The following is a 55,211-nucleotide window of genomic DNA, read 5'->3' as shown; positions in this document are numbered from 1 at the left end:
GTGTTGTCTTGAGCGGCGGCGGAATGTTTGCCGCGAGAATTAGGGCTGCGAGTCATTTTTTTGGTGGGCGGCCGGGCCGCGGCAGTTTTCGAAAGTTAACTTTCGATGGTGTGCCAAAGCACCAACCCTAAACCATTAGACTATTCCGAATTACACGCAGGAAGTAACCCGATGCATCGTATAACGAACACCGGACGCGTCAACCTCGGCCACTTGTTCTGGCTTCGCAGTCTCGCGATCATCGGCCAACTGGTGACGATTGCAGTCGTACAGGCGTTTTATGGCGCGCATCTGCCGATCCCCGCCATGCTGCTCGTGGTCGGCCTCGAAATGATCTTCAATGCGATGACGTGGGTGCGTGTCGCGCGTGCGCGGCCCGAGACCAATCTCGAACTGTTCGGGCAACTGTGGGTCGACCTGGGCGCGCTGTCGGCGTTGCTGTTTCTCTCCGGCGGCGCGACAAATCCGTTCGTCACGCTCTATCTTCCGTCGCTCGCGATCGCCGCGGCCGTGCTGCCGTGGGCGATGACGTCGATCCTCGCGCTCTTTGCCGTGATTTGTTACGCGCTCCTGAGCTATAACTACGTGCCGCTCAACATCGAGAATCCGGCGAACCTGTTCGAGTATTTCCGCATGGGGCTGTGGGTGAACTTCATGGTGAGCGTCGGGCTGATCGGCTGGTTCGTCGCGCGCATGTCGCGGGCGCTGCGCCAGCGTGACGCCGCGCTTGCCGACGCCCAGCAGCGCCTGTTGCGCGACGAGCGCGCCGTCGCGTTGGGCGTGCAGGCGGCGACCGTCGCGCACGAGATCGGCACGCCGCTTTCGACGATTGCGATGTTGAGCGAAGAGTTGCGCGACGCGGCATCGGGCGACAAGAACCTCGCGCCCTACGCCGCCGACTTCGAATTGCTCGAACAGCAGATGACGCTCTGCACGTCCGCGCTCGCCCGCTTGCGCAGCCGCGCGAGCGGGCCGTCGAACCGCCAGCCGCTCGACCATTGGCTCGAAAGCTTCGTCGCGCAATGGCGGCTGCGTCATCCGCATGTGCGGTTCGAGCAACTCGGCACGACGCCCGGCGACGTTTCGATCGACGACTCCGTCGCGGTCGGCCAGATCCTCACGATTCTGCTGGATAATGCGGCGCGTGCGAGCAGCGATTCGGTCACGCTCTCGACGTCGGCGGTGCCCGACGCGGGCGAGCCGTTCATCCAGTTCGACGTCTGCGACCGGGGTCCGGGCATTCCGTCCGCGTTGCGCGGCTCGCTCGGCGCGATGCCGGTCGAGAGCACGCAGGGCGGCCACGGCGTCGGGCTCTATCTGGCGTTCACATCAGCGGCGCGGTTCGGCGGCTCGATCGAGCTTGCGGCGGCCAGCCCGCGCGGCACGCGCGCCGTGCTGCGCGTGCCGGAGCAGAGCGCGGCGGGATCGGCCACACGCGCAAGGATGCAACCGGGCGGCCACTCGTCCGCCACCACGGAGAAAAAAGCATGAGCGACATGAATTTCCTGATCATCGACGATGACGAGGTGTTCTCGGGCATCCTCGCGCGCGGTCTTGCGCGGCGCGGCTATACGCCCCATCAGGCGCACAACGCCGGCGAGGCGCTGAAGCTCGCGAACACGCACAAGTTCAACCAGATCACGGTGGACCTGCATCTCGGCAACGACTCGGGGCTCACGCTCGTGGCGCCGCTGCGCGACCTGCAGCCCGACGCGCGCATTCTCGTGCTGACCGGTTACGCGAGCATCGCGACCGCGGTCCAGGCGGTGAAGGACGGCGCGGATAACTATCTCGCGAAGCCGGCGAACGTCGAGACGATCCTGTCGGCGTTGCAAGAGCAGGCGAGCGAGCAGACCGCAGAGGAAGCGATCGAAAATCCGGCGCTGCTCTCGGTCGCGCGGCTCGAGTGGGAGCACATCCAGCGCGTGCTGGCCGAGAACAACGGCAACATCTCCGCCACGGCGCGCGCGCTGAACATGCATCGGCGTACGTTGCAGCGAAAGCTCGCCAAGAAGCCCGTGCGGCAATAGGCAACGGGCGATAAAAAAGGGGCGGTCCGCGAGACCGCCCCTTTCTGTTTGTGCGCGTCGCTTACAGCGAAAGCGGATCGGCAAATCCGTCTTGATGTTGGGTCAGCCGAACTGAACCCGGCCGAAGGCATCCGGGCGTAGTGGCTTTCCAAATCCGGCTATCTAACCTTCCCCGCGTCCATGCTCCGCCCACGCCCACCCACGTTAAACGCATTAAAATCGAGCAGGCCGCTTCCTGCGGCCACCGAATACAGGTTCTCATGCTACGTTTAAGCGAAGTCAAACTCCCGCTCGACCACCCCGAAGCGGCTCTGGAAGCCGCGATACGCTCGCGCCTCGACGATCTCGGCGTACCGTCGGGCGATCTCATCCGCTACACCGTGTTTCGCCGTGCGCACGATGCGCGAAAGCGCTCCGATATCAAGCTCACCTATATCGTCGACGTCGAGGTGACGGACGAAGCGTCGGCGAGAAAGCATCTCGACGCGGCTCCCCACTGCAGCGTCACGCCCGACATGGCGTACCACTTCGTCGCGAGGGCGCCTGAAAAATCGAATCTGCCGCGGCCGGTTGTCATCGGGATGGGCCCTTGCGGGCTGTTCGCCGGGCTGATCCTCGCGCAGATGGGTTTTCGTCCGATCATTCTTGAGCGCGGCAAAGCCGTGCGCGAACGGACGAAGGACACCTGGGGCCTGTGGCGCAAGAATGTCTTGAACCCGGAGTCGAACGTGCAGTTCGGTGAGGGCGGCGCCGGCACCTTTTCCGATGGCAAGCTCTATAGCCAGATCAAGGATCCGAAGCACTACGGCCGCAAGGTGCTCGATGAATTTGTGAAGGCGGGCGCCCCGGACGACATCCTGTACCTGAGCCGTCCGCACATCGGTACGTTCCGGCTGGTGAGCATGGTCGAGAAAATGCGGGCGACGATCCATCAGCTCGGTGGCGAAGTGCGCTTCGAGAGCCGCGTCGAGGACATCCAGATCGAGCACGGCAAAGTGCGCGGTCTGACCCTCGCGAACGGCGAGACTTTGCGCTGCGATCATGTGGTTCTGGCGGTCGGCCACAGTGCGCGCGACACGTTTCAGATGCTGCACGACCGCGACGTCTACATGGAGTCGAAGCCGTATTCGCTCGGTTTCCGGATCGAGCATCCGCAGGGCGTCATCGACCGCAGCCGCTTCGGCAAATTCGCCGGGCACAAGCTGCTCGGCGCCGCCGACTACAAGCTTGTCCATCATTGCAGCAATGGCCGCGCGGTTTACAGCTTTTGCATGTGCCCCGGGGGCACCGTCGTCGCCGCGGCATCCGAGCCGGGCCGCGTCGTCACCAACGGCATGAGCCAGTATTCGCGCAACGAGCGAAACGCGAACGCGGGAATCGTCGTCGGCATTACGCCGGATGACTTTCCTGGCGGTCCGCTCGCGGGCATCGAGTTTCAGCGCAAGTGGGAAGAGCGCGCGTTCGAGCTCGGCGGCGGCGACTACAGCGCGCCGGCGCAGCTGGTGGGTGACTTCATCGCGGGACGGCCGTCGACGTCGCTCGGCTCGGTCGAGCCGTCATACAAGCCCGGTGTGCGCCCGACCGATCTCAGCACGGCGCTGCCGGATTATGTCATCGAGGCGATCCGCGAGGCGCTGCCGCAACTCGACAAGAAGATCCCGGGTTTCGCGATGCACGACGCCGTGCTGACGGGGGTCGAGACCCGAACCTCATCGCCGATCCGCGTGCGCCGCAAGGACGACTTTCAGAGCGTCAATGTCGAAGGGCTCTATCCGGCGGGCGAGGGCGCGGGATACGCGGGCGGGATCTATTCGGCGGCGATCGACGGCATCGAAGTCGCGGAGGCGCTGGCTTTGAAAATGGTCGAAGAGCAGGCGAATCCGCCGGCGATCAGCTCGGCTGGCTGATCGTGCGGAAGCATTCGCCTATCTGAAGCGTCACGGCCACCCGCGACTCACGCCAATCTGAAGGCGGGCCAGCATGCCGGCCCGCATCGCATCGATTCGCCTCGATTCGCGGAGCGGGCAGCGGCCATTTCATTTGTTTTGCTGATCGAGGGAAAAAAGCGGGAAATCAGGTGACCACCCCCACCTGCCACGGCACGAATTCATTCTGCCCATATCCGTGGACTTCGCTCTTCGACGCAACACCCGACGCGCAATCCAGCATCATGCGAAAAATCGCTTCGCCAAGCTGATCGATCGATGCGGTTCCGTCGATCACGCCGCCGCAGTTGATGTCGATATCGTCTTCCTGCCGCTCCCAGAGCGCTGTGTTCGTCGCGAGCTTGAGCGACGGCGACGGCGCGCAGCCATACGCCGATCCGCGCCCCGTCGTGAAGCAGATCAGGTTCGCACCGGACGCAACCTGTCCCGTCGCCGACATCGGATCGTAGCCGGGCGAGTCCATGAACACGAAGCCTTTGGCATCGATGCGCTCTGCGTACTCGTACACTTCGACGAGATTCGTCGTCCCGCCCTTCGCCACCGCGCCGAGCGACTTTTCGAGAATCGTCGTGAGCCCGCCGACCTTGTTGCCCGCCGACGGATTGTTGTCGAGCGCCGCGCCATTACGCGCGCAATAGTCTTCCCACCAGGCGATGCGCGCGAGCAACTTCTCGCCGACTTCACGGCTCACCGCGCGGCGCGTGAGCAGGTGCTCGGCGCCGTAGACCTCGGGTGTTTCGGAGAGAATCGCCGTGCCGCCATGCCGCACGAGCCGGTCGACGGCGGCGCCGAGCGCGGGGTTCGCGGAAATGCCCGAATAACCGTCCGAGCCGCCGCATTGCAACCCGACCACGATATGTGACGCGGGCAATGGCTCGCGCGAGACGCGGTTCGCGTCGGCGAGCATTTCCTTCACCATCTCGATGCCACGCTCGACCGTTTTCCTCGACCCGCCGCTGTCCTGGATCGTGAAGCTCTTCAGGCGCTCGCCGTCTTTCAATCCGCTCGATTCGAGCACGCCGGAAATCTGGTTCGTCTCGCAACCGAGCCCGACGAACAGCACGGAATAAAAGTTGGGATGCACCGCGTAACCGGCTAGCGTGCGCCGCAAGATCGCGAGCCCTTCACCCTGCATGTCGATGCCGCAGCCGAGGCCGTGCGTCAACGCGATCACGCCATCCACGTTCGGATAATCGGCGAGCGCTTCGGGATGCACGTCGCGGCGGAAATGATCGGCGATGGCGCGCGCGACCGTCGCCGAGCAGTTCACGCTCGTCAACACGCCGATGAAGTTGCGCGTCGCGACACGCCCATCGTCGCGGCGGATGCCCATGAAAGTCGCGGGCCGCTCGACGAAGTCGGTCGGATGACGATCCACGCCGAACTCATGCTCGCGTGCGAACTCCGCCATCCCGAGGTTATGCATGTGCACATGCTGGCCGCGCGCGATCGCCTCACGCGCCACGCCGATGATCTGGTTGTAGCGCTTGACCGGCTCGCCCTTCGCGATGTCGCGCGTCGCGATCTTGTGGCCGGGCGGAATCAGCCCGGTCACGACGAGGTCTTCCGACGCGATGCGCGCGCCGGACATCAGTTGGCGCGTCGCGATCACGACGTCGTCGTTGGGATGCAGCCGTATCACGGCATGATCGGCGGCGGTGGCAATGGTGGACATGATGTTCATACCGGTGAGGGAGTGCTGCGCCCGGAGAGGGAAGTCGAGTCGTCGTCATTGGAGAGCGGCTCGATCTTGCCGACGATCACGAGATAACTGAACGCGCCGAGAAAACAGAAGCCGCCCGCGACGCACAGCGGAATCGTGAACGAGCCCTTGGTCAACTCGACCATGAAGCCGGTGAAGGTCGTGATGACGATGCCCGCAAGGTTCGACGCGAAGTTCTGGATGCCGCCGATCGATGCGACGTGATCGGGCGTCGGCGCGACGTCGCCGGGCAGCGACCAGATGCTCGCCGCCGCGAACGCGAGGCTGCCGTACGCGATGCCGAAAAACGCGAGCATCAGATAGATGTTAGTCGTGAATGCGCAGAGCGTGATGATCGACGAGAGCAGCATGCCGCCGACCATGCAGGTCTTGCGCGCCGCGGTGAGGCTCCAGCCGCGCCGGAACAGCGAGTCGGACACGAAGCCCCCGAGCCAGCCGCCGGGAATCGAGACGAGCGCGGGAATCATGCCGAGCGTGCCGAGCGACTTCAGCGAGAAGCCATGGGTCTGCACGAGGTAGCTCGGAAACCAGGTGATGAAGAAGTAGATCACGAAGTTCAGGCAGAAGAAGCCGAGCATCATGCCCCACAGCGTGCGGTACTTGAAGAGCGAGCCCCACGTGACCTTGTTCCTGGGTGCGGCCCTGACTTGCGGGGCGGCATCGGGCGCGCCGGTCAGATCGCCGCGCGACGGATTGCGGTAGATCAGCAGCCAGCCGAGGATCCAGATCGCGCCGATAGCGCCCGTGATGATGAACGACGCTTCCCAGCCGAACGAACTGATGATCAGCGCGACGACCGGAATGGACAGCGCGGAGCCGACGCGCGAGCCGCTGTCGAAGATGCTGGTAGCGAGCGCCCGTTGTTCCGGCTTGAACCATTGCGACACGAGCTTCGCGCACGACGGATACGCGCCCGCTTCGCCAACACCGAGCATCAGCCGGCAGCCGAACATGCCTGCGACGCTCGTTGCGGCCGCGGTCAGCGCGGTGAAGACCGACCACCAGCCGACAGCGAGCGGCAGCGCGATGCGCGCGCCGACCCGGTCGACGAACCAGCCGAACGGCATCTGCATGAGCGCGTAGGTCCAGAAGAAGCCGCTCATCACGAGTCCCATTTCAGCCGGGCCGATGCCGAGCGCCTTCTCGATCTGCGGTGCCGCGACCGCAAGATTCGCGCGGTCGATGTAGTTCACGGCGATGGCCAGAAAGCATAAAAGAATCACTACCCAACGCATTTTGCGCATCGTCTGTCTCCTCCAAAAAGCGGTATTCATGGTTTCGTTTTCGGACCTGCGCCGCGCTGCCGGATGCGCGGGTCGGTTACTTGTCATTCAGCGGCCCGCGTCTGCGGCGAGCCTGCGCGCCTCACGCGAGCGCCGCGCGCAGCCTGCGCTGCTCGATGCGCAAGTTCAATTGCTCTGCAAGATCGATGACGGGCCGCAGGCGCCGCTCTTTCTTCTCGTCGTGATTGCGGGCGATGTCGGCGAGACGGTGCGCGAGGAACGGATTCTCGAAGCGGTCGCGCACGTCGGCGAGATAGGCGCGCGCGGTGTCGTGCTGGCCGAGCGCGTCAAAGACGGGCAGGACTTCGTCCTGCCACACGGCTTCGAGCGCATCGCGATACGACGCGTCGCGCATCGCATCGAGGACGATCAGGTCCGGCGCGCCGTCATGCGTGAGCCAGGATTCGACCAGCATCGTGTGGCCGAGATTGAGCAGCAGCAGCTTGAGGCGCTCGTAGTGGGCGAGATCGTCGGTGACGACGATGTCTGCGTGTTCGCACGGCAGCGTCATGCCTGCCTTGCGCTCGATGGCCCACAGCGCGTAAGGCTCGGCGATCGCCCCGACCGGATGGATCGCCTCCGATACGATCCGGTCGACCAGCGAATTGACCCACACGCAGCGGCGCGTGAGATAGTCGATGAAATCGGCGCCGGCGTGCCAGGCTTGCGCCACGTTCGTGACCAGGTCGCGCAGCGTGTCGCCGTTATGCGAGACCAGTTCGCAGGGCAGCAGCGTGATCGGCCCGCCGCCCGCGCGATAGCGGTCGTGCAGCAGCACGGCCAGCTTCGCCGCGAAGCCGCGCGGCGCGCGCCGGCCTTCGAGCAGGTCGGCGGTATCGTTGGCGGACAGGGCGTAGCCGGAGTCGGCGGTGTTGGAGACGATCGTCTGCACGTCGTGCGCGACACGCTCGCGCAGCAGTTGCCAGTCGTCGTTCGCGTGTAGTGCTTCGGTGATCGCGTCGCACTCGACGGTCGTATCGACCGTTTCGCCGTGGCGGCGTCCGCGAATGCGCACCGGATAGCGGCCGTTCGCACGAAGCGCGTCGATGCGGGCGCGGCTCTCGGCGCTCGCGGTCGTCTGCACGACGGTGATCTTGCCGAGCGCACGCGACGGCTCGCGGCGGGTAGCCTGAGCGACGAATAGATCGACGTGCGCCTGCAAGAAGCGGCTCGTGCCGAACTGCAAGATCGGATTGTTCATCGTTGAGCGGGTATCGAAGGGGATGATTGTTTTGGCCTTACCGGATCGCATGTTAGTGTCACTAAAACGAACTGGTCAAGCCACTTGTAAGTGACTGGCGAACGCCAGACCCGCGCTCAACCGCCCGTCAACGCTTCCACTGATTACAATCCACGTTTTCCCGAGCCTTTCCGAGGAGCCGTCACGTGAGCGTGAAACCTGTCGAGACGCGTCGTCTCTATCTGCAGATCGCCGACAAGCTGCGCGATCTGATCGAGCAGCAGGGATTCGCGCAGAACGGGCGCCTGCCGTCGGAGCGCGAACTCGCGCAGACGCTCGGGGTATCGCGGCCGTCGGTGCGGGAGGCGCTCGTTGCGCTCGAACTGGAAGGACGCGTGGAAATCCGCATGGGCTCGGGCGTCTACATCTGCGCGACGCCGGCAAACGCCGCCGCGCCGAAATCCGGCGCCGAACTTGGCGAAAGCCCGGTCGAAATCATGACGGCGCGTGTGGTGATCGAGGGCGCGATTGCGGCGAGCGTCGCGCCGTTCGCGAAGCCGAAGGCGCTCAAGGCGCTGCGCGCGCTATACGAAACGATGGCGCGCGAAGTGGCAGGCGGCCAGATTCCAATGGCGGCGGACCGCGCGTTTCATCTGGCGATCGCGCAACTATCGGGGAACGACGTGCTGGTCAGGACGGTCGCGAGCCTGTTCGACGAGCGGCATAGTCCGCTGTCATCCACGCTGCGGGGACACTTCGAGGGCGAGGACACCTGGGCGGCGGCGCTCGCGGAACATCGGGAGATTCTGGAAGCGCTGGAGGATCACGACGCCGTTCAGGCGCAGGCGGCGATGCAACGGCATATGAAAGCCTCTTGCGCGCGGCTGATGACGCGTCGCAAGGGTTGAACGGCCCGTTTCGGGGAAACGGGCCGCCGGGTCCAGCCGGCCGGGAGCAGTCCTAGCCGGGATAAGCCTCGTCGATCTTCAGGCCCGCGAGCTTGAAGATCACGCGCAAGGTCTGCGGCGCAATTTCGCGCCGCGAGGCTAGCGTGGTCAGGACGAAGTCCATCACCTTTGCATACTTGAGCATGGTCAGGCACGTCTCGATATCGGTGCTGCCGTCGCGCATCGCCTCTGCAAGACGCAACATTTCGACCGATATTTCGCGGGCCATTTCCAGCTCGAGCTGCTGTTTCTCAGTCCACGCAGGCATCGCGGTCAGCGCCGCGAGCATGTCCTGAAACTGCTTTTCGGCTTTCTTGTCCGGGATCGCATCCATCACCGTCCTCACATGTTCATGGCGCCGTACGAGTCGCATCGTCGCGCTATGCGTTAGGTATTACGCAACAAACCTCTCGCGGATGACGACCTTTGAGGTCATCGGGCGGCGCGGTCTGTCACCAGCGTTTTATGTTTCCTGCTTCTGCACCGGCACACGCGGCGGACGCCGCGCTGTGTCGTCGTTCCAACTGGTCTCGTTCGTCCGACGATGCACAAAGTGTCCCTCTGACTGCCACGCCGGACCGCCGGGCGGCTGGAACACGAGCGTCTGTGCGCTTTTCGGTAAACTTGCTCTTTTGCAACGGCAGAACCAGCGGTTAGCGCACATTCAGAGCTACTTGCCCCGCTTTTCATCCCGCTTTAATTCGCTACGACACCGCAACCACAATGGCCAAGAAGTCTCCCGCACCCGCGACCGGCTCCGCCGACGCCCAATCCAGGCATGAAATCCGCCCCGGCCAGTCGATCGAGCTGCTGAAGGAACTGCATATCCTGACGCGCGACGGCAAGATGAACCAGGACAGTCGTCGCAAACTGAAACAGGTCTATCACTTGTTTCAGTTTATTGAACCGCTGCTTGCCGACGTTCATGCGCGCCAGGGATCGGTGTCGCTCGCCGACCACGGCGCGGGGAAGTCCTACCTTGGTTTTATTCTCTACGATTTGTTCTTCAAGGCTCTGCGTGATCGGTCACATATCTACGGTATTGAGACGCGTGAAGAACTCGTGACCAAGTCGGAGGAATTGGCTACGCGGCTTGGGTTTGGCGGAATGTCATTTCTGAATCTGTCGGTGGCCGAATCGATTACGTCTGATCAGTTGCCCGATTCAATCGATATCGTCACCGCGCTGCACGCATGCAATACCGCAACCGACGACGCCATCCATTTCGCCCTGCAGAAGAATGCGAAATACATCGTGGTCGTGCCGTGCTGTCAGGCGGAAGTGGCCGCGGTCCTGCGCAAGCACAAGGGGCACTCGCTCTCCAAGAATGTGCTCACCGAGATTTGGCGCCATCCGCTGCACACGCGCGAGTTCGGCAGCCAGATCACGAATGTGCTGCGCTGCCTGCAACTGGAGTCGCACGGGTATCAGGTGAGCGTGACGGAACTCGTCGGATGGGAACACTCGATGAAGAACGAACTGATCATTGCGCAGTTCAAGGATTTGCCGCGCGGCAAGCCTGCCGAGCGGTTGTCGGATGTGCTCGAAACGCTCGGGCTCGAAGAATTGCGCGAGCGCTTCTTCACGCACTGACCGGCGCTCAGGGCTTGCCCAGCAAGTCCTTCCAGCCTCGGTGGCCGAGACGGCGCAGCGTTTCCATGTTGCGTTCGTAGATGTCGGCGGCGTCGGGGAACGCGTCGACGGCGCGCTCGATGCTCGCCTCGCGCAGCAGATGGAAGATCGGATAAGGCGCGCGGTTCGTATAGTTTTCGATGTCGTCGGGCTCGGTGCCCTCGAAGCGGTACGCGGGGTGAAAGCTCGCGATCTGAAGTTCTCCGTCGAATCCCATCTGGTTCAACAAGCGATCGGCGAAGAAGAGCGCGTCGTTGTAGTCGGTGAAATCGGCGAGCGCATCGGGCACGATCAGCAGCGTCGTATCGATGTGCTCCGGGTCCGCTTCCGCGAGCGTCTGCAGTTCCTTCGACAAATCGACCACGACATCCTCGAGGGTCCGCGCCTCGCTCACCACATAGCGAATCTGGTTCTTCACATGCACGCTTTTGGCGAACGGGCAGAGGTTCAGGCCGATCACGGCGCGCGTCAGCCAGTGCTGCGTTGCCGCGACGACTTCATCGCGGGACCTGCGTTCGATCATGGTGCTTGCTCTCGGGTGGTTTGCTCTGGGCACGCAGCGGCGACCAGCAGCGCCGCGACGCGCGGCGCCGCGAGCATCGGGCCGCAGCCGGGGCCATAAGTCTGGCTGGTCGCGTAGATGCCGTCCACCACGAGCGCGAGCGAATCGGCGAGTTCGGCGGGATTCGACGCGCCGGCAGCCGTGGCAATCTCGACGAGCCGCCGCATCAGATACTGCTTGTTCCGCGCGACGGACTGGCGCGCCGGATGCGCCGGATCGGAAAACTCGCACGCGACGTTCACGAACGGACAGCCGCGATAATCCGGCGCCGACGCCCGCCCGACGAGATCCTCGATGGCCTGCACGAGTTGCCTCGCCGGCGCATCCGGATGCTTCGCGACGCTCGCCTCGACGCGCTGCCTGAACCTTTCGTCCATGCGATCCAGATAGGCGACGACGAGATCCTCCTTCGACGAAAATTGCCGGTACAGGCTCATCTTGTTGACGCCCGCGCGCTCGACCACCGCGTCCACGCCGATCGCGCGGATGCCTTCGCGATAGAACAGGTCCTGCGCGGCGTCGAGCAACTGTTCCTGAGCGGCGGCGCCGGTCGTGCGGATCGCTTTCTTCGGGACGCTCTTGCCCGCCTCAACCGGTGCGCGTGTCAAAGTCGTTTCCTTGAAATTTCGAGAGGATGCTTGACATGTTACCGAGCGGTCACTAAGCTCGCAACTCAAATGTGACCGATTGGTAACGTCACAGTGCCGCAAACCATCGACAAGACTGGAGCAGTGATGAATTGGGTAGCGAGACGGTTCGAGGGCCGGATGCATTATGGGTGGATCGTGATCGGCGTCGTGTTCTTCGTGCTGCTCGCGGCGGCCGGCACACGCGCGACGCCCAGCGTGATGATGCTGCCGCTCGAAAAGCAGTTCGGCTGGAGCCGCGGCACGATATCGCTCGCCATTTCGATCAATCTCGCGCTGTATGGCCTGGCCGGCCCGTTCGCGGCGGCCGCGATGCAGCGCTTCGGCGTGCGCCCGACGCTCCTCGCCGCGCTCGCGACACTCGCGGCGGGCGTCGGCTTGTCGTCGATGATGACCTCGCCGTGGCAGATGGTTGTAATCTGGGGCGTGCTGGTCGGCGGCGCGACCGGGGTGGCCGCGCTGACTTTGTCGGCGACAGTCGTGAATCGCTGGTTCACGACGCATCGCGGCCTCGCAATGGGCATCCTCACCGCGAGTTCCGCCACGGGCCAGCTTGTATTCCTGCCGGTGCTGGCGTCGATTTCGGAGCGCTTTGGCTGGCGGCCCGTCGTGCTGATCGTGGCGGGCGCCGCGCTGCTCGTGATACCGCTCGTCGCGTGGCTGCTGCCGGAGCGGCCCGCCAATCTGGCGCTGCGGCCGATCGGCGAGACCGCCGAACAGCCGCCGGCATCGACCGGTCCGCAGAAAAATCCGATCAAGGTCGCGTTCAGCACGCTCGGCATGGCGAGCAAGACGCGCGATTTCTGGCTGTTGTTCTTCAGCTTCTTTATCTGCGGCGCGAGCACGAACGGCTACGTTGGCACGCACCTGATCGCGATGTGCGCCGACTACGGCATGACGCAGGTGCAGGGCGCGACGCTGCTCGCGGCGATGGGCATTTTCGACTTGTTCGGCACGACGCTTTCCGGCTGGCTCTCCGACCGGTTCAACGCGCGCTTGCTGCTCTTCTGGTACTACGGGTTGCGCGGGTTGTCGCTGATCTACCTGCCGTATGCGTTTGGCATCGACTTCTTCGGCTTGCCACTCTTCGCTCTGTTCTACGGGCTCGATTGGATCGCGACCGTCCCGCCGACAGTGCGTCTTGCCACCGATGTTTACGGCCGCGACTCGGCGCCGATCGTGTTCGGCTGGGTCGTCGCGGGCCACCAGTTGGGCGCGGCGTTCGCGGCGCTCGGCGGCGGCATGCTGCGCTCGAGCCTCGGCACCTACACCGTCGCGACGATGATCTCGGGCGGCTTGTGCCTGGTCGCGTCGGTCCTGGTGCTGCGCATCAACCGGCCGGCACGGCGCGTCGGCGTTGCAGCGACCTGACCGGCGCTGCGACAGACGGGCTCGCCGAAGCTCGGCGCGAGCATCCGACATTGGTTATCCTTATCGATTGCGGCGCCGATCGGGCGCCGCAAATGTCTCGTCAAACGAATAGGGATTCACTCATGACCGCAAAGAAAGCTCCGACCGAAGTCGACATCCACGAACTGATCGCCGGCCGCTGGAGCCCACGCGCGTATTCCGGCGAGCCGGTCACGCGCGAGCAGTTGCATCAGGTACTGGAGGCGGCGCGTTGGGCGCCTTCGTCGAGCAACCTGCAACCGTGGCGTTTCGTCACGTTCGACCGCAACCGCGACGAAGCCGCATTCAAGAACGCGTTCGATACGCTCGTCCCGTTCAACCAGGGATGGAATGCGAACGTGCCGGTGCTGATCTGCGTGACGGCGAAGACGCTCGGCCCGAAGGGCGACGTGAACCGCAGCGCGCTGTACGATGCGGGCGCTGCCGCGATGGCGCTGGTTCTTCAGGCGCACGCGCTGGGTCTCGCCGCGCACCAGATGGGCGGTTTCGATTCAAACGCATTCCGTGAAAAGTTCGCCGTGCCGGAAGACGTGCAGGTGATCGCGATGATCTCGATCGGTCACTATGGCGACGTGAGCCAGCTCGACGACAAGTTGCGCGAACGGGAGGCCGCGCCGCGTTCGCGCATCCCGCTCGGCGAGATGGCGTTCGATGGCGCCTGGGGCAAGGCGTTCTGACAACGCGAGCACTTGAATGAGAAGAGCCGTTCCGACGCTAAATCGGAGCGGCTTTTTTCTTCGGAGCAGCGCTTACGCTTCATCCGCGACCGACGAAAGCGGCCGCGCCACGTCCTCGAGCGACTTGCGTTCCGCCGCGACGCCCCAGATCCCCGCGACGATCCCCGCCGCGATCATCAGCGCCGACCCGATCAGGTAGCCCGCGAAGACGGCGCCGCGTTCGTGCGTGTCGATCAGACGCCCGAAGAGCGTCGGCCCGATGATGCCGCCGAGCGCCGTGCCGAACGCATAGAAAACAGCGATCGCGAGCGCGCGGATTTCGAGCGGAAAGGTCTCGCTGACGGTGAGATACGCCGAACTCGCCGCCGCCGACGCGAAGAAGAAGATCACCATCCACGCGACGGTTTGCGTCGTCACCGTCAGCATGCCGTGCGCGAACAGATAGCCGGAGATCGTGAGCAGCACGCCTGAGATCGCGTAGGTGAACGCGATCATGCGGCGCCGGCCGATCACGTCGAAGAGCTTGCCGAGCACGATCGGTCCGAGAAAATTGCCCGCGGCGAACGGCAGCACGTACCAGCCGATGTGGTCGCCCGGAACGCCGTAGAAATCGGTCAGCACGAGTGCGTAGGTGAAGAAGATCGCGTTGTAGAAGAACGCCTGCGCGGTCATCAGCGCGAGCCCGACGAGCGAGCGCTGGCGATGCGCCCTGAACAGCGTGTCGACGACTTCACGCATCTTCGTGTGCTCGCGGGCGTGCAGCCGCAGCGGCTTGACGGGCGTATCCGGCACCGTGACGCCGTGTTCGCGGAATTGCGCCTCGATGCCCTCGACGATTTCCCGCGCCTCGTCCGCACGATTGTGCGTGATCAGCCAGCGCGGGCTCTCGGGCACCCACATGCGCATGAAGAGAATCGTGAGCGCGAGCACCGCGCCGATCAAAAAGCACGCGCGCCAGCCCCAGTCGGGCGGCAGCAGTCCCGGATCGAGCAATACGAGCGAGCCCGCCGCGCCGATTCCCGCGCCGATCCAGAACGTGCCGTTGATCGCGAGATCGGTCCAGCCGCGCACGCGTGCGGGCGTGAATTCCTGGATCGTCGAGTTGATCGCCGTATATTCGCCGCCGATGCCCGCGCCCGTCAGGAAGCGGAACAGCACGAAGCTCGCGAGATCCCACGAGAACGCGGTGGCGGCCGTCGCCGCCGCGTAGAGAAACAGCGTGATGAAAAACAGCTTGCGACGGCCGAGGCGGTCGGTGAGCCAGCCGAAGCCGAGCGCGCCGAGCACCGCGCCCGCGATATAGGCGCTGCCGGCCACGCCGACGTCGGCGTTCGAGAAGCGCAGCGCCGGACTCGTCTTCAGCGCGCTCGCGACGGCGCCCGCCAGCGTCACTTCGAGCCCGTCGAGCAACCAGGTGATGCCGAGCGCGAGTACGATCAGCGTGTGAAAGCGGCCCCACGGCAGGCGATCGAGGCGACCGGGCAGGTCCGTTTCGATGATGCCGGCCTTGGCCGCTGAACCGGCGTGGCTCGAATGATGCTCGGCTGAAGTTTGCGTCATTGCGTTGATTTTCGCCGCGTATGCTTTCAGGTGAGGGAACGAGGCCGGCGTGAGCCCCGGTCAGCATAAATTACCGGCGTTTCGAGCAAGTTTCATTCCGTCGGGCCGGTTTTTTGGCCGTTGGTTGAAGGCTTCGCCGGAACGTGATAAAAACCGCGCTCCACTTTTTGATCGCGACGACGGCCCCGGCCGGCGCCGCTACGTCCATGACCTATTGCGCGATCGATTTCGGCACGTCGAATTCCGCCGTCGCACTGCCCGAGGGCGAATCGATCCGGCTGGCGCCGGTCGAAGGCGAGGCGCTGACGCTGCCTACCGCCGTCTTCTTCAACACCGACGAGGATAACCAGTCCTACGGGCGCGCGGCGCTGGAGGCGTACATCGACGGCTTCGACGGCCGCCTGATGCGCTCGATGAAGAGCATCCTCGGCTCGCCGCTTGCCGACCAGAGCACCGATCTCGGCGACGGCTCGGCGATCAAGTACACCGACGTCATCACGCTCTTCCTCCAGCATCTGAAGCAGAAGGCGCAGGCGCTCGCCACCGAGCCGATCACGCGCGCCGTGCTCGGGCGCCCGGTCTTCTTCGTCGACGACGATCCGCGCGCCGACAACATGGCGCAAAAGCAGCTCGAAGCGTGCGCGCACGCGATCGGCCTGCGCGAAATCCACTTCCAGTACGAGCCGATCGCAGCCGCGTTCGACTACGAGGCGCGGCTCACGCACGAAGGGCTGGTGCTCGTCGCCGACATTGGCGGCGGCACGTCGGACTTTTCGCTCGTGCGCGTGGGGCCGGAACGCGCGAAACATCTCGATCGCAAGCGCGACGTGCTCGCCCACTACGGCGTGCACGTCGCGGGCACCGATTTCGACCGGCGCGTCGAACTCGGGACGATCCTGCGTGAACTCGGCTACCAGTCGATCGATCCGGAAGGGCGCGAGTTGCCCAATCGCGTGTATTTCGACCTCGCGACGTGGCATCTGATCAATACGGTGTACGGGCCGAAACGGGTCGGCGAATTGCAGCTGATGCGCCATCTCTACACCGACGTGCGCCATCACGAGCGGCTGATGCGTGTCGTCGACCGGCGGCTCGGCCACGCGCTCACCGCGCACGCGGAAGAGGCGAAGATCGACGTGGCGGCGGGCGGAGCCACCGAAATCGATATGGAAGAGGTCGAGGAAGCGCTGCGGATCGCGTTCGACGAATCGCAACTGATCGATGCCGGCAAGGAGGAAATGCGGCGGATCGTCGAGGCGGCACAGGAGACGGTGCGCCGCGCGGGCGTGGCTACGGGCGACGTGGGCGCCGTGTACTTCACGGGCGGCTCGACGGGGCTCAAGTTTCTGTCGGACGCGCTGGCGGCGGCATTCCCGGACGCACAGCCCGTATTCGGCGATCGCCTCGCCAGCGTCGCGACGGGTCTTGGAATCTACGCACGCCGTGTTTTTGCCTGAACGCCCAGGCGTCGCGGAAAACAACGCAGAAAACAAAAAACCCCGCCGAAGCGGGGTTTTTCGTGTGCAACTCAAGCGACCTTAGGCCGGCTTGATGTTTGCAGCTTGCTTGCCCTTCGGGCCGGTCTTCACTTCGAAGGTAACCTTTTGGTTTTCCTGAAGCGTCTTGAAGCCTTCCACGCGAATTTCCGAGAAATGGGCGAACAGATCTTCGCCGCCGCCGTCCGGCGTGATGAAGCCAAAGCCCTTTGCGTCATTGAACCACTTGACGGTACCGGTTTCCATGTTACTTGTTCCTGAAGAATGTTGAATAAGGCCGAAGCCCGGGTGTGCATGAAAATCAAGGAAGGGGCAATGGGACCAACCGGAGTACCGTGATGGGCGAACTACGAAAGACCAATTCACTCGCCACTTGAAATCCTGCAAGAAGGTTTATACGGCGAAACAATCGGAAGGTCAATAAATCCGACCAGACCGAAGGGGCATTTTTGAGATTCGCGCCGAATCTGCTTATGACGCTTGCATATTCGATCGTGTTTTTGTAGGCACGACGCATTTTTTGCTGCTTTGCTTTGGTTTCCGTCTGCAAAGTGCGGGTGCAACCGGTGGGTTACGCGCCTTTTCGTTGGGTTGCGCCTGGCGGCAGGCGTTTTGCCGGATGCCCGATGGGCGTGGCTTTGCGACCCACAACCGTCACGCGCCCTCGCATTTTGAGACGAGGAAAAACGGGCGCCGAGTCATTGCCGTCGCGCTCACGGATGCCGAAACCGGCGCCGTCGGATTTGCTCTTCAGGGGGAAAAACCCACCAGAAACGATCAGGCGTCGCCGAACACGTAGTTGGTCATCGCGAGCGTCTTCTGGAACGTTCCCAGCGACTGGATTCCGAGCGTGAAGTCGTCGCTGGCCGCGCCGAGTGCGCTGAACACGGGCAACAGATGCTCGTCCGTCGGGTGCATCAGGACCGCGTGGGGCGCGCGGCGGCGGTAGTCGAGCAACGCGTCGATGTCGCGCTCGGCAAGTCGCGCCTCGAACCAGTCGGTGAACTCGGTCACGCGCGGGTCGGCATCTTCCGGACCCGCGCCGAAATCGGCGGCGCGTAGGTTATGCGTGATTTGTCCCGAGCCGACGATCATCACGCCTTCATCGCGTAAATCACGCAGCGCGCGGCCGACGCGGTAGTGATGCGTGGCATCCAGGCGCGGCTGGATCGACAATTGAGCGACCGGCACATCGGCCTCTGGAAACATCAGCAACAGCGGCACCCAGGCGCCGTGGTCGAAGCCGTATTCGTCCGTCGCTGCGGGAATGCCTGCGGCGTTCAGCAATTCGGCCGCGCGATTGCCGAGTTCGGGCGCACCCGGCGCCGGATAGCGCAGTTCGTAGAGCGCGCGCGGGAAGCCGTAGAAATCATGGATGGTTTCAGGCCGCGTCGCGATGCTCGCGACCGGCCGCGCCGTGCCCCAGTGCGCCGAGAGCATCAAAATCGCGCGCGGACGCGGCAACTGATCAGCGAGGCTCGCGAATTCGGCGGACGGCATCGACGGGTCGATAGGCAGCGTCGGCGCGCCGTGCGAGATGAAAACCGTGGGAAGTCGGGACATTGCAGCAAGCCTCAAGGGGGATTGCCATCAATATAGGCGTCGCCGCCTCATTGATAAATGGGCGCCCGGGCAACGAATTGTGTCGCTTACGTTGTCAATCCGTCTCGCCGCGCATGCCACGCCATTCGGCAGCGGCGGGGGCGCGGAGCGCGAACATGTCGATGACTCGCTCGACCGTGTGATCGACCATTTCGTCGATCGACGCCGGCCGATGATAAAACGCCGGCATCGGCGGGAAAATCACGCCGCCCATTTCGGTCACGGCGGTCATGTTTCGCAGATGCGCGAGATTGAACGGCGTCTCGCGCACCAGCAGGACGAGCCGGCGACGCTCCTTGAGGACGACATCGGCGGCGCGGGTGATGAGGTTGTCTGAGAGGCCGTGCGCGACGCTGGCGAGCGTCTTCATCGAGCAGGGCGCGACGATCATGCCGTCGGTGGCGAACGATCCCGAAGCGATGCTCGCGCCGACGTCGCGAACGCTGTGCACGACGTCGGCGAGCGCGTGGACGGCGGCCTTGTCGAGTTCGAGTTCGTGCTGGATATTGAGCCAGCCAGCGGTAGAGACCAGCAGATGCGTTTCGACTGCGCCGAGACGCCGCAGCGTCTCGAGCAGGCGCACGCCGTAGATGGCGCCCGTTGCTCCGGTGATGGCGACGATCAGCCGTCGCGGCACGGCAGCGGGCGCGCTCACGTGGCGGCGAAGATCAGGCGGCGGCGAACAGTTGCTGCAGTTCGCCCGACTGATACATCTCCATCATGATGTCCGAGCCGCCGATGAACTCGCCGTTCACGTAAAGCTGCGGAATGGTCGGCCAGTTCGAGAATTCCTTGATGCCCTGGCGGACGCCATCGTCTTCGAGCACGTTGACGGTGGTGATGTTGTCGACGCCGCATGCCTTCAGGACCTGGATTGCGCGGCCCGAGAAACCGCACATCGGGAACTGCGCCGTGCCTTTCATGAAAAGGACGACCGGGTTTTGATCGACGATCTGCTTGATGCGTTCTTGCGTGTCCATGGCGTTCCTGCGGGGAGGTTTTGTCTTGCGGTTGTACGGAATTAGAGTGAAATGATAGCGGATTTCGTTACCACGGGTTGAAGCGGCCGTGCGGGTTCTGCGGCCGCTTTTGGGCTGCTGCTCAGGCCGTGAGAACGCCGCCGCTGATGCGTTCGATGCCGGCGATGTCGGTTGCCGAGCGCACTTCGGCGAAGCCGCGCGCGGTGAGCAGCGCGCGGACTTGCGCCGCCTGGTCGTAGCCGTGTTCAAGCCAGAGCGCGCCGTCCGGCACGAGGAAGCATGGCGCGTCCTGGACGATCGCGCGGATCGCGGAGAGGCCGTCGGCGTCGTCGGTGAGCGCGGCGCGGGGCTCGAAACGCAGGTCGCCTTGTTCGAGATGCGGGTCGTTGTCGGCGATGTACGGCGGGTTGCTGACGATCATGTCGAATCGCAGCGACGGATCGAGCGCCTGGGTCCAGTTGCTTCGCACGAACGTGAGCGCGCCGCCCGGACGCGCCGGATCGAGCAGGTTCGCGGCGTTGCGTTCGGCCACCGTCAGCGCCGCCGCCGATTGATCCACCGCCCAGACTTGCGCGTCGCCGCGTGCGGAAGCCAGCGCGACGGCAATTGCGCCGCTGCCTGTGCCGAGATCGAGAATGCGGGGATTTTCAACGCCGACCAGCCGGGCGAGCGCGGTTTCCACCAGCAGTTCGGTTTCCGGTCGCGGAATCAGGACGTCGGGCGTCACTTCGAAGTCGAGCCCGAAGAACTCGCGCGACCCGACCAGTTGCGCGATGGGCTCGCCTTTCGCGCGGCGCGCTTCCAGCGCCCGATATTGCGCGATTGCGATCGCGTCGAGCGGTTCGTGATCGCGCGTGATCAGTTCCGTGCGCCGCCAGCCGAGCACGCGTGTCAGCAGAATCCGCGTTTCCAGCGCGGCGAGCGGCGACGCGCGCAGCAGGTCGGCAACCGTCGTCACTCCGCATCCCCGAGCGCCGCCAGCAACTCGGCCTGATGCTCGCTCGCGAGCGCGCCGATCAGTTCCTCGAGATCGCCGTCCATGATGGCGTCGAGCTTGTAGAGCGTCAGGTTGATCCGATGATCGGTCATCCGCCCCTGCGGGAAGTTGTACGTGCGAATCCGCTCCGACCGGTCGCCCGAGCCGATCAGGCTCTTGCGCGTCGCGGCTTCCTTCGCGTGCTGCTCGTGAGACTGCTTGTCCTTGATGCGTGCGGCGAGCACCTTCAGCGCGCGATCCTTGTTCTTGTGCTGCGAGCGGTCGTCCTGGCATTCGACGACGATTCCCGTCGGCAAGTGCGTCACGCGCACGGCGGAATCGGTCTTGTTGATGTGCTGGCCACCCGCGCCCGACGCGCGAAACGTATCGATGCGCAAATCCGCCGGATTGATCACGACTTCGCTGATTTCGTCGGCTTCCGGCATCACCGCGACCGTGCACGCCGACGTATGGATGCGCCCCTGCGTTTCGGTTGCGGGGACGCGCTGCACGCGATGTCCGCCCGATTCGAACTTGAGCCGCGAATAGGCGCCCTGACCGGCGATCCGCACGATGACTTCCTTGTAGCCGCCGAGATCGGATTCGCTTTCCGACATCGTCTCGACCGACCAGCGGTTGCGCTCCGCATAGCGCAGATACATGCGCAGCAGGTCGCCCGCGAACAGCGCCGACTCATCGCCGCCGGTACCCGCGCGGATTTCGATGAAGATATTGCGCTCGTCGTTCGGGTCTTTCGGCAGCAGCATCGTCTGCAGGTCGCTTTCGATCTTTGCCATGCGCGTGCGCGCCTCGCCGATTTCATCTTCGGCGAAATCGCGCATCGACGGATCGGCGAGCAGGTCCTGCGCGGTGGCTTCGTCGGTGAGCGCCTGGCGCCAGAGCCCGTATTGCTCGACGATCGGACCGATTTCCGCGTGTTCGCGCGTGAGCTTCCGATACTGGTCCATGTCCGAGGTTGCATCCTCGTGGCTTAACAGACCAGTGAGATCGGCCAGCCGTCTTGCAAGCTGGTCGAGCTTGCTTTGCATGCTCGTTTTCATCGGGCGGGAGTGGAGCGTGGCTCCGCAGAAATGTGCTGTGAAGGAAGCGTCCGCGTTTTAAAGCCGCGGAGCAACAGGAGGAGCAAGGAATAGGCCGCTAACGGCCTGAATTGCCGGACGAGCCTGAGTCGGACGGGTCGGGCAGCGTGCCGCCGTGCTTGTAGAAGCCGCCCATCAGGTCGATGAGCTGGTCGCGGTTTTCGCGGCTCGCGCGGTTCAGCGCATGCGTCGGGCCGTGAATCAGCTTGTTCGTCAGCGATTGCGACAGCGCTTCGAGCACCGCCGCCGGGTCGTCGCCGCGCGCGAGCAGCTTGCGCGCGCGTTCGACTTCGGCGCGCCGCAGCGCGTCGGCCTGCGTGTGCATGTGGCGAATCACCGGCACGATGCTGCGCGCATCGAGCCATTGCATGAAATTCTGCACCCGCGTCTCGATGATCGCTTCGGCCTGCGCAACCGCCGCCTGCCGCGACGCGTTGCCTTCGCGCACGATCGAACCGAGATCGTCGACGGTGTACAGGAACACGTCGTTCAGCTTGCCGACTTCCGGTTCGATGTCGCGCGGCACGGCGAGGTCGACCATGAAGATCGGCCGGTGACGGCGCGCGCGCACCGCGCGCTCGACAGCGCCCAGCCCGATGATCGGCAGCGTGGAAGCCGTGCACGACACGATGATGTCGAATTCGTGCATCCGCGCGGGCAGGTCGGAGAGCGGGATCGCCCGGCCGTTGAAGCGCCCGGCGAGCTTTTCGCCGCGCTCGGCGGTGCGGTTCGCCACGACCAGTTCACGCGGACTTTGCGCGGCGAAGTGCGTCGCGCAGAGTTCGATCATCTCGCCCGCGCCGATGAACAGCACGCGCTGGCCCGAAATGTTCTCGAAGATGCGCTGCGCGAGGCGCACGGCGGCCGCCGCCATCGATACCGATTGCGCCCCGATTTCCGTCGTCGTGCGGACTTCCTTCGCGACGGCGAAGGTGCGCTGGAACAACTGGTTCAGATAGGTGCCGAGCGCGCCGGCTTCGGACGCCGTGCGCACGGCATCTTTCATCTGTCCGACAATTTGCGTCTCGCCGAGCACCATTGAATCGAGCCCCGACGCTACCCGGAACGCGTGCCGCACTGCCTCACCCTGCGGCAGCGCATAGACGTGCGGCGCGAGTTCGGAAACCGGGAGTTGGTGATATTTCGACAGCCACTGGATGGCGGCTTCGCGGGCGGCCTGGTCGTCGGTGGCGCAGTACAGCTCCGTCCGGTTGCAGGTCGAGAGGATCGCCGCTTCCGGCGATACCTTCGCGAGCGGCCCCAGCCAGATGTCTTTCAGGGCGCCAAGTGCAGGCTTGATCTGTTCGAGCGGAAACGCCACGCGTTCGCGGAGGGCGACAGGCGCAGTGTGGTGATTGATTCCGATCGCGAGGAGCTGCATGTATTGGGCCTAAGCTGATGGCCTTGGAGATAGCCCGATATTATAGCGTTTCTCGGAATTGTTCATTTATAGGCGCCATAACGGATGGCGAGCATCGCGCGGGCTGTTCGGGCCCTTCTTCCGCCGATTCGACGCGATCGAGCTGGTAGCCGTAGGCGTAGAGCGGCGTCAGCCGGTAGCCGTATTCCGGGCGCAGCTTGAGCTTCGTGCGCAGACGGCAGGCGTGGGTGTCGAGCGTGCGCGACTGGATATCGCTGCCGCGCGTCCAGACGATCTCGAGGATATGTCCGCGCGAGATCGGCCGCGCGAGGTTCGAAAACAGCAGATGGGCGAAGCGGTACTCCTTCGGCGTCAGCATCACGCGCTCGCCGCCGAAGCTCACGCTCAGCTCAGACACGTTGAACAGATATTCGCCGAAACGCTCCGGCACGCTGGGCCGCGCGGCGCTGCGGCGCGTGAGCGCGTCGATGCGGGCGATCAACTCGGCGCAGCGCACCGGTTTGGTGACGCAGTCGTCGGCGCCGGCCCGCAGGCAGTCGACGATATCCGCCTCGCCCGGTTTCGCCGACATCAGGATCACCGGCATGTGCGGCACGAGCGCCCGCACGCGTGAGACGATTTCCGCGCCGCTCATGTCGCGCGAACCGGCGGACGAAATCAGCAGGTCGTAGGTCTCGCGCTTCAGCCGCATGAAGAACAGGGGCGGGGTGCGGAAGAAGTGGCAAAAGTGACCGCCGGCCGACAGTGCGGCGCCGATGGAATCGGCGTGCTGTTCGTCCGGGTCGATAATGGCGATTCGCATGAGTTGGACGCCGTGCGCAGGACTGAGCGGTCAGGGGCCCGAAACGCGCGAGAGGCCGCGAGCTTGCCATCACCAACCTGGCCCCCTAAACTCATCCGCTGCGCCTTGGGCGCGTTGCTACCTATAGTTGACGAGAGCGAAAATGCTAGTTGAACCACCTGCGCCAACCCATACGGTTTCTCTTAATTCGGCCGGGACGCGTCGCTGATGGGTTGGGTCGGGCTGATTTTCCTGGGCGCGGTCATCGGTCTCGCAGGCTGGTGGCTGCATCCGCTGCGGCGCGCGGGGCGTGTCGGGCCCGCTCTGGCGGGCCGCGTCTGGATGGCGCTCGGCGCGGGCGCCCTCGCCACCGTCCTGGCGCGGATGTTCGGCAACCTCGTCGGCGCGTATCACGACGGCGATACGCTCGAATGGCTCGCGTGTTCTCTCTTTGCGCTCGTCCTCGTGACCGTGACGGTCGGTCTGGCGGCGCGGCGCTGATTTTTCCCTTCGACGCGCGGTCACGAGCGGCGCGTCGAAACATCAAGCAAGCCCTTGCGGGCATCAGGCAGGTGACTCCATGAACGATCGACTCGATTCCCCCGACGCAGCGACTTTCTCCCAACGCATCGAATTGTTGCGCGGCGAGATGGCGCGCGAAAACCTGGCCGCCGTGCTGATTCCATCGGCGGATCCGCATTTGTCCGAATATTTGCCGGAGCGCTGGCAGGGACGCCAGTGGCTGTCGGGATTCACTGGCTCGGTCGGCACGCTCGTCGTCACGGCGGACTTCGCGGGCGTATGGGTCGACAGCCGTTACTGGACGCAGGCCGAAGCGCAACTCGCCGGCACCGGCGTCGGATTGATGAAGATGATGGCCGGGCAGCAGAGCGCGCCGCATGTCGACTGGCTCGCGCAGAACGTGCCGTCGGGCGCGACGGTCGCCGTCGATGGCACCGTGCTCGGCGTGGCGGCGGCGCGCGCGCTCTCCGAAGCGCTGACGGCGCGCGGCATCGTGCTGCGCACGGACCTCGACCTGCTGGATTCCGTGTGGCCCGCGCGCCCCGGTTTGCCGGACGCCGGCGTGTACGAGCACAGCGCGCCGCACGCGAGCGTGGCGCGCGCCGAGAAGCTGGCCGAAGTGCGCCGGGTCATGCAGGAGAAAGGCGCGCAGTGGCATTTCATCTCCACGCTCGACGACCTCGCCTGGCTCTTCAACCTGCGCGGTGCCGACGTCAGCTATAACCCGGTGTTCGTCGCGCACGCGCTGGTCGGGCTCGACGATGCGGTGCTGTTCGTCGCCGATGGCAAGGTGCCCGGCGCGCTCGCCGAGTCGCTCGCGCGCGAGAAAGTGCGCGTCGAGCCGTACGCGCGCGCGGCCGAGGCGCTCGGCGCGTTGCCCGCCGGCTCCGCGCTGCTGATCGACCCGCGCCGCATCACGTTCGGCCTGCTGGAAAAAGTGTCGTCGACGGTCAAGCTCGTCGAAGCGGTGAATCCGTCGACCTTCGCCAAGTCGCGCAAGACGGCGGCGGAAGCCGGGCACATCCGCGCGACGATGGAGCAGGACGGCGCCGCGCTCGCCGAATTCTTCGCGTGGTTCGAAGACGCGCTCGGCCGCGAGCGGATCACGGAGCTGACCATCGACGAAAAGCTCACGGCGGCGCGCGCCCGCCGGCCGGGTTTCGTCACGCTGAGCTTCGCGACGATCGCCGGCTTCAACGCGAACGGTGCGATGCCGCATTACCGCGCGACGGAAGCGTCGCATTCGGTGATCGAAGGCGACGGGCTGCTCTTGATCGACTCGGGCGGCCAGTACCTGAGCGGCACGACCGACATCACGCGCGTCGTGCCGATCGGCAACATCACGGCCGAGCACAAGCGCGATTTCACCGTCGTGCTGAAAGGGACGATGGCGCTTTCGCGCGCGAAGTTCCCGCGCGGCATCCGCTCGCCGATGCTCGATTCGATCGCGCGCGCGCCGATCTGGGAAGCGGGCGCCGACTACGGGCACGGCACGGGACATGGCGTCGGCTATTTCCTGAACGTGCACGAAGGCCCGCAGGTGATCTCGCACTACGCGCCCGCCGAGCCGTGGACGGCGATGGAAGAGGGCATGATCACGTCGATCGAGCCGGGCATCTACCGGCCGGGCAAGTGGGGCATCCGCATTGAGAACCTGGTGCTGAACCAGCCGACCGAAAAGACCGAATTCGGCGATTTCCTCGAATTCGAGACGCTCACGCTCTGCCCGATCGACACGCGCTGCATCGACTTGTCGCTGCTGCGCGACGACGAGCGCGCCTGGCTCAACGCGTATCACGCGACGGTGCGCGCGCGCGTTTCGCCGCATGTTTCCGGCGCGGCGAAGACGTGGCTCGAAGCGCGTACCCAACCGATCTGATTCAAGACAAGGAGCGGCGACGCATGGCGATCAAGGCGGTAGTGTTCGATTTCGGCGGGGTGCTGATCGACTGGAGCCCGGAGTACGTCTACAGCCGGCTGATTCCCGACGCCACCGAGCGTCGCTGGTTTCTCGACAATGTCTGCAAGATGGAATGGGTGGTGCAGCAGGACGGCGGGCAGACGATCGTCGAGGGCACGGCTGAACTGGTCGCCAAGTTTCCCGAGCACGAAGCGCTGATCCGCGCGTTCTACGAGCGCTGGCAGGAGATGCTGGGCGGTGTGCTGGAAGACGGCGTCGCGCTCGTCGATGCGCTCGAAGCGGCCGGGGTGCCGCTCTTCGGCCTGACCAACTGGTCGGCCGAGACGTTTCCGTACGCGTGGGAACGCTACCCCGTGCTACAGCGGTTTCGCGAGGTGATCGTGTCGGGGCGCGTCGGTGTCGTGAAGCCCGATCCGGCGATCTTCACGCTGATGCGCGCGGAAATCGAGCGGCATCTGCCGGGCATCGCGCCGCACGAACTCGTCTTCATCGACGATAACGCCAGGAACGCTCAGGCCGCTACCGCGCTCGGCTGGCATGGCGTGCATCACACGGACGCGGCGCACACGGAAGCGCAATTGCGTGCGCTGGGCTTGGCAGTCTGATGTTCGCGGCGGCGGTGCGTCGCTACGTCAGCGTGCCGCCGCCGGTCCCATGCGCTCGCCGATCACGCGGCACGTCTCGCGCAACGGCGCGACATACGTTTCAAGCGGCGTCGCGCTCTTCCTGAACAGCGGAATGCTGATGCTCACGCACGCGAGCGCCCGGCCGTTCGCGTCCAGGATCGCGCTTCCATAGCAGAAAATCTGCGCTTCGTTTTCCTCGCGGTCTTCCGCGTAGCCGCGCTCGGCGGTCGCGTCGAGTTCCGCATCGAGTGCATCGCGCTCGACGATCGTGTTCGGCGTGAAGCGTTCCAGCGTCATGTTTTGCAGAAGCGCGCTGCGCTCGGCGCGTCCTAGCGTCGAAAGATACGCCTTGCCGACCGAACTCGAATACAGCGTCACGCGCGTGCCGATGCGCGACGCCATCCGCACCGCGTGGGGACTTTCGAGCTTCTCGATGTACACCATGTCCGGCCCGCTCTTCACCGCGAGGTGCACGGTCTCCTGCGTCGCGTCGCGCAGGATCTGAAGCGCGTCGGCCGCCGCGACGCGCAGGTCCGAGCGTTCCCAACTGCGGCTCGCGAGCGTCAGCAAACGCGGCCCGAGCGAAAACGTATTGCCGCGCGCCGTTTCCACCACGAGCCCTTCCGCGATCAGCGCGCCGACGATCCGGTAGACCGTCGGGCGCGGATAGCCGCATGCGCCGGCGAGCTGCGGAATGGTCTGCGGTTCGGCGCCGTCGGCGATCAGTTGCAGCACGGCCATGAATTTCGAGAAGGCGGCGGTGCCGGAGGCTTTGGCGGTGTCGGGATCGGTGGCGGAGGATGGCATGGCTTGGATGACAGACAGTCGAAGCGCGCTTCGGGCGGCGCGGGCGCGGCACGATTATATCGACGCCGCCCCGCGCTCCAGACTCGCGCTACGCCGTCAGATAACCGCCGTCGACGGGCACGATCGCGCCCGTCATGAACGCCGCCGCCGGCGACGCCAGAAACGCGACGACCTGCGCGACATCTTCCGGTGTGCCCCAGCGCTTCATCGGCGTGCGTTCGAGGATGGGCCGCGCGCGCGCTTCGTCGTCCTGAAGCGCCTGCGTCAGCGGCGTCGCGATCCAGCCGGGCGCCACTGCGTTCACGCGAATTCCGTCGGCCGCATAGGCGATCGCGAGCGATTTCGTCAGTTGCGCGATGCCGCCCTTGCTCGCGCTGTACGCGGGCACGAGGCCGCCGCCGAAAAAACTCAGCATCGACGCCGTGTTGACGATCGCGCCGCCCGTCGCCTTCAGCCGCTCGCGCGCGGCGCTGCACACGCGCATCGTGCCGCTCAGGTTCACGGCGATCACGCGCTCGAACACGTCGATGTCGTGCTCTTCGCCGCGCCGGATCATGCCTGCGCAGTTCACGAGCACGTCGAGCGAGCCAACACCGTTCAACAACGCGGCGACGCTCGCGTCGTCGCTGACATCGAGCGGCGCGACTTCGATGGCGTGTCCGAGGGCGTCGCGCTGGGCGTCGGTCGGCTCGATGCCGGCCGCGATCACGCGCGCGCCGAGCGCCGCGAATTGTTGCGCGACGCCCGCGCCGATGCCTTGCGTGCCGCCCGTCACGAGCACGGTCTTGCCCTGGAACAGATTGGCTTGAAAAGTCATGTGAGTTGCGTCTTTCAGAGGGCCGGAACCGTCGTTGCGCTGGCTTCCGTGTCCTGGATCGGCACGCGCACGACGAACATATAGACGAGCGCCGCCGCGAACGCGACTGCCGCGCTGATCAGGAATGCGTTGACGAACGAATGCGTCCGGTCGACCACGAGGCCCGTGACGAACGGCGCGAACGACCCGCCGAAGTAGCCGCCGAAGTTCTGGATGCTGCCGAGCGACGCCACCATGTGGCGCGGCGCGGCCACGCTCACGAGCGCCCACGCGGCGCCGCTCGCCATGTTGACGAAGAACATCGCGGCGCACAGATACACGATGGCGAGCGTCAGGTTCGGCGTGAACGCGGCCGGCACGGTGAAGAGCGCCGCGCCGAAGAGGCCAGTGCAGATCGGCCACTTGCGGCTGCGGATCGGCGCGACGCCGCGCTGCATCAGGCCATCGGCGATGAAGCCGCTCGACAGCATGCCGAGCGTGCCGAACAGGTACGGAATCGACACGATCCAGCCCGTTTTCGCGATGGTGAGATGGCGCTCATGTTCGAGATAAGCGGGCAGCCACGTCAGGTACAGCCACACCATGTAGATCACGCCCATGAAGCCGAAGATCATGCCCCACGTCGTCGATTTGGCGAACAGGCTGCGCCATTCCGCGAACGTCATGCGGCGCTCGGCGCGTTGCAGCGGCTCGTCCTCGGTCAGGTGCGTGACTTCCTCCGGCGTCAGCGCGATATCCGCGCGATTCCGGTAGACGATGTACCAGCCGATCGCCACCGCGATGCCGAGCGCGCCCATGATCACGAACATGTAGCGCCAGCCGAAGATGAGCAGCAGCACGGTGAGGATCGGCGGCGCGAGGGCCGGGCCGATCGTCGACGACGTCACGAAGATGCCGGTCGGCTTGCCGCGTTCGCGCAGCGCGAACCATTCGCTCACCACTTTCGCGCCCGCCGGAAATTGCGGCGCTTCGCCGATCCCGAGCGCGATCCGCGCGAACAGGAACTGCTGCAGGCTCGTGACCAGCCCGCCGAACAACTGCGCGACCGACCACACGAACATGCCGAGGCCGAGCATGATGCGCGCGCCGAAGCGGTCGAGCATCACGCCGATCGGCAATTGCGAGAACGCATACGAAAACGAGAACGCGGACAGCAGCAACCCCATCTGCGACGCCGACAGCCCGAGTTCCTGGCTGACCGAATGGTTCGCGATGGAAAGCGTGCTGCGGTCGAGATAATTCACGATTCCCGCCAGCGTGAGAAAGGTGAGCGCGACCCACTGGATGCGCTTCAAGCGCGGTGACTTGGCCTGCACGGTGTCTCCTCCGGTGCTCTTTCGAGTCTGATTGAAGGGAATTCAAGGTTGAGCGTTGCGCTCGGATGGAAATGCCTAGCGGATGAACTGATCGACGTAATCCGCGCCCAGGCCGACCGCTTCGAAATGCTTGCGGCACATGTCGACTTTCGTGAAGACGTCTTCGTAGCCGGTGTAGTTGCCTTGCGGGTCGCAATAGAACATCACGCCGTTGACCTGGAAATACGTGATCATCTCTTCGACATCGTCGGGCACGTACAGCGTGTGCGTCTCCCCGGGCGGCTCGAACACATAGCTGCCCTCGGTCGCGATCCAGTCGTGCTCCAGGTAGCGCCAGCGGCCCTTGAGCACCATGCCGTGAACCGCTTGCGGATGACGATGGCGGCTCAGCACGCCGGACTTGCGCACCCGCAATAGGTTCATCCAGTAACCGGTGGAGACGTTCAGGCAAAGCGGCCGGAACCAGACGTTCTCGGCTTGCGGCACCCACAGGCGCTCGTCCTTCGGGATCGCCGATTCGACGACGATCTCCTTGAGCGCTTCGGGAGGCTGGGGAAGCTGGTACGGCGTCATTGCGTCCGCCGCGGCATGGGGGGCTGCCATCGCGTCTCCTTGTCCATAATGTGGATCGATGAATCAGATTATGGACATATGCTCTGCCCGCGAGGCAGATCGTGTCAAGCCGCGAATGTTGTGCAGTGCATCACATGCCGGTCACTTGCCGAGGAGATTCATCAGCGCATTGCCGATGCCCTTGACCGTCTCGCCGGCGCCTTTCGCCACCCCTTCCGCGCTGACGCCGAGCGCCTTCGCGAAGCCGGCGGCGAGTTTCTTCGACAAACTCTCGTTCAGCGAAAACTTGGGATCGCGCAGGTCGCCGTCGAGGACGAAATCGAGCTTGATCTGGTCGCGGCGATCCTTCAGCGCCGCGATCGCGGCTTTGGTCGGAATGGAGAGGAACGTGTCGAGCGGACTGCTGCCTTCGCTCAATTGCAGATGGTTCAGCACCACCGTGCCCGGCGCATGGATGTGGTAGTCGCGCACGGTGGCATCGAGCGTCAGGTCGATCGTGCCGCCCGTTACGATGTCCTTCGCGCCGGCTTTTTTCAGCAGATACGGATCGAGCGTCGAGATGTCGACGCTGCGCAAGGTCGAGCGCGTCTGCGAGTCCTTCGTCGCGATCACCATCCAGCCGCCGAAGCTCACCGCGCCCGTATGCGACGGACCTTTGATCGACCCCGTCATCGAAAGCACCGTGCGGTCGGTGAGCGCGGGGAGGTGGATGTGATCGACGGTCGCGCGAGAATCGCCGATCAGCACGCGATACGGCGGCGTCCGCACCGAAGCATCGAAGAACTCCATCGTGCCGCGCTCGAATGAGACGTGGTCGATGAGCTTTTCCTCGTTCGCGTGTTTCGTGGCTTCGTCGTTGGGCTTGGCGTCGGCTTCGCGCGCCGATTGTTGAAGATTAGGCAGCATGCGCACGCGGCCGTCGGCTGAGCGGAAGATCGAAAGATAGTAATTGTCGACGCTCACATTGCGCAGATGCACACGGTTGTGCAGCGCCGCGCGCATGTCGAGTTCGAGCACGATGCGTTCGGCGCGCATCGCGTCGGCGGTCGGCCAGTCGGCGGGCCCGCGCAGACGCACGCGCGACAGCGTGATCTGCGACAGCCCGACATCGATTTCCTCGACCGAACCGAACGGCCCGAGCGTCTCGACGATGCGTTGCTTCATCTCGTGCACGACGAAGAACCAGCCACCGACGGCGATCACGCCGATCGCGACCACGACCCCGATTCCCCAGATTGCGGCCCGCTGCGCCTTCGATCCCGCCATGCTCGCCAGTCTCCTCGTCTGCGCCGCGTCAGAGACGGCGTGTGCGCTAGACGGTCGCCAATTTCGTGCGTGTTGTCGGTGCGCGCGCCCGCATTGGGCGCGCGCTCCTGCTCAGACGAAATGCCGGATCAGCGCGTGATCGGCTTGTAGCGCAGACGCTTCGGCTTCGCGGCTTCCTCGCCCAGGCGATTGCGCTTGTCGGCCTCGTATTCCTGATAGTTGCCGTTGAAGAACGACACTTGCGAATCGCCTTCGAACGCGATGATGTGCGTCGCGATGCGGTCGAGGAACCAGCGATCGTGCGAGATCACCATCACCGAGCCCGCGAATTCGAGCAGCGCGTCTTCGAGCGCGCGCAACGTTTCGACGTCGAGATCGTTCGATGGCTCGTCGAGCAGCAGCACGTTGCCGCCCGCGATCAGCGTCTTCGCCAGATGCAGCCGCCCGCGCTCGCCGCCCGACAGGCTGCCCACGTTCTTCTGCTGGTCGCCGCCCTTGAAGTTGAAGCGGCCGATATACGCACGCGACGGCGTTTCGTACTTGCCGACCGTCAGCACGTCCGCGCCCCCCGAGATTTCCTCGAACACGGTTTTGCTGCTGTCGAGCGCGTCGCGGCTTTGATCGACGTAGGCGAGCTTCACCGTCGGACCGGTGACGATCTCGCCCGAATCCGGCTGCTCCTTGCCGGTGAGCATGCGGAACAGCGTCGATTTGCCGGCGCCGTTCGGCCCGATGATCCCGACGATCGCGCCGGCCGGAATCTTCATGCTCAGGTTGTCGATCAGGAGGCGATCGCCATACGCCTTGCTGACGTTCTTGAACTCGATGACCTCATTGCCCAGCCGATCGCCGACCGGAATGAAGATTTCCTGCGTTTCGTTGCGCTTCTGGTATTCCTGGCTGTTGAGTTCCTCGAAGCGCGCGATCCGCGCCTTCGATTTCGCCTGACGGCCCTTCGGGTTCTGGCGCACCCATTCCAGTTCCTTCTTGAGCGCCTTCTGACGCGCCGATTCCGTCGATTCTTCCTGCTTCAGGCGGTCCTGCTTCTGGTCGAGCCAGCTGCTGTAGTTGCCTTTCCACGGAATGCCGTGGCCGCGGTCGAGTTCGAGAATCCATTCGGCGGCGTTATCGAGGAAGTAGCGATCGTGCGTCACCGCGACGACGGTGCCCGGATAGCGCGTGAGGAACTGCTCGAGCCAGTCGACGGATTCGGCGTCGAGGTGGTTGGTCGGTTCGTCGAGGAGCAGCATGTCGGGCTTTTGCAGCAGGAGCTTGCAGAGCGCGACGCGGCGCTTTTCGCCGCCCGACAGGTGCTCGATCTTGGCGTCCCAGGCGGGCAGGCGGAGTGCGTCGGCGGCGACTTCGAGTTGCTGCTCGGGCGAACCGCCGTCGCTCGTCGCGAGGATTGCTTCGTATTTGGCTTGCGCGGCGGCGAGGGCGTCGAAGTCGGCGTCGGGTTCCGCGTAGGCGGCGTAGATTTCATCGAGCTTTTTATGCGCGCTGAAAACTTCGCCGAGGCCTTCCTCGACGGCTTCGCGCACTGTCTTCTGCGGGTCGAGCTGCGGTTCCTGCGGCAGGTAGCCGATGTTCAGGTTCGGCATCGGCGTGGCTTCGCCTTCAATCTCCTTGTCGACGCCCGCCATGATGCGGATCAGCGTCGATTTGCCGGAGCCGTTCAGGCCGAGCAGACCGATCTTCGCGCCCGGGAAGAACGAAAGGGAGATGTCCTTCAGGATCTGGCGCTTCGGCGGCACGATCTTGCCGACGCGGTTCATGGTGAAGACGTATTGGGCCATGGGTGTGTGCGGTGTTGTTGGGTGGTCGGGAAGGCGGCGAGCGGTTCGATTGCGTCGATGCGGGCGGTGTCGGCCTTGCGTCTGGCGACGCGCGACTCGCTCCGTCAGCCGCGATGGCAGCGCGCGCGGGACGAAGTGGCATTGTACTTCGTGGGACGGGCGGGGCTTGGGGCCGTGCGGGCGGGGGTCATTCCCATGCCGCTACGCCGCCGTGCCGTGAACATGTGCCGCTGTGGTGCTGGCTGAAACTGTAGGTGCCGTCGCGACATTGCGCCGATGCGCCTTCCGGGATTTGTCCTGAGCGAGAGTGGGCCGGCGCGTGGACGGTTTGGCCGTCGCGGTTCACGTAGGTGTTGTGGTTGTCGAGGTCGGATTCGTCGGGGGTGCCTTGGTAATACGCGTGGGCCGATGTGCTTGAAAAGGCGATCAGTGCCGTGATCGTGAAATGAAGAATGCTGCGGAGTGGTGTGGGGTGGGGTTTCAGCACGGTTTTTTATTGGTGTGTTGTGTGGTTCTGCGCTTAATGGATTAAACGTCGAGCGCATCCGTTTGCCTCGCCTGGTTTCTGTTTTCGGACGTCTGCCAGCGCTAGCTTTTTCGCAGGCCCGAGTCTCTTGTTTTCACCAGCAATCCGAAATAAATCAGGCAATAAAAAAGCGAAGTGCCTTTATCAGGCACTCCGCTTATTCTGACAAGCAGCGACGACAGTTTTTAACGAATCACCCGTTAAACAAAAAATTCATCACATCCCCATCATGCACGACATATTCCTTCCCTTCCGCCCGCATTTTCCCCGCTTCCTTCGCGCCTTGCTCACCTTTGAACGCAATAAAATCATTAAACGCGATCGTCTGCGCGCGAATAAACCCGCGTTCAAAATCTGTATGAATCGCGCCCGCGGCCTGCGGCGCCGTGTCGCCGATATGAATCGTCCACGCGCGCACTTCCTTCACGCCCGCCGTGAAATAAGTCTGTAACCCAAGCAACTTGAAACCAGCCCGAATCACACGATTCAATCCCGGCTCTTCCATTCCGATATCCGCGAGAAACTCCAGCTTGTCGGCATCGTCGAGATCGGCGATTTCCGCTTCGATCGCCGCGCACACCGCGACGACCGGCGCATTCTCCGTTTCCGCGTGCTTCCTCACCGCGTCGAGATGCGGGTTGTTTTCGAAGCCGTTTTCCTTCACGTTCGCGACGTACATCGTCGGCTTCGACGTAATCAGGCAAAGCGGCTTGATGAGTGCGCGTTCGTCGTCGGAGAAATCGAGCGCACGGACCGGCTTCGCTTGCTCAAGCTGCGCTCGAATCTTGTCCAGCACAGCGACGAGCTTAGCCGCTTCCTTGTCGTTGCCCGATTTCGCGGCCTTCGAATAGCGCGTGAGCGCCTTTTCGACCGTCGTCAGGTCGGCGAGCGCGAGTTCGGTGTTGATGACTTCGATGTCGTCGAGCGGGTCAATCTTGTTCGCGACGTGGATCACGTTGTCGTCTTCGAAACAGCGCACGACGTGTGTGATCGCGTCGGTTTCGCGGATGTTCGCGAGGAACTGGTTGCCGAGCCCTTCGCCCTTGCTCGCGCCGGCGACGAGACCGGCGATATCGACGAATTCGACCACCGCCGGCAGGATGCGCTCCGGCTTGACGATGTCAGCCAGCTTCTGGAGCCGCGCATCCGGCACTTCGACCACGCCGACATTCGGCTCGATCGTGCAGAACGGATAGTTTTCGGCGGCAATCCCCGCCTTGGTCAGTGCATTGAAAAGAGTGGACTTGCCGACGTTAGGCAAGCCGACGATGCCGCATTGGAGGCTCATGGAATCCTTCGAACTGGTGAAACGGCGCTCGCCGCGTGGGTTTCGCTGATCGACACGCTGAGTGACACGCTCACGGCCGGCCAAAAGGCCGCAGCGGGCAGCGCGCAACGGTTGGCCACGTCGTGCGGCCGGGCAAACCGCTATTGTAACGCTGCGTCACGGGTTGATCCCGGCCCCGATCACGCCAAACCCCGCAGCTATAATGCCCGCATGACTTCCCATCCCCAGACTTTCCACGCGGTGGTCGTCGGCGGCGGGCTCGTCGGCAAGACGGCGGCGCTCGCGCTGACGCAATCCGGCCTGCGCACCGCGCTCGTCGCCGCGCCCGCCGCGCCGCTGCCGGCCAGCGCCATGTTCGACTCGCGGATCTACGCGCTGTCGTCGAGTTCGCAGGCGCTGCTGGAGCGGCTGCGCGTCTGGCAGGCGCTCGACCGCTCGCGTCTCGGCCCGGTCTTCGACATGCGCGTCTTCGGCGACTCCCACGCCGAACTCCATTTCTCGGCGTTCCAGGCATCGGTGCCGCAGCTCGCGTGGATCGTGGAATCGTCGCTGATCGAAACGTCGCTCGATGCCGCCCTGCGCTTCCAGCCGAACCTCTCGTGGTTCGACTCGCGCGCGCAAGGCATGGCCGTCCACGACGACGCCGCGCACGTCACGCTCGCGAGCGGCGAAACGCTCGAAGCTGACCTGATCGTCGGCGCGGACGGGGCGCATTCGTGGGTCCGCGCGCAAATGGGCTCGAAGGCGACCCGGCGCGACTATCGGCAGACGGGCGTCGTCGCGAACTTCAAGGCGCAAAAGCCGCACGGCGAGACCGCGTACCAGTGGTTCAGGGACACCGAGATCATCGCGCTCCTGCCGCTGCCGGACGATCACGTCTCGCTCGTGTGGTCGGCCCGCACCGAACACGCGGACGCGCTCCTGAAACTCGATCCGGCGCAACTCGCGGCGGAAGTCGAGACGGCGACGCAGAACCTGCTCGGCACGCTCGATTGCGTGACGCCGGCGCAGGGTTTTCCGCTCGCGCTGCAAACCGTCGACCGGCTGATTGCGCCGCGTGTGGCGCTCGTCGGCGATGCGGCGCATCTGATTCATCCGCTTGCGGGGCAGGGGATGAACCTCGGTTTGCGCGACGTCGCCGCGCTCGCCGACGTCATCGCGAACAAGGAAGCTTTCCGCGATCTCGGCGATCCGGTGCTGTTGCGCCGATACGAACGCGCGCGTCGCGAGGACATCCAGAAGCTCGTGGTCGCAACGGACGGCCTGCAAAAACTCTTCTCCGTACCCGGCACGCTCGCGCGGGCGGTGCGCAACACGGGCATGGCGCTCGTCGGCGCGCAGCCGCTCGTGAAGCGCTGGCTGGTGTCGGCGGCGCTCGGCTAATTACCCGGCGCGAGCGAAATCGCGTTCGCGCCAATCAGGACTCACAGCTGGACTTACAGCAGCACTCACGGGAATTCGCATGAAAATCACTCTCCGCTCCGCCGTCGTCGCTGCCGCCATGCTCGGCGCGATCTTTGGCATCGGCTGCTCGGCGCAGGCCGACCAGACCACCGACAAACTCAAGTCGACCCTGCAATCGCGCATGGGCGACGCGAACATCAAGAGCATCGAGAAGACGCCGATTCCGGGTCTCTACGAAGTGAACGTCGGCTCGCAGATCTTCTACAGCGACGCAACCGGCAACTACGTGCTGCTCGGCGACCTCGTCGATACGCGCACGCGCGCCAATCTGACCGACGCGCGTCTCGCGGAGACCAACAAGATCGACTTCGCGAAGCTGCCGTTCGAGAACGCTGTGAAGGTGGTGAAGGGGAACGGCAGCCGCAAGATCGCGGTGTTCTCCGACCCGAACTGCCCGTATTGCAAGCAACTCGAAACGACGCTCAAGGGCGTCGATAACGTGACCATCTACACGTTCCTGTACCCGGTGCTGTCGCCGGATTCGACCGCCAAGTCGAAGTCGATCTGGTGCGCGAAGGATCGCGCCGTCGCCTGGGAAAGCTGGATGCTCGACCACAAGACGCCCGTGCTCGCAAGTTGCGACACCGCCGCGATCGACAAGAACCTGACGCTCGGCCGTTCGATGAACGTCACCGGCACGCCGACCGTCTTCCTCGCCGATGGCCGCCGCCTGCCGGGCGCCGTGCCCGCGGACCGGCTGGAAAAGGAACTCTCGGCGGTGCGCTGAGTTCCGCGACACACTTTGAACGAGAGGCGCGCGAAGCGCCTCTTGTGGTTTCTGGCGGTCGGAATGCCCGGCGCGCCGGAAGCCTCGAACAAAAACAAGGACAGCACGATGAACCCGATCCAGTACACCATTGTTCCGAAGAATCCCGCCGCGCATCTGTTCGAAGTGACGCTGACCGTCGCCGAACCCGATTCCGCCGGGCAGCGTTTCATGCTGCCGGTGTGGATTCCCGGCAGCTACATGGTGCGCGAGTTCGCGCGCAACATCGTGACGCTTGCGGCGTTCAACGCGGCGGGTCGCAGGATCGCGATCGAGAAAATCGACAAGCACGCGTGGCAGGCCGCGCCGCATGACGGCCCGATCACGCTGCGCTACGAGGTGTACGGCTGGGACATGTCCGTGCGTGCCGCGCATCTCGACGACACCATCGGCTTCTTCAACGGCACGAGCGTGTTCCTGGCGGTCGAGGGCCAGGCGGATGCGCCGTGCGCCGTCGACATCCAGGCGCCGCAGGGCGCGGCGTACCGCAATTGGCGCGTCGCGACGGCGCTGCCGGAAGCGCGCGGCACGAAGCGCTACGGTTTCGGCGCGTATCGGGCGCAGAACTACGACGAGCTGATCGACCATCCGGTGACGCTCGGCGATTTCGCGCTCGGCAGCTTCAGCGCGCACGGCGTGAAGCACGACATCGTGATTTCGGGCCGCGTGACCGGGCTCGACATGAACCGGCTCGCGGCGGACCTGAAGCGCGTCTGCGAGACGCAGATCGCGCTCTTCGAGCCGCGCACGAAAAAGGCGCCGGTCGATCGCTATGTGTTCATGACGGTCGCCGTGAGCGACGGGTATGGCGGGCTGGAGCATCGCGCGTCGACGGCGCTGATCTGCAATCGCGGCGACCTGCCGGTGCTCGGCCGCGCGGAAATGACCGACGGTTATCGCACGTACCTCGGCCTGTGCAGCCACGAATATTTCCATACGTGGAACGTGAAGCGCATCAAGCCGGCGGCGTTCGCGCCGTACGATCTGTCGCAGGAGAATTACACGTCGCTGCTCTGGCTCTTCGAGGGCTTCACGTCCTACTACGACGACTTGATGCTCGTGCGCAGCGGCGTGATCAGCCCGAGCGACTACTTTTCGCTGATCGGCAAGACGATCGGCGGCGTGCTGCGCGGCAGCGGGCGGTTGAAGCAAACCGTCGCGGAAAGCTCATTCGACGCGTGGGTCAAGTACTACCGCGCCGACGAAAACGCGCCGAACGCGATCGTCAGCTATTACCAAAAGGGCTCGCTGATCGCGCTGGCGTTCGATCTGTCGATTCGCGCGCAAACCGCGAACCGCAAGTCGCTCGACGACGTGATGCGTTTGCTGTGGCAGCGCTACGGACGCGATTTCTACAACGGCAAGTCGCGGGGCATCGCGGAATCGGAAGTCGAGGCGCTGTTCGCCGAAGCGACGGGCGCGGACTTGCGCAAACTGTTCCGCGACGGCGTGCACGGCACGCGCGACCTGCCGCTCGACGCTCTGCTGGAGCCGTTCGGCGTCACCCTTTCCACCGATCTCGCGACGAACGGCACGGCCGGCAAGCCGTCGCTCGGCGTGCGGGTACGCGGCGGCGCGGATTGCGTGTTGGCGGTCGTGCACGAGGGCGGCGCGGCGCAGAAGGCGGGTTTGTCGGCGGGCGACGTGCTGATCGCGATCGACGGCCTGCGCGTCACCGGCGCGAATCTCGACGGCCTGCTCGCGCGCTATCTGCCGGGCGCAAAGGTGGAAGTGCACGCGTTCCGCCGCGACGAGCTGCGGCGCGCGGAGGTGAAACTCGACGCGCCGGAAGTCACGCGCTACACGTTGGCCGCTGCCGATGGCCGCGGCCCGGCGAAACAATGGCGCGAGCGCTGGCTGAGAGGCTGAGCAGCCGAACCTCCAGCCATCGCGAAAGGCGGATTGTTCTACCCATGCAACAATCCGTCACGAGTGCACAGCTTGTTCCGGTCGTCCGAAAAACGAAGAATGCATCCTGTCCGAGCGCTAACGGCGCCCGAAACCCAAACGAAGGAACAGGAGCCATCATGACGACCATTCTGCAAATCAATTCCGCTGCCCGCTCGCAAGGCGCCCAATCGACGCTGCTCGCCGACGAACTCACCGCCAAGCTGCAACAAGCGAATCCGGGCGCGAAGACGGTAGTGCGCAACCTGCTCGCCGACAACCTGCCGCACCTCGACGACGCCACGCTCGGCGCCTTCTTCACGCCCGCCGAACAGCGCACCGCCGTACAAGCCGCGGTCAATACGAAGAGCGAAGCGCTGATCGCCGAACTGCAAGCCGCCGACGTCGTCGTGATCGCCGCGCCGATGTACAACTTCGGCATCTCGTCGCAATTGAAGACGTACTTCGACTGGATCGCGCGCGCCGGAATCACGTTCCAGTACACCGCGAACGGTCCGGAAGGCCTGGTCAAGGGCAAGAAGGTGTTCGTCGTGACGGCGCGTGGTGGCAAGTACCAAGGCACGCCGCACGATTCGCAGACGCCGTACCTGACGTCGTTCCTCGGCTTCCTCGGCATGACCGACGTGAACTTCATCTACGCCGAAGGCCTGAACATGGGCCCGGACGTGGCAGGCGCCGCACTGGCCGCCGCTCGTGAAGCGATCGCCGCGGTTTAAATCGCAGGCAACCGCCTCAGTTTGAAAAAAGCCCGCCGGGTCTTCGGACCTCGGCGGGCTTTTTTACTTTTTACGTCAGGCGAGCAATTGCGGATCGCCGGGCAAACGCCAGTCGATCGGCTTTCGGCCGTGATTTTCCAGATACGCGTTCGCCAGCGCGAAATGCCCGCAGCCGAGAAACCCGCGATGCGCCGACAACGGCGACGGATGCGGCGCTTCGAGCACGTAGTGGGACTTGCCCGCGTCGGCGATCAGCGCGCGCTTTGCCTGCGCGTGCGCGCCCCACAGCATGAAGACGAGGCCGTCGTGGCGCGTCGCGAGTTGGTGGATCAGCGTGTCGGTGCATTGCTCCCAGCCGCGCTTCGCGTGGCTGCCGGCCTTGTCGCGCTCGACCGTCAGCGACGTGTTCAAGAGCAGCACGCCTTGTTTCGCCCACGAATCGAGGCAGCCATGCTTCGGCGCTTCGAATCCGAGGCTCGCGTTGATTTCCTTGAAGATATTGCGCAGCGACGGCGGCGGCCGCACCGGCGACGGTACCGAAAACGCCAGTCCATGCGCCTGCGGTGCGCCCCGATCCTCGCCGTGATACGGGTCCTGGCCGAGAATCACGACCTTCACGTCGTCGGGGCTCGTCAGGCGCAGCGCGCGGAACACGTCGGCGGGATAAACGGTCTTGCCGGCCGCCCGCTCCGCATCGACGAAAGCGCACAGCGCCTCGTAATGCCCGCTTTCGATGAACGGCTTCAAGTGCCTGCGCCAGTCCGGCGGCAACGCGTCGAACTGGCTTTCCAGCGTCGCAGTGGTTTGCGGTACGTCGAAGAGAGACGCCTGGTTCATCTGATCGTGCCCATCGAGTCGTTCTGGGTTGTCCTATTGCGCCGCGCGCAGGCGATAGCCGCGCTGGGCCTTGCTGATGTCGTCCGGTTCAAGATCGGGAAACGCGCCGCGCAGTTCGGCGGAAAGCGTCGAGAGGGCGCTTTCGTCCCCCGATTTCAATTCGAGCTCGACTTCGCTGATCGTCGCCTTCCGCTTGTCTCCATCGACCTCCGCGCTCACTTCGCCGAGATCGAGCGCCGCCTCGATCTTTGCGCCGTCGTGCTCGATGTTCCAGAAGACGCGCGCGAAATCCGTGCGAAACAGGGCGATCAGGTCCGCCGCCGCATTTTTAAGCGCACGGCGCGCGTCTTCGTCGCCGCAGGCCGTGAGCATCGCGTCGATGTCGAGCTTGTCGCCCGCTACCGGCATTTCCCACTCGAACCGGCTGTGCAAGCCGGCCGTCGATTGCCCGACCGTCTTGTACGTCTGGAGCCACTGGTCCGGCGTGCGGCGCAGGCGCAGCGCGCTTTTTGCCTTCGCGAGCTGCAAGTCGGGCGTGTCGAAATAGACGTTCGCCAGCGCGATCGTCGTGCCGTCGCGGCCGGTGCGCTGGGTGAAGAAGCGCGCGACGTCGTCGTGTTGCGTGGCCGGCAGCGCCAGCTTGATCTCGCGTTCGATACTCAAAATGACCGTCCGGAACCGTTAGAAGAACATGCGGGCGAGTTCCACGCCCGGGTCGTCGGCGCGCATGAACGCCTCGCCGACGAGGAACGTGTGCACGTCCATCGCGCGCAGCCGGTCGACGTCGACGCGGCACATGATGCCCGACTCCGTCACGACGATGCGGTCGTCGGGAATCGCTTCGAGCATGCCGATGGTCGTTTCGATCGACGTCTCGAAGGTGCGCAGATTGCGATTGTTGACGCCGATGAGCGGTGTCTTCAGCGTGAGCGACTGGTGCAATTCCTCGTTGTCGTGCACTTCGACGAGCACCGCCAGCCCGAGCGAATGCGCGTAGGCTTCGAGATCCTGCATCTGCGACAACTCCAGCGCCGCGGCGATCAGCAGGATGCAGTCGGCGCCCATCGCGCGGGCTTCGAGAATCTGGTACGGATCGATGATGAAATCCTTGCGCAGCACCGGCAGGCTGCACGCGGCGCGCGCTTCCTCGAGATACGCGACGCTGCCCTGGAAGAACTGCACGTCGGTCAGCACGGAAAGACACGCGGCGCCGCCTTTCTCATACGAGCGCGCGATATCGGCCGGGACGAAGTGCTCGCGCAACACGCCCTTCGACGGGCTCGCCTTCTTCACTTCCGCGATGATCGCGGGCTTCCCCTCCGCGTGCTTCGCGCGCAACGCGCCGACGAAATCGCGATGGTCGCGCGTGCTCGCTTCGAGGCGCAGTTCCTCGAGCGGCGCGCTTTGCTCGGCGGCGCGAATTTCTTCGCGTTTGACCGCGATGATGCGGTCGAGAATGTCGCTCATGGTCTGAATCCTGTTATTTCCTGAATTGCTGCGTGAAGCGCACGAGTTCATCGACTTTCTCGCGCGCGGCGCCGCTCGCGATCGCCTCGCGCGCAACCTGCATGCCGTCCGCGATCGATTCGACGAGGTCCGCCGCATACAGCGCCGTGCCCGCGTTCAGCGTGACGATCTCGCGCGCCACGCCCTGCTTGTTGTTCAGTGCGCCGAGCAGCATCGTCTTCGATTCCTGCGCGTCTTCCACCTTCAGCGTCCGGTTCGACACCATCTGCAAGCCGAAATCCTCCGGATGAATCTCGTACTCGTGCACCTCGCCGTGCCGCAATTCGCCGACTTTCGTCGCGGCGCCCAGCGACACTTCGTCCATGCCGTCCTTGCCGTAGACAACCAGCACATGCTTCGCGCCGAGGCGCTGCATCACGCGCACCTGAATGCCGACCAGGTCCTCGTGGAACACGCCCTGCAACTGGTTCGGCGCGCCCGCCGGATTGGTGAGCGGGCCGAGGATGTTGAAGATCGTCCGCACGCCGAGTTCCCGGCGCACCGGCGCGATGTTCTTCATCGCCGGATGGTGGTTTGGCGCGAACATGAAGCCCATGCCCGTTTCGGCAATCGACGCCGCCACTTGTTCCGGCGTCAGATCGATGTTCACGCCGAGCGCTTCCAGCACGTCCGCGCTGCCCGACTTGCTCGACACGCCGCGATTGCCGTGCTTCGCGACCTTGGCGCCCGCCGCGGCGGCGACGAACATCGTCGCGGTGGAGATGTTGAAGGTGTGCGAGCCGTCGCCGCCCGTGCCGACGATATCGACGAAATTCGAGTTGTCCTCGACTTCCACATGATTCGCGAATTCGCGCATCACCGTCGCGGCCGCCGCGATCTCGCCGATGGTTTCCTTCTTCACGCGCAAGCCGGTAATGATCGCGGCGGCCATGACGGGCGACATCTCGCCGCGCATGATCATGCGCATCAGATGCAGCATCTCGTCGTGGAAAATCTCGCGATGCTCGATCGTGCGTTGCAGCGCTTCCTGCGGAGTAATGGTCATGTCGGACTCGCCCCTCGTCTTGTTCGATTGGCTGTTCACGCGCGCTTGCCTTGCGCCGGGCTTTTCACGAAGTTCTCGAGCAACGCGTGGCCGTGCTCGGACAAAATCGATTCGGGATGGAACTGCACGCCCTCGACGGCCAGTTCCTTGTGGCGCACGCCCATGATTTCGCCGTCGGGCGTCCACGCCGATACTTCCAGGCAATCCGGCAGCGATTCGCGCTCGATCGCGAGCGAGTGGTAGCGCGTCACCTTGAAGTGCTTCGGCAGGTCGGCGAACACGCCCTTGCAGTCGGTTTCGATTTCGCTCACCTTGCCGTGCATGATGGTTTGCGCGCGCACGACGCGCCCGCCGAACGCTTCGCCGATCGCCTGATGGCCGAGGCAGACGCCGAGAATCGGCAGCTTGCCGGAGAATTCGCGCAGCACGTCGAGCGTGATGCCCGCGTGCTGCGGGTTGCTCGGCCCCGGCGACAGGCAGATGCGCTCGGGGTTCAGCTTCGCAATGCCGTCGAGGGTGATTTCGTCGTTGCGGTAGGTCTGCACGTCTTCGCCGAGTTCGCCGAAGTACTGGACCAGGTTATAGGTGAACGAGTCGTAGTTGTCGATCATCAGCAGCATGGTCTGTCTCCGTCAGAAGTCGCTATCGAGGCCGTCTTGCACTTGCTCGGCGGCGCGCAGCACGGCGCGCGCCTTGTTCTCGGTCTCTTGCCATTCGGATTCGGGCACCGAATCCGCGACGATGCCAGCCGCCGCCTGCACATACAGGTTGCCCTTGTGGATCAGGCCAGTGCGGATCGCGATCGCAAGATCCATTTCGCCCGTGAACGACAGATAACCGACAGCACCGCCGTACAGGCCGCGCTTCACGGGCTCCAGCTCGTCGATCAGTTCCATCGCCCGCACTTTCGGCGCGCCCGACAACGTGCCGGCGGGGAAAGTCGCGCGCAACACGTCGTAGTTGGTCATGCCGGGCTTCAGTTTGCCCTCCACCGAACTGACGATGTGCTGAACGTGTGAGTACTTCTCGATCGTCATCTTGTCCGTCACCAGGACCGAACCCGTCTGCGCGATGCGCCCGACGTCGTTGCGCGCGAGGTCGATCAGCATCACATGCTCGGCGATTTCCTTCGGGTCGTTCAGCAGTTCGGTGGCGAGTTCGGCGTCGCGCTCGGGTGTGTTGCCGCGCGGACGCGTGCCGGCGAGCGGCCGAATCGTCACGATGTGATCGTCGGCGCGCTGTTCCTGGCGCACGAGGATCTCCGGCGACGCCCCGACGACGTGAAACTCGCCGCCGAAGTTGTAGTAATACATATAGGGCGACGGGTTCAGCGAGCGCAGCGCACGATACAGCGAAAGCGGATTGTCGCGGAACGGCTTGATGAGGCGCTGCCCGACTTGCACCTGCATCAGTTCGCCGGCCGCGATGTATTCCTTGGCCTTGCGCACGGCGTTCAGGTAGTCCTCTTTCTTGAACTCGCGAAACGTCTCGGTGCGCACGCTCGGCGACGTCACCGGCGGCTGAACCGTTGCGCGCAGGCGCGAGCGCAAATCCCGCAGGCGCTGCTTTGCTTTCGTGTAGGCCTCGGGCGCGGACGGATCGGCGTAGACGATCAGATAAAGCTTGCCGGCGAGGTTATCGATGACCGCGACTTCCTCGGTCAGCAGCAACTGGATGTCGGGCAGGCCGAGATCGTCGGGCGGCGCGGTGTGGGCGAGCTTCTTCTCGATGTAGCGCACCGCGTCATAGCCGAAATAGCCGGCGAGGCCGCCGCAAAAACGCGGCAAGCCGGGACGTTGCGCCACTTTGAAGCGCTTCTGGAATTGCTCGATGAACGCGAGCGGATCGCCTTCGTCCGTCTCGGTCACCTTGCCGTCGCGGACGACTTCGGTCACGCCGTTCTGCGCGCGGACCATCGTGCGCGCCGGCAGTCCGATGAACGAGTAGCGCCCGAAGCGCTCCCCGCCGACCACCGATTCCAGCAGGAACGAGTTCGCGCCGTTGCGTTCGGCCTGCGCGAGTTTCAGATAGAGCGAGAGCGGCGTTTCAAGGTCGGCGAGCGCTTCGGCGATGAGCGGAATGCGATTGAAGCCTTCGTTCGCCAGCGATTGGAATTCGAGTTCGGTCATGTTTCGATCCTTTACGTGTCGCGCGTTTTCGATTTATACGCGGCATCGGGCACAAACTGGGCGCTGCGGGAGGTTTTTTCCGCGCGTCGGCAATCTCGCGTAGGACGCATGCATCGGCTGTCGCGTTGCGGGCGCGATGCGTCATTCGGACGACGCGCGGCGCCACACAAACGCCCGACATGGCGAATGATGCGACTCAAGTAGCCATCGGGCAAAGCTCGATGGTCAGGCAAATCAGCGGGATCGGCGCGCGGGATGCGCAGCGAAACAAAAAACGGATGCTGAAGTGGAAGCTTCAGCGTACCTCAGGCGAGGTTAGCGCGACCAGCGACGCCAGGGCCAGGCTCCCCGGTCGATGCTGCTCAGACTCCGTTTTTTGTTCAGAAACATGAGGATGGACTATTCAGTCGGTGTAGGTGTGGGCGGCGCCAGCGTTGCGGCTATCGCCTGTGCTGCGGCATGCAGCGAGGAAACTATACCATCGGATTTTACCGTTTGCACAGCCTTGCCGTGGTTGTAGCCGTAAGGCACGGTAAGCGTCGCCATGCCGGCGGCGCGGCCGGCGAGCGCGTCGTTCTCCGAGTCGCCGACGGCAACGGTTTCGCGCGGAAGCACGTCGAGCCGCTCGCACGCGGTCAGCATCGGCAGCGGATCGGGCTTCTTTTGCGCGAGCGAATCGCCGCCGAGCACCACCTTGAAGTAGCCGACGAGGCCAAAGTGGGTCAGCAATTCGACCGCGAACCGATGCGGCTTGTTGGTCACGCACGCGAGCGCGATGCCGAGTTCGCGCATGGCTTCGAGCCCTTCCTTCACCTGCGGGAAGAGCGTCGAGTGGCGGCCGTTGATCTTCGCGTATTCGCTCTGGTAGATGGCGAGCGCGTCGTCGAACTGCGCGGCGGCCTGCGACGGCGAGAAGCGCACGGCGAGCACGCTGCGGATCAGATTCTCCGAACCCTTGCCGACGTAGCCGATCACTTCGTCGCGCACGGTCGGCTTCGCGCCGATGCGCGCGAGCATGGCGTTCAGGGCCGCGACGAAGTCGTCGGCGGTGTCGACCATCGTGCCGTCGAGATCGATGATGGCGGCGCGAATCGGCTTGTTGGTGAAGGCGGGCTTGGCCGCGGCGATTTCGCTCATTTCTGCGCTCCGGCTTTCGCGAGTTCAGCCCGCATTTCGTCGATGACCTTGCGATAGTCGCCCTTGCCGAAAATCGCCGAGCCCGCCACGAACGTATCCGCGCCGGCCGCCGCGATTTCCGCGATGTTGTCCACCTTCACGCCGCCGTCGACTTCAAGATGAATCTCGCGGCCAGTGCGCTCACGGTAAGCGTCGATGCGCGAGCGTGCTTCGCGCAGCTTGTTGAGCGCCTCGGGAATGAACGACTGCCCGCCGAAGCCCGGATTCACCGACATGATCAACACCAGGTCGACGCGATCCATGACGTGATCGAGATAGTTGAGCGGCGTGGCCGGGTTGAACACGAGCCCGGCCTTGCAGCCGTGGTCGCGGATCAACGACAGCGTGCGGTCGATGTGATCCGAACCTTCCGGGTGAAAGCTGATCCCATTGGCGCCGGCTTTCGCGAAGTCCGGAACGATCCGGTCGACCGGGCGCACCATCAGGTGCACGTCGATCGGCACATCGACGTGCGGGCGGATCGCCTCGCACACCACCGGTCCGATGGTCAGGTTCGGCACGTAATGGTTGTCCATCACGTCGAAGTGGATCCAGTCGGCGCCTGCCGCGACGACGTTGCGGACTTCCTCGCCGAGCCTGGAGAAGTCGGCGGACAGGATGCTGGGAGCGATGCGAAATTGCGTCATGGCGTGGGCCGGTAGCATGCGAAAGGCGCTATTTTACCGCGCTGCGGCGCATCGGGCGGTCAGCCGAATGGCTAATCGAGCGGCCAGATGAGCGGACGTTCCGTGTTGCGGCCACCGGCTGCATCAAGCAGAATGCGTCACCAAGGGGCGCGAGTTGTGTTTGCAGGCTCGTGTCAGGCGCCCGCATTGAATTGTTGAATTGGAAAAACGATGAGCCAGTATGAATTCAGCGTATCGGTGCAGACGCGCTACCTGCCCGAACAGTCCGACCCGGACAGCCGCCAGTACGCGTTCGCCTACACGCTCACGATCCGCAATACCGGCGAGGTGACGGCGCAACTGATCGCGCGCCACTGGATCATCACAGACAGCGATCAGCACGTGCAGGAAGTGAAGGGCCTGGGCGTAGTCGGGCACCAGCCGCTCCTGCCGCCCGGCGAGCAGTTCGAGTACACGAGCTGGGCCGTGATCGCGACGCCCGTCGGCACGATGCGCGGCGAGTATTTCTGCGTGGCGGAAGACGGCGAGCGCTTCGAGGCGCCGGTCGCGGAATTCGCGCTGCACATGCCGCGCACGCTGCATTGAGCGGGCGTCAGCGGCCTTTTGCCGAGTCGTTGGCGCGGTTTTTCTTCTTGCCCGACGCCGTCCACGCGACGATAAAGACCAGCAGGAACAGCGCTGCGAGCGACTCGAGCGCGAAAATCAGCATTGGATATTCGTCGAACAGATCAGACATGGCGGTTCTCATCAAGAACGAACATTGTATGCGTTTCATGCGGCCGGCCGCAGGAGTGGCGGCGTGGGCGATTTCGATTGCAACAGCGGTCATGCTCGCGTCCTGTGGCGGAGGCGGGGCGTACAACGCGGGAAGCGGGGCGTCGTCCAAAGGTGCGCCGATCGTCACCGGGCAGCGCGCCGCGACGCGCCTGACGGCGGTGAGCTGGCAGCAGGTGCCTGGCTGGCAGGATGACTCGCTGATCGGCGCGACGGCCGCGCTGCGGCAGAATTGCAGCCGCGTCGCACAGCAGGCGACGTGGCGCAAGGCGTGCGCGGCGGCCCAGCGTCTCGACGATCTCGACATGGCCGCAGCCCGCGATTTCTTCGAAACCTATTTCACGCCGTTCCAGCTCGCCAATACCGACGGCACGCTCGATGGCCTCGTGACCGGCTACTACGAGCCGCTGCTGCGCGGCGCGCGCACGCGTCACGGGCCGTATCAATACGCGCTGTATCGATGGCCGTACCGCTACAAGCAGGGTTCGGCGCTACCGCCGCGCGCGCAGCTGGAAAGTTCGGGCGTTCTCAACGGCAACGAACTCGTCTGGGTCGACGATCCGATCGAGGCGTTTTTCCTGCAGGTGCAGGGATCGGGTCGCGTCGTGATGGAAGATGGCAGCGTGATGCGGGTCGGTTTCGGCGGGACGAACAACCAGCCGTACAAGTCGATCGGCCGCGAATTGCTCGATCGCCGCGAACTGACGCCGGCGCAGGCGACGATGCAGGGCATCAAGGCGTGGGCCAAGGCGAATCCGACGCGCGTCGATGCATTGCTCGACGTGAATCCGCGTTTCGTGTTCTTCCGCGAGACGCCATCGAACGACGTGTTCGCGAACGACCTGGGCGACGGACCCGTCGGCGCGCTTGGCGTACCGCTAACGCCCGAACGTTCGATCGCGGTCGACCCTTCGGCGATTCCGCTCGGCACGCCAGTGTTCCTGCAAACGACCCGCCCGTTGAGCAATTCGCCGATGAACCGTCTGGTGTTCGCACAGGACACGGGAAGCGCGATCAAGGGCGGCGTGCGCGCCGATTATTTCTGGGGCCTCGGCGATGACGCCGGAGACCTCGCGGGCCGCATGAAGCAGGGCGGCCGGATGTGGCTTTTGCTGCCCAATTCGTAATGCGTAATGCGGTCACGCGCGGTTTTGGAAAACCGCGCGTGACCGGCCGCTGCAGTTCATGCGAGATTCCTGCGGTCCACCACCCGCCGCGCCTTCCCCACCGACCGCTCGATCCCGTTCACAGCCAGCACGTTCACCACCGCGCTTACGCCGATCAGCGCCTTGATGTCATAGGCGAGCGCACCTTTCGCGCTTTCGAGCGCGGCCAGATCGGGCGCCGATTCCGGACACGGCTCGACATTCAGCGTCATCACGTCGAGCGGCCCTTCCTTCGTCAACACGATCTGATAATGCGGCGCGAGCACGTGGCGTTTCAGCAGCAGTTCCTCGATCTGCGTCGGAAACACGTTGACGCCGCGAATGATCATCATGTCGTCCGAGCGGCCGGTGATCTTTTCCATTCGTCGCATCGTGCGCGCCGTGCCGGGCAAGAGCCGCGTGAGATCGCGCGTGCGATAGCGGATGATCGGCAGCGCTTCCTTGGTCAGCGACGTGAATACCAGCTCGCCGAGTTCCCCGTCCGGCAGGAGTTCGCCCGTCACCGGATCGATGATTTCCGGATAGAAGTGGTCTTCCCAGACCGTCGGGCCGTCCTTCGTTTCCGCGCATTCCGATGCGACGCCCGGGCCGATCACCTCGGACAGCCCATAGATGTCGACGGCGTCGATGCCCATGCGCTTTTCGATCGCCGAGCGCATGTCATTCGTCCACGGCTCCGCGCCGAAGATGCCGATACGCAGCGACGAACTCGCCGGGTCGATGCCCTGGCGCTCCATTTCGTCAGCGATCGACAGCATGTAGCTCGGCGTGACCATGATGATGTCCGGCCGGAAATCCTGGATCAACTGGACCTGCTTTTCAGTTTGTCCGCCGCCGAACGGAATCACGGTCAGGCCGGCCCGCTCCGCGCCATAGTGCGCGCCGAGGCCGCCGGTGAAGAGGCCGTAGCCGTAGCTGATATGCACCTTGTCGCCGCGCCGGGCGCCCGCCGCGCGGATCGAACGGGCGACGAGATTCGCCCAGGTGTCGATGTCCTTCGCCGTATAGCCGACGACAGTCGGCTTGCCCGTCGTCCCCGACGACGCGTGAATGCGCGAAACCTGCTCCTGCGGCACCGCGAACATGCCGAACGGATAGTTGTCGCGCAGGTCTTGCTTGGTCGTGAACGGGAACCGCGCGAGATCGGCGAGCGATTTCACGTCGTCCGGATGCACGCCGGCCTCGTCGAACTTGCGCCGGTACACGGGCGAGTTCTGGTAAGCATGGTTGAGCGACCATTTCAGGCGCTCGAGTTGCAGCGCCATGAGTTCGTCGCGGCTCGCCTTTTCAATCGGCTCGAGCGACAGCGGGGTGGTCATCGAATGTCTCCTTCATGTCTGTATGTGTCACGGAAGCTCTGCGTTGGCGTCCGTCGATGTCGACGCGTTCAATCAAACGGAATCAGCCGGGAATCACCGTGCCTTTGATCTGTGCGGACTTGCCGCGAAACATCGCGACGGTTTCGCCTTCGCGATTGGTCACGCGAATGTCGTAGATGCCGGTGCGGCCGCTTAGCGTCTGCTCGATTCCCTCCGCCGTCAGGCAGTCGCCGCCTTTGACGGGGCGCAGGAATTCGATGGAACAGCCGGCCGCGACCGTGCTGATGTTGTACGAGTTGCAGGCAAACGCGAACGTCGAATCGGCGAGCGTGAAGATGAGCCCGCCGTGGCAGATATCGTGGCCGTTCAGGAAATCGGGGCGCACGTTCATCCGCAAGCGGGCATATCCCGGGCGCACTTCGAGGAGTTCGATGCCGAGCGCACGGGTGCAGGCGTCGGCTTCGAACATTGCATGAGCGGTTGCTTCGGCGAGTTGTTGCGGCGTCACAGGTGTCCTCCGGTGATTCACAGGCCTTCGAAGCGCGGCGCGCGCTTTTCCTTGAACGCGGCGACGCCCTCCGCATAGTCGTACGATGCGCCAAGGTCGCGTTGCCAGTCGCGTTCGAGATCGAGTTGCTGGTCGAGCGTGTTGTTCGCGCTTGCGCGGATCGCGTGCTTGATTGCGGCCACCGCGCTGGCCGGCTGCTGCGCGAGTTGGGCCGCGAGTTGCGCCGCTGCCTGCTGCAATTCGTGATCGTCGACGACTCGCCAGACGATGCCCCACGCCTCGGCCTTCTCCGCGCTCAGCTTCTCGCCCGTGAGCGCCAGCCCGAGCGCGCGTGCTTCGCCCACGCGTCTTGGCAGGAGCCACGTTCCGCCCGAATCCGGGACCAGGCCGATCTTCACGAATGCCTGAATGAAGCTTGCCGAGCGACCCGCGATCACCAGGTCGCACGCCATCGCCAGGTTTGCGCCGGCGCCCGCGGCCGTGCCGTTGACCGCGGCGATGACCGGCAGCGACATCGCCTGCAGGCGCCGGACGAGCGGGTTGAAATGCTCGTCGATCAGGTCGCCCAGGTCGGTCATCGAATCGGGCGTGAAGTCGAGGTCCGCCAGATCCTGGCCGGCGCAAAAGCCGCGTCCAGCGCCGGTGATGACGAGCGCGCGGGCGTTGCTCGCTTCGATTTCGGTGAGCGCGTGGGCCAACTCGCCGTGCATCGCGCGGGTGAAGCTGTTGAGCTTGTCCGGCCGGTTGAGCGTCAGCGTCGCGACTCGCGAGTCGCCGTCGATGTGATACAGAACTGATTTTTCGGACATGGTGTCTCCTCCAGCCTCCGAACCTGACATGCAAGCGCCAACGTCGATACTAGCCGCGACGTCTGGCGCTTTCCATTCGGCCTGATGGAATAGGCCGTTTGAACCGACTGATTGAGCCTACCGACGCCTAGGCCGTTTGGCCGACTTCCGCAGGCACGGCCTTCGGTGCAACATGCACTCTGCTCTGGACGACGCGGAAGCGGTTCGCGACGAATGCGGCGTCGGCGAGCGCGGCGTTCGCGGCCGGGTTGGCGCCGGTGCCATGAAAGTCGGAGAACGCGGCCGACTGGTTGATGAACACACCGCCCGTCAGGTTGATCGACAACGCCACGCCGCCGCGGATCGCCGCTTCGTGCGCGGCGTCGATGATCGCGTCATCGGTGCTGTAGACGGAAAGCGTGAGCGCGCCGTGCTCGGCGGCGATCGATCCGGCAAGTTCCAGCGATTGCGCCGTGGAATCTGTCGCGATGACGAACGAGATCGGCCCGAACCATTCCTTCGTGAACTTGGTCGAGTCCGTGCGGGCGTCGAGCTTGAGCACCAGCGGCGAGCGTACGCGGGCGTCGGCGAATGCGGGATGCGTGAGCGTCTGGCTGTCGACCAGCACTTCGCCGAGCTTGCGCGCTTCGTCGATGCGCTGGATCACGCCGTCGTTCTGGATCGCGCCGGTGAGTTCGACTGCGCGAGCCGGATCGGAGACGAGTTTTTCGACCGCGCTCGCGAGCGCCTTCGCGACCTCGTCGAACCCGAGCTGACCGTCGCTCGTGCGAATGCCGTCACGCGGCACGTAGATGTTCTGCGGCGCGGTGCACATCTGCCCCGAGTACAACGCGAGCGAAAACGCGATGTTGCGCGCGACTGCTTTCAGATCGTCGACGGAATCGATCACGATCTGGTTGACGCCGGCCTTTTCGGTATAGACCTGCGCCTGATGAGCATTGCGCTCGAGCCAGGTGCCGTTTTGCGTACTGCCGGTGAAGTCGATCAGCTTGATCTCCGGACGCAAGGCAAGCTCCTGGACGAGCGGGCCGTCATTCGGCTCGGTCGCGAGCAGGGTCACGACGTTCGGATCGAAGCCGGCTTCGCGCAAGACATCGCGCGCGATGCGCACGGTGATTGCCAGCGGAAGGATTGCGCCCGGATGCGGCTTGACGATGACCGCGTTGCCCGTCGCGAGATCGGCGAAAAGGCCGGGATAGCCGTTCCAGGTCGGGAACGTGCAGCAGCCGAGGACAAGTCCCGTGCCGCGCGGAACCACCGTGAAGCGCTTTTGCATCGCGAGCGGCGGGTTCTTGCCTTGCGGCTTTTCCCAGTGCGCTTCAGCGGGAATCCGGCGCAGCTGGTCCCACGCGTAGACGACGGCTTCCAGAGCGCGGTCCTGCGCGTGCGGACCGCCTGCCTGAAACGACATCATGAATGCCTGACCGGTCGTATGCATCACGCTGTAGCCGATCTCGAAACTCGCGCGATTCAGGCGGGACAGAATTTCGAGACTCACGCCGACCCACGCCTTGGGACCGGCCGCGCGCCAGCTTTTCTGCGCGGCGGCGGAAGCGGCGAGGAGCGCGTCGGGATCGGCCTTCGGATAGCGAATGCCGAGCGCGATGCCGAACGGAGACTGCTCGCTGCCGACGGTATCGCCCGTCGACGGCTGGTCCAGTTCGAACGTGCGGTTCAAGTGGCGCTTGAACGCCGCTTCGCCTTCCGCGTTGGCTGTTTCCCCGTACACTTTGGGGCTCGGCATTTCGGCGAACGGGCTCCAGTAGCCGCGTGTTTCAATGGCTGCGAGCGCCTTGTCTAGCGTCGCTTCGTGCTTCGTGAAGAGCGGATGTGTCATGGTGGCAAGGAAAGGTAAACGTGGGAAAAGGCGGGGCGATTAATTAACCGACCGACCGGTTGGGCGATGTTAGCATTATTGAGATGCGTGCGAGAAGCAATTTCGCGGCAGACCGAACGTGAACATTGATAGGAGGAATGGATGGCGTACGAGAATATTTTGACCGATGTGCGTGGACGCGTCGGCGTTATCACCTTGAACCGTCCGAAGGCGCTCAACGCGCTGAACGACGCCCTGATGGACGAACTCGGCGCCGCGCTGAAGCACTTCGACGCGGACGACGACATCGGCGCGATCGTCCTGACCGGCAGCGAGAAGGCGTTTGCGGCGGGCGCGGACATCGGCATGATGGCCGGCTACACCTATATGGACGTGTACAAGGGTGACTACATTACGCGCAACTGGGAAGCCATCCGTTCGATTCGCAAGCCGATCATTGCTGCGGTCGCGGGCTTTGCGCTCGGCGGAGGTTGCGAACTCGCGATGATGTGCGACATCATCATCGCCGCCGATACCGCCAAGTTCGGGCAACCCGAGATCAAGCTCGGCGTTATCCCGGGTGCAGGCGGCACGCAGCGGTTGCCACGCGCGGTATCGAAGGCGAAGGCCATGGACCTGTGTCTGACCGCGCGTTTCATGAAGGCCGACGAAGCGGAGCGCGCGGGTCTGGTCTCGCGCGTCGCTCCCGCCGACCGGTTCCTCGAGGAAGCCGTCGACGCCGCAACGGTCATCGCCAGTTTCTCGTTGCCTGCCGTGATGATGGCGAAGGAGGCGGTCAATCGTGCCTATGAAACGACGCTCGCCGAGGGCGTTCATTTCGAGCGTCGACTATTCCACTCGCTCTTCGCGACCGAAGATCAAAAGGAAGGAATGGCCGCGTTCGTGGAGAAGCGAAACCCAGTATTCAAGCATCGTTAAATTTCCTTCAAAAAGCGCTTGCGGAACGTCTGCGAGGGCACTAGAATTCCGTTCCTTCGCTGCTCGGTGAGCGGTGAAGGAAGCGGGAAGAAGTCGGGCGCGTAAGCCGGAAAGCCTTGTAGGACGGGCCTCTTGGCGGAATCGGCAAGTTGAGTGGCTTAAAAAACTTGTTGACGAATCGCGAAACGTTGTTCATAATCTCGTTTCTCTGCTGCTGATGCAGCGACGCAAAACGGAAGCGCCCCGGTGCTTCGGCGACTGACAGGTTCAGGCGGGTTTTGCGAATGTTCTTTAAAAACTAACAGCCGATAAGTGTGGGCGCTTGATGGTGACGCGCACCGGGGTTTTCGGACC

55 protein-coding genes are annotated in these 55,211 nt (G+C 64.2%); 18 read left to right on the top strand and 37 right to left on the bottom strand.

What is annotated here, in order from left to right; all coding sequences use genetic code 11:
* Positions 1-171: 171 nt before the first annotated feature.
* From AWB68_RS02910 to AWB68_RS02900, 3 genes are all read left to right on the top strand, one after another.
* Positions 172-1,491 carry an ATP-binding protein gene (locus AWB68_RS02910; RefSeq protein ID WP_087642858.1) on the top strand — a complete coding sequence of 440 codons (1,320 nt, stop codon included), beginning with the start codon at positions 172-174 and terminating at the stop codon, positions 1,489-1,491.
* On the top strand, positions 1,488-2,030 hold the full coding sequence (locus AWB68_RS02905; protein ID WP_087642857.1) for a response regulator transcription factor: 543 nt from the start codon (positions 1,488-1,490) through the stop codon (positions 2,028-2,030). The genes AWB68_RS02910 and AWB68_RS02905 overlap by 4 nt, the downstream gene beginning before the upstream one ends.
* A 260-nt stretch (positions 2,031-2,290) precedes the next feature.
* On the top strand, positions 2,291-3,937 hold the full coding sequence (locus AWB68_RS02900; RefSeq protein WP_087642856.1) for an NAD(P)/FAD-dependent oxidoreductase: 1,647 nt from the start codon (positions 2,291-2,293) through the stop codon (positions 3,935-3,937).
* A gap of 166 nt (positions 3,938-4,103) precedes the next feature.
* Here the strand turns inward: AWB68_RS02900 and AWB68_RS02895 are convergent, their stop codons facing one another.
* The 3 genes from AWB68_RS02895 to AWB68_RS02885 all read right to left on the bottom strand — a co-directional run bounded on the left by AWB68_RS02895 (position 4,104) and on the right by AWB68_RS02885 (position 8,183).
* The gene (locus tag AWB68_RS02895; RefSeq protein ID WP_087642934.1) at positions 4,104-5,651 is read right to left on the bottom strand and encodes a D-arabinonate dehydratase; all 1,548 of its coding nucleotides are present in this window, start codon (positions 5,649-5,651) and stop codon (positions 4,104-4,106) included.
* 5 nt (positions 5,652-5,656) lie between these two features.
* Complete coding sequence (locus AWB68_RS02890; RefSeq protein ID WP_087642855.1) at positions 5,657-6,943, bottom strand: MFS transporter; 1,287 nt, start codon at positions 6,941-6,943, stop codon at positions 5,657-5,659.
* Between the two features lie 121 nt (positions 6,944-7,064).
* Positions 7,065-8,183, bottom strand: a complete 1,119-nt coding sequence (locus AWB68_RS02885) for a mannitol dehydrogenase family protein (RefSeq protein WP_087642854.1) — start codon at positions 8,181-8,183, stop codon at positions 7,065-7,067.
* Positions 8,184-8,368: 185 nt separating this feature from the next.
* On the opposite strand from AWB68_RS02885, the gene AWB68_RS02880 reads away from it, so the two are divergent.
* A complete protein-coding gene (locus AWB68_RS02880; RefSeq protein WP_087642853.1) occupies positions 8,369-9,070 on the top strand; it encodes a FadR/GntR family transcriptional regulator in 702 nt (233 codons plus the stop codon).
* A gap of 52 nt (positions 9,071-9,122) precedes the next feature.
* Here AWB68_RS02880 and AWB68_RS02875 read toward each other — a convergent pair whose 3' ends face one another.
* Positions 9,123-9,443, bottom strand: a complete 321-nt coding sequence (locus AWB68_RS02875) for a DNA-binding protein (protein ID WP_087642852.1) — start codon at positions 9,441-9,443, stop codon at positions 9,123-9,125.
* Positions 9,444-9,832: 389 nt separating this feature from the next.
* Here AWB68_RS02875 and AWB68_RS02870 point away from each other — a divergent pair, with 389 nt between their 5' ends.
* Positions 9,833-10,702 carry a class I SAM-dependent methyltransferase gene (locus AWB68_RS02870; protein WP_087642851.1) on the top strand — a complete coding sequence of 290 codons (870 nt, stop codon included), beginning with the start codon at positions 9,833-9,835 and terminating at the stop codon, positions 10,700-10,702.
* A gap of 7 nt (positions 10,703-10,709) precedes the next feature.
* Here the strand turns inward: AWB68_RS02870 and AWB68_RS02865 are convergent, their stop codons facing one another.
* Positions 10,710-11,264, bottom strand: a complete 555-nt coding sequence (locus AWB68_RS02865) for a DUF1415 domain-containing protein (protein ID WP_087642850.1) — start codon at positions 11,262-11,264, stop codon at positions 10,710-10,712.
* Positions 11,261-11,911: a TetR/AcrR family transcriptional regulator gene (locus AWB68_RS02860; RefSeq protein ID WP_087642849.1), complete on the bottom strand. Its 651-nt coding sequence runs from the start codon at positions 11,909-11,911 to the stop codon at positions 11,261-11,263. The genes AWB68_RS02865 and AWB68_RS02860 overlap by 4 nt, the downstream gene beginning before the upstream one ends.
* 126 nt (positions 11,912-12,037) lie before the next feature.
* On the opposite strand from AWB68_RS02860, the gene AWB68_RS02855 reads away from it, so the two are divergent.
* Both AWB68_RS02855 and AWB68_RS02850 read left to right on the top strand, forming a co-directional pair.
* Positions 12,038-13,321 (top strand): MFS transporter, encoded by a 1,284-nt coding sequence (locus AWB68_RS02855; protein ID WP_087642848.1) that lies wholly within the window; start codon positions 12,038-12,040, stop codon positions 13,319-13,321.
* 122 nt (positions 13,322-13,443) lie between these two features.
* Positions 13,444-14,037 (top strand): nitroreductase family protein, encoded by a 594-nt coding sequence (locus AWB68_RS02850; RefSeq protein WP_087642847.1) that lies wholly within the window; start codon positions 13,444-13,446, stop codon positions 14,035-14,037.
* A 72-nt stretch (positions 14,038-14,109) separates the two neighbouring features.
* Here AWB68_RS02850 and AWB68_RS02845 read toward each other — a convergent pair whose 3' ends face one another.
* Positions 14,110-15,597, bottom strand: a complete 1,488-nt coding sequence (locus AWB68_RS02845; protein ID WP_087642846.1) for an MFS transporter — start codon at positions 15,595-15,597, stop codon at positions 14,110-14,112.
* 206 nt (positions 15,598-15,803) lie between these two features.
* Here AWB68_RS02845 and AWB68_RS02840 point away from each other — a divergent pair, with 206 nt between their 5' ends.
* Positions 15,804-17,054, top strand: a complete 1,251-nt coding sequence (locus tag AWB68_RS02840) for an Hsp70 family protein (protein ID WP_087642933.1) — start codon at positions 15,804-15,806, stop codon at positions 17,052-17,054.
* 81 nt (positions 17,055-17,135) lie between these two features.
* On the opposite strand, the gene AWB68_RS02835 is transcribed toward AWB68_RS02840, so the two are convergent.
* The 8 genes from AWB68_RS02835 to AWB68_RS02800 form a co-directional block, all read right to left on the bottom strand.
* On the bottom strand, positions 17,136-17,339 hold the full coding sequence (locus AWB68_RS02835; protein ID WP_035936159.1) for a cold-shock protein: 204 nt from the start codon (positions 17,337-17,339) through the stop codon (positions 17,136-17,138).
* 531 nt (positions 17,340-17,870) lie between these two features.
* On the bottom strand, positions 17,871-18,656 hold the full coding sequence (locus AWB68_RS02830) for a DODA-type extradiol aromatic ring-opening family dioxygenase (protein ID WP_087642845.1): 786 nt from the start codon (positions 18,654-18,656) through the stop codon (positions 17,871-17,873).
* 94 nt (positions 18,657-18,750) lie between these two features.
* Positions 18,751-19,350, bottom strand: coding sequence for a UbiX family flavin prenyltransferase (locus AWB68_RS02825; protein ID WP_087642844.1), 600 nt, complete (start codon positions 19,348-19,350; stop codon positions 18,751-18,753).
* 13 nt (positions 19,351-19,363) lie between these two features.
* Positions 19,364-19,675 carry a Grx4 family monothiol glutaredoxin gene (gene grxD / locus AWB68_RS02820; protein ID WP_087642843.1) on the bottom strand — a complete coding sequence of 104 codons (312 nt, stop codon included), beginning with the start codon at positions 19,673-19,675 and terminating at the stop codon, positions 19,364-19,366.
* A 121-nt stretch (positions 19,676-19,796) separates the two neighbouring features.
* Positions 19,797-20,633, bottom strand: a complete 837-nt coding sequence (prmC, locus tag AWB68_RS02815; protein WP_235028177.1) for a peptide chain release factor N(5)-glutamine methyltransferase — start codon at positions 20,631-20,633, stop codon at positions 19,797-19,799.
* The gene (gene prfA / locus AWB68_RS49245; RefSeq protein WP_087642841.1) at positions 20,630-21,712 is read right to left on the bottom strand and encodes a peptide chain release factor 1; all 1,083 of its coding nucleotides are present in this window, start codon (positions 21,710-21,712) and stop codon (positions 20,630-20,632) included. Before prfA ends, prmC begins: the two co-directional genes overlap by 4 nt.
* A 97-nt stretch (positions 21,713-21,809) precedes the next feature.
* Positions 21,810-23,132 (bottom strand): glutamyl-tRNA reductase, encoded by a 1,323-nt coding sequence (gene hemA / locus AWB68_RS02805; protein WP_087642840.1) that lies wholly within the window; start codon positions 23,130-23,132, stop codon positions 21,810-21,812.
* Between the two features lie 40 nt (positions 23,133-23,172).
* Positions 23,173-23,934, bottom strand: coding sequence for a response regulator transcription factor (locus AWB68_RS02800; protein ID WP_087642839.1), 762 nt, complete (start codon positions 23,932-23,934; stop codon positions 23,173-23,175).
* A gap of 207 nt (positions 23,935-24,141) precedes the next feature.
* Between AWB68_RS02800 and AWB68_RS02795 the strand changes: the two genes are divergently transcribed.
* The 3 genes from AWB68_RS02795 to AWB68_RS02785 all read left to right on the top strand — a co-directional run bounded on the left by AWB68_RS02795 (position 24,142) and on the right by AWB68_RS02785 (position 26,961).
* Positions 24,142-24,414: a hypothetical protein gene (locus AWB68_RS02795; RefSeq protein ID WP_087642838.1), complete on the top strand. Its 273-nt coding sequence runs from the start codon at positions 24,142-24,144 to the stop codon at positions 24,412-24,414.
* A gap of 79 nt (positions 24,415-24,493) precedes the next feature.
* A complete protein-coding gene (locus AWB68_RS02790) occupies positions 24,494-26,314 on the top strand; it encodes an aminopeptidase P family protein (RefSeq protein ID WP_087642837.1) in 1,821 nt (606 codons plus the stop codon).
* Between the two features lie 23 nt (positions 26,315-26,337).
* Complete coding sequence (locus AWB68_RS02785) at positions 26,338-26,961, top strand: HAD family hydrolase (protein ID WP_087642836.1); 624 nt, start codon at positions 26,338-26,340, stop codon at positions 26,959-26,961.
* 27 nt (positions 26,962-26,988) lie between these two features.
* Here AWB68_RS02785 and AWB68_RS02780 read toward each other — a convergent pair whose 3' ends face one another.
* The 8 genes from AWB68_RS02780 to ychF all read right to left on the bottom strand — a co-directional run bounded on the left by AWB68_RS02780 (position 26,989) and on the right by ychF (position 35,371).
* Positions 26,989-27,789 carry an IclR family transcriptional regulator gene (locus AWB68_RS02780; protein WP_087642835.1) on the bottom strand — a complete coding sequence of 267 codons (801 nt, stop codon included), beginning with the start codon at positions 27,787-27,789 and terminating at the stop codon, positions 26,989-26,991.
* 88 nt (positions 27,790-27,877) lie between these two features.
* On the bottom strand, positions 27,878-28,606 hold the full coding sequence (locus AWB68_RS02775) for an SDR family NAD(P)-dependent oxidoreductase (RefSeq protein ID WP_087642834.1): 729 nt from the start codon (positions 28,604-28,606) through the stop codon (positions 27,878-27,880).
* A gap of 14 nt (positions 28,607-28,620) precedes the next feature.
* On the bottom strand, positions 28,621-29,922 hold the full coding sequence (locus tag AWB68_RS02770) for an MFS transporter (RefSeq protein ID WP_087642833.1): 1,302 nt from the start codon (positions 29,920-29,922) through the stop codon (positions 28,621-28,623).
* A 75-nt stretch (positions 29,923-29,997) separates the two neighbouring features.
* A complete protein-coding gene (locus AWB68_RS02765; protein WP_087642832.1) occupies positions 29,998-30,525 on the bottom strand; it encodes a 2,4'-dihydroxyacetophenone dioxygenase family protein in 528 nt (175 codons plus the stop codon).
* A 111-nt stretch (positions 30,526-30,636) separates the two neighbouring features.
* Positions 30,637-31,761 (bottom strand): DUF748 domain-containing protein, encoded by a 1,125-nt coding sequence (locus tag AWB68_RS02760; RefSeq protein ID WP_087642831.1) that lies wholly within the window; start codon positions 31,759-31,761, stop codon positions 30,637-30,639.
* 128 nt (positions 31,762-31,889) lie between these two features.
* Complete coding sequence (gene ettA / locus AWB68_RS02755) at positions 31,890-33,557, bottom strand: energy-dependent translational throttle protein EttA (RefSeq protein WP_087642830.1); 1,668 nt, start codon at positions 33,555-33,557, stop codon at positions 31,890-31,892.
* A 187-nt stretch (positions 33,558-33,744) separates the two neighbouring features.
* Positions 33,745-33,996: a DUF3761 domain-containing protein gene (locus AWB68_RS02750; RefSeq protein WP_235028182.1), complete on the bottom strand. Its 252-nt coding sequence runs from the start codon at positions 33,994-33,996 to the stop codon at positions 33,745-33,747.
* 280 nt (positions 33,997-34,276) lie between these two features.
* Positions 34,277-35,371, bottom strand: coding sequence for a redox-regulated ATPase YchF (gene ychF, locus AWB68_RS02745; RefSeq protein WP_087642828.1), 1,095 nt, complete (start codon positions 35,369-35,371; stop codon positions 34,277-34,279).
* Between the two features lie 210 nt (positions 35,372-35,581).
* Between ychF and AWB68_RS02740 the strand changes: the two genes are divergently transcribed.
* From AWB68_RS02740 to AWB68_RS02725, 4 genes are all read left to right on the top strand, one after another.
* A complete protein-coding gene (locus AWB68_RS02740; protein ID WP_087642827.1) occupies positions 35,582-36,754 on the top strand; it encodes a UbiH/UbiF family hydroxylase in 1,173 nt (390 codons plus the stop codon).
* Between the two features lie 79 nt (positions 36,755-36,833).
* A complete protein-coding gene (locus tag AWB68_RS02735) occupies positions 36,834-37,562 on the top strand; it encodes a DsbC family protein (RefSeq protein WP_087642826.1) in 729 nt (242 codons plus the stop codon).
* A 108-nt stretch (positions 37,563-37,670) separates the two neighbouring features.
* Positions 37,671-39,470, top strand: a complete 1,800-nt coding sequence (locus tag AWB68_RS02730; RefSeq protein ID WP_087642932.1) for a M61 family metallopeptidase — start codon at positions 37,671-37,673, stop codon at positions 39,468-39,470.
* A gap of 158 nt (positions 39,471-39,628) precedes the next feature.
* Complete coding sequence (locus AWB68_RS02725) at positions 39,629-40,225, top strand: FMN-dependent NADH-azoreductase (protein ID WP_087642825.1); 597 nt, start codon at positions 39,629-39,631, stop codon at positions 40,223-40,225.
* 75 nt (positions 40,226-40,300) lie between these two features.
* On the opposite strand, the gene AWB68_RS02720 is transcribed toward AWB68_RS02725, so the two are convergent.
* The 8 genes from AWB68_RS02720 to rpe all read right to left on the bottom strand — a co-directional run bounded on the left by AWB68_RS02720 (position 40,301) and on the right by rpe (position 47,526).
* Entirely contained in the window at positions 40,301-41,062 is a 762-nt protein-coding gene (locus AWB68_RS02720; protein WP_087642824.1) for a uracil-DNA glycosylase, read from the bottom strand.
* Positions 41,063-41,095: 33 nt separating this feature from the next.
* Positions 41,096-41,725 carry a CYTH domain-containing protein gene (locus AWB68_RS02715; protein WP_087642823.1) on the bottom strand — a complete coding sequence of 210 codons (630 nt, stop codon included), beginning with the start codon at positions 41,723-41,725 and terminating at the stop codon, positions 41,096-41,098.
* 18 nt (positions 41,726-41,743) lie between these two features.
* Positions 41,744-42,529 (bottom strand): indole-3-glycerol phosphate synthase TrpC, encoded by a 786-nt coding sequence (gene trpC / locus AWB68_RS02710; protein WP_087642822.1) that lies wholly within the window; start codon positions 42,527-42,529, stop codon positions 41,744-41,746.
* A 13-nt stretch (positions 42,530-42,542) separates the two neighbouring features.
* Positions 42,543-43,574 (bottom strand): anthranilate phosphoribosyltransferase, encoded by a 1,032-nt coding sequence (trpD, locus tag AWB68_RS02705; RefSeq protein ID WP_087642931.1) that lies wholly within the window; start codon positions 43,572-43,574, stop codon positions 42,543-42,545.
* A 35-nt stretch (positions 43,575-43,609) separates the two neighbouring features.
* Positions 43,610-44,194 carry an aminodeoxychorismate/anthranilate synthase component II gene (locus AWB68_RS02700; protein ID WP_087642821.1) on the bottom strand — a complete coding sequence of 195 codons (585 nt, stop codon included), beginning with the start codon at positions 44,192-44,194 and terminating at the stop codon, positions 43,610-43,612.
* A 12-nt stretch (positions 44,195-44,206) separates the two neighbouring features.
* A complete protein-coding gene (gene trpE, locus AWB68_RS02695; RefSeq protein WP_087642820.1) occupies positions 44,207-45,703 on the bottom strand; it encodes an anthranilate synthase component I in 1,497 nt (498 codons plus the stop codon).
* 399 nt (positions 45,704-46,102) lie between these two features.
* Positions 46,103-46,840, bottom strand: a complete 738-nt coding sequence (locus tag AWB68_RS02690) for a phosphoglycolate phosphatase (protein ID WP_087642819.1) — start codon at positions 46,838-46,840, stop codon at positions 46,103-46,105.
* The gene (gene rpe / locus AWB68_RS02685) at positions 46,837-47,526 is read right to left on the bottom strand and encodes a ribulose-phosphate 3-epimerase (RefSeq protein WP_087642818.1); all 690 of its coding nucleotides are present in this window, start codon (positions 47,524-47,526) and stop codon (positions 46,837-46,839) included. The genes AWB68_RS02690 and rpe overlap by 4 nt, the downstream gene beginning before the upstream one ends.
* Positions 47,527-47,736: 210 nt before the next feature.
* On the opposite strand from rpe, the gene apaG reads away from it, so the two are divergent.
* Positions 47,737-48,111 (top strand): Co2+/Mg2+ efflux facilitator ApaG/CorD, encoded by a 375-nt coding sequence (apaG, locus tag AWB68_RS02680; protein WP_087642817.1) that lies wholly within the window; start codon positions 47,737-47,739, stop codon positions 48,109-48,111.
* Positions 48,112-48,118: 7 nt separating this feature from the next.
* Here apaG and AWB68_RS49240 read toward each other — a convergent pair whose 3' ends face one another.
* Positions 48,119-48,355, bottom strand: a complete 237-nt coding sequence (locus tag AWB68_RS49240; protein WP_235028186.1) for a hypothetical protein — start codon at positions 48,353-48,355, stop codon at positions 48,119-48,121.
* On the opposite strand from AWB68_RS49240, the gene mltA reads away from it, so the two are divergent.
* Complete coding sequence (mltA, locus tag AWB68_RS02675; RefSeq protein WP_087642816.1) at positions 48,261-49,427, top strand: murein transglycosylase A; 1,167 nt, start codon at positions 48,261-48,263, stop codon at positions 49,425-49,427. The genes AWB68_RS49240 and mltA overlap by 95 nt on opposite strands.
* Before the next feature lie 56 nt (positions 49,428-49,483).
* Here the strand turns inward: mltA and paaK are convergent, their stop codons facing one another.
* The 4 genes from paaK to paaN all read right to left on the bottom strand — a co-directional run bounded on the left by paaK (position 49,484) and on the right by paaN (position 53,939).
* Complete coding sequence (gene paaK / locus AWB68_RS02670; protein ID WP_087642815.1) at positions 49,484-50,785, bottom strand: phenylacetate--CoA ligase PaaK; 1,302 nt, start codon at positions 50,783-50,785, stop codon at positions 49,484-49,486.
* Between the two features lie 82 nt (positions 50,786-50,867).
* Positions 50,868-51,254, bottom strand: coding sequence for a hydroxyphenylacetyl-CoA thioesterase PaaI (gene paaI, locus AWB68_RS02665; RefSeq protein WP_235028181.1), 387 nt, complete (start codon positions 51,252-51,254; stop codon positions 50,868-50,870).
* Positions 51,255-51,310: 56 nt separating this feature from the next.
* The gene (paaG, locus tag AWB68_RS02660) at positions 51,311-52,102 is read right to left on the bottom strand and encodes a 2-(1,2-epoxy-1,2-dihydrophenyl)acetyl-CoA isomerase PaaG (protein WP_087642813.1); all 792 of its coding nucleotides are present in this window, start codon (positions 52,100-52,102) and stop codon (positions 51,311-51,313) included.
* 127 nt (positions 52,103-52,229) lie between these two features.
* Positions 52,230-53,939 carry a phenylacetic acid degradation protein PaaN gene (gene paaN, locus AWB68_RS02655; RefSeq protein ID WP_087642812.1) on the bottom strand — a complete coding sequence of 570 codons (1,710 nt, stop codon included), beginning with the start codon at positions 53,937-53,939 and terminating at the stop codon, positions 52,230-52,232.
* A gap of 141 nt (positions 53,940-54,080) precedes the next feature.
* Here paaN and AWB68_RS02650 point away from each other — a divergent pair, with 141 nt between their 5' ends.
* Positions 54,081-54,857: an enoyl-CoA hydratase gene (locus tag AWB68_RS02650; protein ID WP_087642811.1), complete on the top strand. Its 777-nt coding sequence runs from the start codon at positions 54,081-54,083 to the stop codon at positions 54,855-54,857.
* A 158-nt stretch (positions 54,858-55,015) separates the two neighbouring features.
* Here AWB68_RS02650 and AWB68_RS49235 read toward each other — a convergent pair.
* On the bottom strand, positions 55,016-55,211 hold a 196-nt coding region (locus AWB68_RS49235; RefSeq protein WP_235028176.1), incomplete at its 5' end, for a hypothetical protein.

The sequence above is a fragment of the Caballeronia choica genome (genome assembly GCF_001544535.1).
Classification (GTDB): Bacteria; Pseudomonadota; Gammaproteobacteria; order Burkholderiales; family Burkholderiaceae; genus Caballeronia; species Caballeronia choica.
Note: the sequence above shows the minus strand (reverse complement) of the source record. Positions and strands in the feature narration are given on the sequence as shown.

What these genes read in the sequence shown, in the direction of transcription:
- AWB68_RS02910 (WP_087642858.1), top strand. Translation starts at nt 172, where the DNA reads ATGCATCGTATAACGAACACCGGACGCGTCAACCTCGGCCACTTGTTC.
- AWB68_RS02905 (WP_087642857.1), top strand. Translation starts at nt 1,488, where the DNA reads ATGAGCGACATGAATTTCCTGATCATCGACGATGACGAGGTGTTCTCG.
- AWB68_RS02900 (WP_087642856.1), top strand. Translation starts at nt 2,291, where the DNA reads ATGCTACGTTTAAGCGAAGTCAAACTCCCGCTCGACCACCCCGAAGCG.
- AWB68_RS02895 (WP_087642934.1), bottom strand. Translation starts at nt 5,651, where the DNA reads ATGTCCACCATTGCCACCGCCGCCGATCATGCCGTGATACGGCTGCAT.
- AWB68_RS02890 (WP_087642855.1), bottom strand. Translation starts at nt 6,943, where the DNA reads ATGCGCAAAATGCGTTGGGTAGTGATTCTTTTATGCTTTCTGGCCATC.
- AWB68_RS02885 (WP_087642854.1), bottom strand. Translation starts at nt 8,183, where the DNA reads ATGAACAATCCGATCTTGCAGTTCGGCACGAGCCGCTTCTTGCAGGCG.
- AWB68_RS02875 (WP_087642852.1), bottom strand. Translation starts at nt 9,443, where the DNA reads ATGGATGCGATCCCGGACAAGAAAGCCGAAAAGCAGTTTCAGGACATG.
- AWB68_RS02870 (WP_087642851.1), top strand. Translation starts at nt 9,833, where the DNA reads ATGGCCAAGAAGTCTCCCGCACCCGCGACCGGCTCCGCCGACGCCCAA.
- AWB68_RS02865 (WP_087642850.1), bottom strand. Translation starts at nt 11,264, where the DNA reads ATGATCGAACGCAGGTCCCGCGATGAAGTCGTCGCGGCAACGCAGCAC.
- AWB68_RS02855 (WP_087642848.1), top strand. Translation starts at nt 12,038, where the DNA reads ATGAATTGGGTAGCGAGACGGTTCGAGGGCCGGATGCATTATGGGTGG.
- AWB68_RS02850 (WP_087642847.1), top strand. Translation starts at nt 13,444, where the DNA reads ATGACCGCAAAGAAAGCTCCGACCGAAGTCGACATCCACGAACTGATC.
- AWB68_RS02845 (WP_087642846.1), bottom strand. Translation starts at nt 15,597, where the DNA reads ATGACGCAAACTTCAGCCGAGCATCATTCGAGCCACGCCGGTTCAGCG.
- AWB68_RS02840 (WP_087642933.1), top strand. Translation starts at nt 15,804, where the DNA reads ATGACCTATTGCGCGATCGATTTCGGCACGTCGAATTCCGCCGTCGCA.
- AWB68_RS02835 (WP_035936159.1), bottom strand. Translation starts at nt 17,339, where the DNA reads ATGGAAACCGGTACCGTCAAGTGGTTCAATGACGCAAAGGGCTTTGGC.
- AWB68_RS02830 (WP_087642845.1), bottom strand. Translation starts at nt 18,656, where the DNA reads ATGTCCCGACTTCCCACGGTTTTCATCTCGCACGGCGCGCCGACGCTG.
- grxD (WP_087642843.1), bottom strand. Translation starts at nt 19,675, where the DNA reads ATGGACACGCAAGAACGCATCAAGCAGATCGTCGATCAAAACCCGGTC.
- prfA (WP_087642841.1), bottom strand. Translation starts at nt 21,712, where the DNA reads ATGAAAACGAGCATGCAAAGCAAGCTCGACCAGCTTGCAAGACGGCTG.
- hemA (WP_087642840.1), bottom strand. Translation starts at nt 23,132, where the DNA reads ATGCAGCTCCTCGCGATCGGAATCAATCACCACACTGCGCCTGTCGCC.
- AWB68_RS02800 (WP_087642839.1), bottom strand. Translation starts at nt 23,934, where the DNA reads ATGCGAATCGCCATTATCGACCCGGACGAACAGCACGCCGATTCCATC.
- AWB68_RS02795 (WP_087642838.1), top strand. Translation starts at nt 24,142, where the DNA reads ATGGGTTGGGTCGGGCTGATTTTCCTGGGCGCGGTCATCGGTCTCGCA.
- AWB68_RS02790 (WP_087642837.1), top strand. Translation starts at nt 24,494, where the DNA reads ATGAACGATCGACTCGATTCCCCCGACGCAGCGACTTTCTCCCAACGC.
- AWB68_RS02785 (WP_087642836.1), top strand. Translation starts at nt 26,338, where the DNA reads ATGGCGATCAAGGCGGTAGTGTTCGATTTCGGCGGGGTGCTGATCGAC.
- AWB68_RS02780 (WP_087642835.1), bottom strand. Translation starts at nt 27,789, where the DNA reads ATGCCATCCTCCGCCACCGATCCCGACACCGCCAAAGCCTCCGGCACC.
- AWB68_RS02775 (WP_087642834.1), bottom strand. Translation starts at nt 28,606, where the DNA reads ATGACTTTTCAAGCCAATCTGTTCCAGGGCAAGACCGTGCTCGTGACG.
- AWB68_RS02765 (WP_087642832.1), bottom strand. Translation starts at nt 30,525, where the DNA reads ATGGCAGCCCCCCATGCCGCGGCGGACGCAATGACGCCGTACCAGCTT.
- AWB68_RS02760 (WP_087642831.1), bottom strand. Translation starts at nt 31,761, where the DNA reads ATGGCGGGATCGAAGGCGCAGCGGGCCGCAATCTGGGGAATCGGGGTC.
- ettA (WP_087642830.1), bottom strand. Translation starts at nt 33,557, where the DNA reads ATGGCCCAATACGTCTTCACCATGAACCGCGTCGGCAAGATCGTGCCG.
- ychF (WP_087642828.1), bottom strand. Translation starts at nt 35,371, where the DNA reads ATGAGCCTCCAATGCGGCATCGTCGGCTTGCCTAACGTCGGCAAGTCC.
- AWB68_RS02740 (WP_087642827.1), top strand. Translation starts at nt 35,582, where the DNA reads ATGACTTCCCATCCCCAGACTTTCCACGCGGTGGTCGTCGGCGGCGGG.
- AWB68_RS02735 (WP_087642826.1), top strand. Translation starts at nt 36,834, where the DNA reads ATGAAAATCACTCTCCGCTCCGCCGTCGTCGCTGCCGCCATGCTCGGC.
- AWB68_RS02730 (WP_087642932.1), top strand. Translation starts at nt 37,671, where the DNA reads ATGAACCCGATCCAGTACACCATTGTTCCGAAGAATCCCGCCGCGCAT.
- AWB68_RS02725 (WP_087642825.1), top strand. Translation starts at nt 39,629, where the DNA reads ATGACGACCATTCTGCAAATCAATTCCGCTGCCCGCTCGCAAGGCGCC.
- AWB68_RS02720 (WP_087642824.1), bottom strand. Translation starts at nt 41,062, where the DNA reads ATGAACCAGGCGTCTCTCTTCGACGTACCGCAAACCACTGCGACGCTG.
- trpC (WP_087642822.1), bottom strand. Translation starts at nt 42,529, where the DNA reads ATGAGCGACATTCTCGACCGCATCATCGCGGTCAAACGCGAAGAAATT.
- trpD (WP_087642931.1), bottom strand. Translation starts at nt 43,574, where the DNA reads ATGACCATTACTCCGCAGGAAGCGCTGCAACGCACGATCGAGCATCGC.
- AWB68_RS02700 (WP_087642821.1), bottom strand. Translation starts at nt 44,194, where the DNA reads ATGCTGCTGATGATCGACAACTACGACTCGTTCACCTATAACCTGGTC.
- trpE (WP_087642820.1), bottom strand. Translation starts at nt 45,703, where the DNA reads ATGACCGAACTCGAATTCCAATCGCTGGCGAACGAAGGCTTCAATCGC.
- AWB68_RS02690 (WP_087642819.1), bottom strand. Translation starts at nt 46,840, where the DNA reads ATGAGCGAAATCGCCGCGGCCAAGCCCGCCTTCACCAACAAGCCGATT.
- rpe (WP_087642818.1), bottom strand. Translation starts at nt 47,526, where the DNA reads ATGACGCAATTTCGCATCGCTCCCAGCATCCTGTCCGCCGACTTCTCC.
- apaG (WP_087642817.1), top strand. Translation starts at nt 47,737, where the DNA reads ATGAGCCAGTATGAATTCAGCGTATCGGTGCAGACGCGCTACCTGCCC.
- mltA (WP_087642816.1), top strand. Translation starts at nt 48,261, where the DNA reads ATGGCGGTTCTCATCAAGAACGAACATTGTATGCGTTTCATGCGGCCG.
- AWB68_RS49240 (WP_235028186.1), bottom strand. Translation starts at nt 48,355, where the DNA reads ATGACCGCTGTTGCAATCGAAATCGCCCACGCCGCCACTCCTGCGGCC.
- paaK (WP_087642815.1), bottom strand. Translation starts at nt 50,785, where the DNA reads ATGACCACCCCGCTGTCGCTCGAGCCGATTGAAAAGGCGAGCCGCGAC.
- paaI (WP_235028181.1), bottom strand. Translation starts at nt 51,254, where the DNA reads ATGTTCGAAGCCGACGCCTGCACCCGTGCGCTCGGCATCGAACTCCTC.
- paaG (WP_087642813.1), bottom strand. Translation starts at nt 52,102, where the DNA reads ATGTCCGAAAAATCAGTTCTGTATCACATCGACGGCGACTCGCGAGTC.
- paaN (WP_087642812.1), bottom strand. Translation starts at nt 53,939, where the DNA reads ATGACACATCCGCTCTTCACGAAGCACGAAGCGACGCTAGACAAGGCG.
- AWB68_RS02650 (WP_087642811.1), top strand. Translation starts at nt 54,081, where the DNA reads ATGGCGTACGAGAATATTTTGACCGATGTGCGTGGACGCGTCGGCGTT.